Below are 55,591 nucleotides of genomic sequence, written 5' to 3'. Positions count from 1 at the left end.
GGCTTTGGCGTGGGCCAGGGTCGGGGCGGTGGCTCGGCCCAGGCCGTCGGTCATGAATTGACCGGTGGCTTCGCTCGCATCGACGGCTTTCCTCCTGCCGGTAGTCGCGGTCGAGCCAGTGCGCTCATTGGGGTCACTGCTTTCGCCCGGAGCGACGATCTTTGCCGGGCCGTCGGCGGAACTTGGGCCGGTGGTCGCGGCCGTGGCGGCGTCCTCGCCCGGGGAGACGATCGCACCGGGGTTCGCGGCCGTGACGGAGCCGGCCCTGTCGCCCGGTGCGCGGGAGTCCAGCAGGGCGGCCAGGGACCGGAGGTCGGGTTGGCGCAGCACTTCCGGGGCCCGCAGCCGGACGCCGGATGCCTCCTCCAGTGCGGTCAGCAGCCGGGCGGCGGTCAGCGAATCGCCGCCGGAGGCGAGGAAGTTGTCGTCCGGGCCCAGATCGGGGCGGCCCAGCAGGCGGCGGCACTGGCCGAGGACCAGCTCTTCGGTGTCCGGGGTCCGCCGGCTCTCCGGCGCCATGTTGCCCGCAAGTTCGGCGTCTGCGGAGTCATGGGCGCCGAGGGCCTGCGGCGGGGCAGCGGCGCCCTGTTGGGCGCCCGCCGCCGTTCCGGCGTGCCCGGCCAGCAGGGCCGCCCGGTCCACCTTGCCGTTGGCGTCCAGAGGGAAGTCCGCAACAAAGCGGACGGCGGCCGGTACGGCCTGCTCCGGGAGCCAGTCGCGGGCGGCGGTGAGGAGTGCGTCCGCGGACGGGGCCGGGGCGGCGGGGCGGATGAAGGCGATCAGCCGGGCGCCGCCAGTGGAGGAGTCCACGGCCACCGCGGCGCGCCGCACCCGGGGGTCATGCTCGAAGGCCGCCTCCACCTCCGCCGGTTCGATCCGCACTCCGCGGATCTTCACCTGGTCGTCCAGGCGGCCCAGAAACTCCAGCACCCCGTCCGCCCGCATCCGCACCCGGTCCCCGGTGCGGTAGACGCAGTCGATGCCGGTCAGCTCCGGGGGAGGAGCCACAAAGCGCCGGGCGGTCAGCTCCGGGTCCAGGTAGCCCAACGCCAACCCGGCGCCGCCCACGCGGAGTTCGCCCTCGGTGCCGCGCGGCACCACCCGGCCGTCCGCGTCGGTGACACACACCGTCACCCCGGAGACCGGGAGGCCGATGGGCGGCAGACCCGCCGGGTCCGTGTCCGCCAGCGGCTGGGCGGTGACCAGGACGGTGGCCTCGGCGGGCCCATAGGCGTTGTCCACGGCCGCGGTGACCTCGGGGGAGGGGCGGCGGCGCAGCCGGTCGCCGCCGATCTGGAGGTGCCGCAGCGGCAGACCGCGCGGCCAGGGGCGCTCCAGCACCAGTTCGGCCAGCGGGGTGGGCGCAATGGCCGTGGTCACCCCGGCGTGGTGCCACCAGCCGGTGAGGACGTCCGGGTCCCAGCGGACCTCGTCCGGGGCGACGGCGAGGGTGCCACCGCAGGTCAGCGTGGCCCACAGTTCCATCAGGTGCGGGTCGAAGGAGACTCCCACCAGCAGGCTGTGCCGGTCGCCGGGGCCGAGCCCGGTGCGCTCGGCGTACCAGCGCAGCCGGGCGGCCAGCGCGGTGCCGGAGACCGCCACCGCCTTGGGCTCCCCGGTCGAGCCGGAGGTGAGCACCGCGTAGAAGGTGCCCTCCGGTGCCTTGGCCCGGTCGGCGGCGTCCGGGGCGGCCGCCGGGAAGGCGGCGACCGGGGCGGTGCCCGCGTTGGCCCCGGCGGCGGGCAGTGGCAGCGGCCCGCCCCGAGGGCGGTAGGCCGCGGGCAGCACCTCGGGCGCGCCGATCAGACAGCTCACCTTCAGCCGGCCGGTGACCGTGGCCAGCCGCCGTTCACCGGGGCGCGGGCCCAGCGGCAGATAGACGGCGCCCAGCCGGGCCAGTGCCACCGCCGTGGCCACCAGGGCCACCGAGCGGTCCAGGCACACACCGACCAGCTCCCCGGGGCGCACCGCATCCCGCAGCGCCTCGGCGGTGGCATCGGCCAGCGCATCCAACTCGCCGTAGGACCAGGACAGTTCGCCGTCCTCGACGGCGGGGGCGGATGGGTCGCGGGCGACCTGGTGGGTATAACGGGCCAGGACATCGTCCCAGCCGACGGGGTCCAGGGCAGGACCGTGAACGATCGATGCAGTGGTCATGATTCCTCGAACTCCATGAATCGGGGTGCGTCGCATGAGGAAAGAGCGAACCGCTCAGCCCAGGCCCATGGCCCGGGCGACGATCACCTTCTGGATCTCCGAGGTCCCCTCGATGATCGTCATCATCCGGACATAGCGGTAGAGGAACTCCAGGGGATGGCCGCGCACCCAGCCGGTCGCCCCATGCACCCGCAGCGCCCGGTCCACCACCCGCACCGCGGTCTCCGAGGCGGTCAGCTTGGCCAGCGCCGCGTTCTCCGGCGCCTCCGTCCCCCGGTCCACCAGCCGGGCGCAGGCCAGGGTGAGCAGCTTGGCGGCCTCCACCTCCGCCCGGCTGCTCACCAGATGCTCCTGGATGTGCTGGTACGCGCCGATCCGCTGCCCGAAGGCCCGCCGCTCCCGGGCGTACTCCACGCCCAGCCGCAGCGCGTACTCGGCGATGCCATTGCACATGGCGGCCACCACCAGCCGGCCCCGGGAGAGGCTGTCGATGCCATGGCCCAGTGCCGCGCCGATCCCTGCCTCGCCGCCGATGACCGCCTCCGCGGGCAGCCGCACCTCATCCAGCACCAGCTCGTACAACTCCTCGCCGGACATGCCCTGGTAGCGCTGGCCGATGCGCAGCCGGGGGTGGTCCATCTCCAGCACAAAGGCGGTGGGCCCGCCCTCGGCCTGGGCCACCACCAGCGCGAAGTCGGCGTGCCCGGCATTGCTGACAAAGGTCTTGCGGCCGGAGAGCAGCCAGCTGCCGTCCGCCTCGCGCCGGGCGGTGGTGGTCAACTGGAAGGCGTCCGAGCCCGCGTTGGGCTCGGTGAGCGCCAGACAGCGGGTGGCCTCGCCCCGGACCAGCGGCAGCAGATACCGCTTGATCTGCTCCTCGGTGCCCTGGCGCAGCAGGGGGCTCGGCCCGTCCGAGCCGGCCAGGGCATAGGGGGCCAGCGGGCAGCCGCTGCGGCCGGCCGCGTGATGCAGCAGCACCACGGCGGTGAACGGCATATCGGCGCCGCCCAGTTCCTCCGGGTGGTCGGCCGCGTAGAAGCCCAGCCGGGCGGAGCGCTTGCGGACATATGCGCGTAGCTCGGCGGGCGGCAGGTCCCCCGACTCCGGGAGTTCGGCGGACAGCGGCACCAGCTCCCGGCGGATGAAGGACTCGAAGGCGTCCACGATCTCCCGGTGCTCGGTCTCCAGGACCGAGGAGGGGCCGGTGTTCATCGGGCCTCCTCCGGGACCGCCCGGACCGCCGCCATGACCGCACTCGCCTGCTCGGCCAGCACCGGGTGCTGGAAGAGCACCCGCAGCGGCGGGCGGCTGCCCAGCCGGGGCTCCAGCCAGGCGGCCAGCTGGGCGGCCAGCAGGGAGTGCCCGCCGACCTGGAAGAAGTGCGAGGAGGGCGAGAAGCGGTCATGGCCCAGCACCTCGCGCCAGCCCTCGCTGAGCAACTCCACGGCGGGGTCGGGGACTTCACCGTCCCGTACCGCGCCCTCCTCCTCGGGCCGGTGCTCGGCGGCGAGCCGGGCCAGCGCGGTGCGGTCGGGCTTACCGCCGGGCAGCAGCGGCATCCGGTCCAGCCGGATCCAGTGCGAGGGCACCAGGGCGGCGGGCAGCCGGGCGGAGAGCGCCTTGTGCAGCAGCGGCTGGTCCACCTCCGCGCCGCCGTCCAGGAAGCCCACCAGACAGGGACCGGCGGGCAGCCGGCTCAGCACCACCGCGCAGGAACGGCCGCCCAGTTCGGCCGAGGCCGCCGCCTCGATCTCCTCCAGCTCGATCCGGTAGCCGCGCAGTTTGACCTGGTTGTCCTGGCGGCCCAGGAAGTGGACGAGCCCATGCTCGTCCCGGTAGCCCAGGTCGCCGGTGAGATAGACACGCTCATCGCCCAGCGCCGGTACGGTGACAAACCGCTCGGCGGTGGCCGTCGTCGCCCGCTCATCACCGAGGTAGCCCTCGGCCAGCCCCCCGCCGGAGATGGCCAGTTGGCCCACCGCCCCGCCGGGCAGCGGACGCAGCCGGTCGTCCAGCACATGGACGCCCACCCCTGGCAGCGGAAGGCCCAGCGGCACCTCGGCCGCCCCGTCGGGCTCGCGGGACACCTCATGGACGGTGGAGGTGATGGCCGCCTCGGTCACGCCATAGGCGTTGAGCACGGTGGCGTCCGTGGCCGCCAGCAGCTCGCGCAGCGCCGCGGCGGGCAGCCGCTCACCGCCGAGGACCAGCAGCCTGGGCTGCCACATCCCCTCGCGCAGCGCCTCGGTCAACTCCCCGCGTACCGCCAGCAGATAACTGGTCGGCAGATTGGCCACGGTCACCGGGCGGGAGGCCAGCACCGCGACCAGCTCCGGCCCGGTGGGCACCTCCCGCTGCGGCAGCACCAGGGCGCAGCCGGCCAGCAGCGAGGGCAGCACCTCCTCCAGTGCCACATCGAAGGAGGGCTGGGCGAACAGCAGCACCCGGTCGGCCGGGGACAGTGCGAACCGCGCCGCCATGGCGGTGGCATGCCGGGCCAGCGCCTCCCGCCCCACCAGCACCGCCTTGGGCAGGCCGGTGGAGCCCGAGGTGTGGATCACATAGGCGGCGTCCGCCAGGCACTCGGCGTCCTCGGCGGCCGGGAAGGCCGGACCGTCCAGCAGCGCCAACGGCAGCCCCTCGGCGGGCAGCGAGAGAGCGCTCTCCCGGTCGGTGAGCACCAGCGCCGGGCGCAGCCGCTCCAGCAGCGTCCGCAGCCGGTCCGCCGGGTCGTTGGGCGACAGCGGGCAGTACACCGCGCCCAGCCGCAGACAGGCCAGCAGCGCCGTCACACTGTGCGTACCGCGCGGCAGCACCACGGCCACCGGCTGCCCGCGCCGCACCCCGGCCCCGCTCAGCCGGCCCGCCAACTCCTGGACCATGCCGTAGAGTTCGCCATAGGTGAGCTGCCGGGCGCCGCTGAGCAGGGCGAGCCGGCCGGCGTCATGACGGGACAGCGGGTCCAGCACCGTACCGTCCACGGCGGCCAGCGGCGCGGGGGCGGCGGCCGGCTGGGGGGCCAGCGCGGCCATCGGGGCCTCGGGCGCGTCCAGATACGCCCGGACCAGGGCCAGGAAGCGCTCGGCCAGCAGGGCCGCGGTGGCCTCGTCGAACAGATCCCGGTCGTAGTCCCACACCAGGGTCATCCCGGCGGGACCCTGCCGGGGGCCGACCATCCGGCGGTCGTCCGGCATCAGCACCAGGTCCAGATCGAAGCGGGTGGTGCCGGTGTTGAAGCCCTCGAACAGCGACACCTCCAGCCCCGGCACCACGATCTCCGGCAGTGCCGCGTCATGGGCGCTGAACATCACGCTGAACAGCGGGTTGTCCGCGCCGGAGGTGTGCAGCCCCAGCTCCCGGGTGAGCACCTGGACCGGCACCTCCTGGTGCGGCAGCGCACGGATCAGGCCATCGGTGACCTCGTCCGCCACCTCCCGCGCCGGGGCCTCGGCGTCCAGCCGCAGACGCAGCGGAATGGTGTTGACGAACATCCCGACGGTCTCCTCGAAGCCCTGCGGCCGGTTGCCCACCGCGGTGCCGATGACCAGATCGGTCCGGCCGCTGTGGCGGCGCAGCAACTCGGCGAAGAGCGCCAGCAGGGTGGAGAACGGGGTATGGCCCTGGGCCCGGCTGTGTGCGCGCAGCCGCTCGGCCAGCTCCGCGTCGATGGCCTGGCGCAGCTGGCCGCCGGCGTGCCGGCGCCGGGCGCCGGGGCGGGTCAGTCCGGGCAGCGGCAGATCGAAGGCGGCCCCCGCCAGCTGATCACGCCAGAACTCCAGGCTCGCCGCCTGCCGTTGGGCCCGGCCCGGGCCCTGGGCGGCCGCGATGTGCTCCTGGTACGAGGGCGCCGCGGGCAGTTGGAGCGGCTCGCCCAGCACCCGCGAGCGGTACTCGCCGAAGACGTCCCGCAGCAGAATGGCGAAGGAGTGCCCGTCGTGCACCAGATGGTGCTCCACATGGATCAGCCGGTGGTGCCGCTCGCCCAGTCGCACCAGGGTCCAGCGCAGCAGCGGGGCCTGATGGACATCCAGCGGGGTCTCCGCCTCGGTGCGCAGCAGCCGCCGAAAGGTGTCCTCGGCATCCTCCTGCCCGCTCAGGTCCACGGTGCGCAGGCGTGGCGGACACCCTTCCCGCACCCGCTGGCCGGGCAACGCCCCCTGGGCGTCCACCAGTTCCAGGCGCAGCCCCGGGTGCCGCTCCAGGGCGGCACCCAGCGCGGCCCGCAGGGCGTCCTGGTCGAGCTCGCCACGCAGGTCCATGGTGGCGGTGAAGTTGTAGGCGCGGCTGCCGGGCTGCATCTGCTCGTGCAGCCAGACGATCTCCTGGGATGTGGAGAGTCCGAACATGGTCAACCTTTCCGGTCGCTTGGTCTCGCAGCCGGTGCACCGGACGCCGGTCGGGCGGGCGGTGCGCCATGACAGGTGGTCAACTCACCGACGCGGCAAGGGCATCGATAAGGGTGGTGAAGGCTTCCTCGGCCGGTCCGGCGGGCAGCACGGTGCGCCGCCAGGCCATCCGGACCAGCAGATCGGTGCCATAGGAGACGGACACCGCCAGGGGCGCCGGCAGCGGGCGGGCGTCGAAGAAGATCTCTTCGCCCACCGCCTCGCCCAGCCGCAGCGGCGGGCGGCGGTGCAGGTCCTCGAAGGTGAGCAGGCCGTCCAGCCCGCCGGACCAGGGCGCACCGGCGCACCGGGCGGCATGGACGACCTGGTCGAAGGGGGTGTCGGCATGGTCCAGGTCGTCCCACCAGGCGGCGGTGCGCTCCTCGGGGCCCTCGTCGCCGGCGGGGTGGACCACGGTGTTGAGAAAGCAGCCCAGCACCGGTGGCGCACCGGCCGGGCGGCCGCCCCAGGGGTAGCCCAGCGCCGGCACCCGCCGGCCGCCGTGCAGTCGGCGGACGGCCCGGGTGCAGGCGTCCAGCAGGGCGGGGAAGGCCACCGTCCGGGCGCCGCCCGGCGGCAGCGGCAGCCGGTGCCGGAAGGAGCCGGTGTCCTGACCGGAGCCGGACGGCGGGGGCGGCGGGGGAGGGGCGAGGACGGACAGCCGCTTGCCCCAGTAGGCCAGGAACCCGGGGGCGGAGGCCCGCTGTTCGGCGGTGAGCTGGAGGTGCACCGCCTCCCGGTAGGCGGCCAGCTCCTGCTCCGCCCGCCATGACGGGACCTCGGCCGGGCCCAGGCCGTTGGCATAGGCGGCGGCCAGGCCGTCGGTGACCAGGCCCAGCGAGTGCTCGTCGCAGGAACCATGGTCCAGCACCAGGGCGAGGACCTCCCGTTCGCCGTCGGCCGCCAGCCACAGCCGCAGCGGCGGGCCCTCGGCGGACCAGGCGTCCAGCTCGCGCAGCAGCGCCTGCCCGGCCCGCTCGCCGGGACCCGCGGTGACCCGCCGCAACCAGCCCCCGGCGGTGCCGATCCGCTGCACCGGCACACCCCGCGGCACCTCCGGCACGGTACGCAGCGCCGGGTGCAGGGCGGCCAGATGACCGGCGGCGGCGCGCAGCCGCGCCAGGTCCAGCGCACCCCGCGGGAAGGCGAAGAACAGCGGCACCAGGGCGGGGCGCTGGCCCGGATCCAGGCGCCGGGCCAGCAGAAAACGCCGCTGGGCGCCGGTGACCGGGAGCAACTGGCCCGGATCCGCGGCCTGTTCGGCGATACGGCGGTAGCCGGCCAGATAGGACGCGGTGATGCTGTGACTGGACGGGGACTGCACTGGGACCTCCCGCGCACCGGTCGGGTGCGGCTGTATGGGGAAGGACGGGGGCGTGTCGCACCCGGGCGGGGATCAGCCCGCCTCGGGGCGCAGGACGGCGGCCGGCTCGGGCAGATCGCGCAGCCGCCGCAGCGGGGACAGCAGCAGGGGCACCGGAACCAGCAGGAACCCGGCGGCGCACACCCAGACCGCGGAACGCGCCCCGGCGGCCGAGGCGATGGCCCCGCCGGCCAGGGCGCCGAAGGGCATGGTGCCCCAGACCATAAAGCGCAAGGTGGCGTTCATCCGGCCCAACAGGGCGTCCGGGCAGAGCATTTGGCGGAAGCTCACCTGGGCGACGTTGTAGACCACGGCGCCGAAGAAGACCACCGCCGAGGCCAGGGCGTACCACAGGGCGGCGGCGCCATGCCCGGCCAGCGGCCACAGCAGCGCGAACGGCCCGGTGACCACGGTCGAGAGCCAGATGACCCGGGCCCGGCCCAGCGCCCGGGCCAGCGCGCCGGCGCTCAGCGCCCCGGCCAGCCCGCCCACCGCCGAGGCGGACATCATCAGCCCCAGCACACCCGGCGGCAGGCCCAACACCCGTACCAGGAAGACGGTTTGCACCGCCAGCAGCATGGCGTTGAAGAAGTTGGCCACCGCCGTGGCACAGGCGATCATCCGCAGCACCGGGTTGCCGAAGACAAACGCCAGCCCCTCGGCGACCTGGGCCCGCAGCGAGGCCCCGGCGGCGGGCGCCACCGGCGCGGCCTCCGGGGTGCGGATACGGCGCAGGAACAGGGCGGACAGCAGATAGCCCAGGGCATCCGCCACCAGCGCGAACGGCGCCCCCACCGCCTGCACCAGGCCGCCGCCCAGCCCCGGCCCGGCCACCTGGGCGGAGGAGCGCACCGTCTCCAGGGCGCCATTGCCGCTGACCAGTTGCTCCCGGGGCAGCAGGGCGGGCAGATAACTCTGGTGCGCCACATCGAAGAAGACGGTGGCCACTCCGGTGACCAGGGCCACCAGATAGAGCTGGGCCATGGTCAGGGTGCCGGACCAGGCGGCCAGCGGCAGGCCGGCCATGGCCACGGCCCGTACCGTGTCCGCCCGGATGAGCACCGGCAGCCGGCGCATCCGGTCCACCCAGGCCCCGGCGGGCAGGCCGACCAGCAGAAAGGCGGCCGTCTCGGCGGCCGTGAGCACCCCGGTCTGCAGGGCCGAGGCATGCAGTTCGACCACCGCGACCAGGGGCAGCGCCACCACGGTCACCTGGGCGCCGAGCTGACCGGCGGTGGCACCGGCCAGCAGCAGGCGGAAGTCACCGTTCCGTAATGGACCGCTGCCGCCAGGCGTCATTGACAACATTTGCCAGACATTTGGTCAGGGCGCCCCGTTCAGTCAAAAACGGGCGGATATTTTCGGTCAGTTATGTTCGCATTGCGAACAACTACGAGCGGCCGGGCGGTAAATGAGCGGCATCCGGTGATCAAACAGCGCTGACCGCGACCAGTGGTGTTGATGTTGCTGCTGGGGTTCGGACGGCGGGGCGGGCCGGGTGGAGGGATGTCCGGATTTCGGTGCCGGAGGGCGGGATTCCGGTGGTTGGCCCGGCTCTTGGCGGGTGAGCTCCGGATGTAGCGCACGCTCGCGCTCCGTATACGAACGGGCCATGCGCTGTGAGGCCGCCCATAGGAGCTGGATCACTTACGAAACCGTCTAGTGCTCAGCGAACCCATGGCGGCCCGGCACGGGGCTGTTGGCCCGCCCTGAGCACGAAAGTCCGTCGTACGTCACACCTTTGCCGGCCGGATTTTCCGCCGCTAACAATGTCCGGGTCGCACGGCGCCGTCGCACAGACGCGGCGCCGCTTTCGCGGCCCGAATGTCCCCCAGCGGAAGAGGTTCAGCTCGCCTATGCGCTCCAACCACTCTGGCTATAGCCGCCTGACCACGTTCCACAAGCTCTCCGCGGTCGGCCTCGCCGCCACCGGTGCCGCCGCCCTGGTGTTCACCGTCACCGGCAACGCCGCCGCCCAGACGCAGTCGGTCGGCATCAAGCCGGTCGCCTGGAACGCCAAGGCGCCGGCCACCGTGGACCAGAGCACGCTGACCCGGCACGCCACCGATGCCGCCGCCAAGGCCAAGACCGAGGCGGACACCAAGAAGAAGGCCGCCGCCGAGGCCGGCCGGGACCGCGCCAAGGGCGCCGCCGCCGGCCGCTCCGAGGCCCGCAAGCCGGTCCGCGTCGCGCCGAAGTCCTACGCGGACAACCTGGACGGCTGGATCAGCCAGGCGCTGGACATCATGCACGCCAAGGGCATCCCCGGCTCCTACGACGGCATCAAGCGCAACATCATGCGTGAGTCGAGCGGCAACCCGCAGGCGATCAACGACTGGGATGTCAATGCCCAGGCCGGTATCCCGTCCAAGGGTCTGCTGCAGATCATCGACCCCACCTTCAAGGCGTTCCATGTGGACGGCACCTCGTGGAACATCTGGGACCCGGTGGCCAACATCGTGGCGTCCTGCAACTACGCGGCCAAGACCTATGGCTCCATGGACAACGTCAACTCCGCTTACTAAGAGCGCCCGTTGAGGGGCGCGGGGAACTGCGCGACCAGCCACCCTCAACCCGCACGCGCAGGGCGGCGGCACCCGGCACACAGCCGGATGCCGCCGCCCTGCGCGTAAGGGCGCATCACCGGCTCCGCAACGGCCCGCACCCGGAAACGCGGCAAACTACCCCTTCGCATCCGCATAGCACCCCACCACCCCCACGGTGAACGGAAACCGCACCGGGGTCGGCCCGAAAGCCAGCGCCCCGGCCCGGTCCCCGGCCGTGCGGATGGCCTCCACCACCGCGGGCGCCTCCTCCTCCGGGCAGTGCACCATCAGCTCGTCGTGCTGGAAGAACACCAGCTCCGCCCGCAGCCCGGCGAGCTCCTGCCGCACCATGGCCAGCACCATCAGCGCCCAGTCCGCCGCACTGCCCTGGACCACGAAGTTGCGGGTGAACCGGCCCCGCGCCCGGGTACCGGGCGTACTGCCGTACACCGGCTCCTCCTGCGGCAGCCCCGCTTCCTCACCGCCGGCCGGCGCGGTGGACGCGGGCGGGCTGGTACGGCCCAGCCAGGTGCGCACCAGCCGCCCCTCCTCGCCCGCCCGCGCCGCCTCGTCCACCAGCTCCACCGCCCGCGGGAAGCGGCGCCGCAGACCGGCCAGGTGCTTCAGCCCGTCACCGGAGGTCTGGCCGTAGATCGCGCCCAGCATGGCCAGCTTGGCCCGCTCCCGGTCCCCGGCGAAGGCCCGCTCGGCCAGGTCCGCATAAAGATCCCGGCCACTGCCCGCCACCTCCATCAGCCCGGGATCCCGTGAGATCGCGGCCAGCACCCGGGGCTCGATCTGGTCGGCGTCGGCGACCACCAGCCGCCACCCCGGATCGGCCACCACCGCCCGGCGGATCACCCGGGGAATCTGCAGCGCCCCGCCGCCATTGGTGGTCCACCGGCCGGTGACCGCGCCGCCGGGCAGGAAGACCGGCCGGAAGCGGCCCTCACGCACCCAGGACTGCAGCCAGGACCAGCCATGCGCGGTATGCAGGCGGTAGAGCCGCTTGTACTCCAGCAGCGCGGGCACCGCAGGGTGGTCCACGCCCCGCAGCTCCCAGGCCCGGGTCGAGGACAGCCGGATGCCCTGCCGGGCGAAGGCCCGCACCACATCGGCGGGCAGATCCGGCCGTACCCGCACCCCCTCGCCGAAGGCCCGCGACACCTCCTCGGCCAGCTCGGCCAGCCGCCGGGTCTCCTGGCCGCCCGGATAGCGCTCGCCCAGCAGCTCGGTGAGCAGCGCCCGGTGCACATCGGCCCGCCAGGGCACCCCCGCCCGGCTCATCTCGGCCGCCACCAGGGTGCCCGCCGACTCCGCCGCGACCAGCAGCCGCAGGCGCTCCGGATGCTCCGCCCGCCCGATCCGGGCCTGCTGGCCCGCGTACACCTCCAGCAGCGCCCCCAGCGGATCGGTGCCCGGCGGCAGCGGCGCCGGGCCGGGGTCGAACAGGGACGGCTGGGAGCCGGGCGCGGCCGGCGGGGGATCGGCCGGCACCGGCAGCCCGTGCAGCCGCGCCCACGCGGCCGCCAGCGAGCGCGGCTGCCCCGCCTGGCCCTCCTCATGTCCGATGAGCAGCGCCTCCGCCGCCTCCACGTCATAGCAGCGCGCCACCTGCACCCCGGCGGCCAGCAGGCGCCCGTACACCCGCGCCGTGGACCGCCACACCCAGCGCGTCACCCGCGGCCGCTCGCGCACCGCCTCGGCCAGACTCGCCGCACGCTCCACCGGCCCCGCGGGCCGCCCCCCGGCGTCCAGCGGGCACAGCAGGACGCCCTCCTCGCCCTCGTCCGTCACCGCCCATCTCATGGTCCGGAGTCTGCCAGCGGGGTCCGACATCGGGCCCGGACGGCCTGTCCGGACATGGAAGGGCCCGGACGGAACCTCGGCGGGTGTCACCGGGCCCGGCCAAGTAGCCCACGATCTTGGTGGCCAAATGGCCCGGACGCCCCGCGCACCCCGCCCATAACCTCGGGGTGTGACACACCGAGTCGATTTCTACTTCGATCCCATCTGCCCCTTCGCCTGGATCACCTCCCGCTGGATCCTGGAGGTGGAACGCCACCGCGAGCTCGACCTCCGCTTCCGTGTGATGAGCCTGTCCGTACTCAACGAGGGCCGCGAGGACCTCCCCGAGCGCTACCGCCGGCTGCTCGACGTGGGCTGGGGCCCGGTGCGCGTATGCATCGCCGCCGCCCGCGAGCACGGCGAGGAGGTACTGCGCGACCTCTACACCTCGCTGGGCACCCGCCTGCACAACGCGGACCGCGAGGTGAGCGACGCGCTCCTCGCCGAGGCCCTGGCCGAGACCGGGCTGCCCGCGTCGCTGGCGGACGCGGCCCACAGCACCGAATACGACGAGGAACTGCGCAAGAGCCACCACGAGGGCATGGACGCGGTCGGTGAAGAGGTCGGCACCCCCACCATCCATATCGATGGCGTGGCCTTCTTCGGCCCCGTACTGACCGCCATTCCCCGGGGCGAGGAAGCCCTGCGGGTCTTCGACGGAGTGCGGCTGCTGGCCGGGCACCCCAACTTCTTCGAGCTCAAGCGCTCCCGCACGGGCGGCCTGGACTTCAGCTGACCGTTCCGCCGCCGCCCGGGCCCGGCCAAGAGGTCACCGGCTCTCCGGACACCACTCGACCAGCAGCATGGTGGCGTCGTCGTTCAGGCGGTTCCGCTGGTGGTCGAGGAAGGCGTGGACAAGCAACCGCAGCGTCTCGGCCGGTGCCTCATCGGCCGCGGTGGAGCGGATGATGAAGTCGGTGAACCGGTCGAGGCCGTACTCCTCCCCGGCCGCGCTCCGGGCCTCGGTGATCCCGTCGGTGTACAGCAGTACCCGGTCGCCCGGCACCAGCACTGTCTCGTGCATCTCGCGAGTGCTGGTGCCGAGCAGGAACGGCAGGCCCATCGGTGGCTCGGGGGCGCGTTCCAGAGCCCGGTCCAGCACCTGCCCGCCGCGGATCAACAGGGGCGGAGGATGGCCGCAGTTGCACCACTGCAGGATGCCGGTATCGACATCGAGCCGGCACAGCAGACCGGTGCAGAAATGGTCGGGCACCCAATGGGCGAGGGCTTCGTCCACAGCCTCCACCATCGACAGCAGGCCGGCACCGGAACGGCGGGCGTTGCGGCAGCCGGCCATCACCACGGAGGTGGTCAGCCCCGCGGCCAGGTCGTGCCCCATGGCATCGAAGATGCTCGCATGCAGGATGTTCTTGGTCAGGGAGTGATCGAAGGCGTCACCGCTGACCTGGTAGGCCGGTTCCAGGACCGCGGTGGAGATCACCCCGGTCCTGCCGATGGTCCGCGGCGGCAGGAATGCCCGCAGCATCTCGGCGGAAAGTGCCATCTTCGCGGTCCGGGTGTGCCCGACGAACCAGTCGCTGTAGGCCCGTTTTGAGGTGACCACCATCGCCAGCACCGCCGCCAGGATCCGGCACCGCCGAAGCCGTGCTCCGTCCACCGCATCGGCGTGCACTCCCAGCACTCCCAGCCGCTCGGCGCCGTCCACCAGCGGCACCCAGACGATCAGGCCGTCCTCGCACTCGTGCACCCGCAGCGAGATGGTGCGATATGCCCAGCCGGCATCACCCGAGTCAACCGGCAGCGGTTCGTCCCCGTGGTCCAGCGGTATCAGCAGCCGCTGCTGGAGATCGGCGAGATAGATGATGGCCGTACGCATACCGAGCGCTTCCGCGCAGCGGTTGAACACCGCGGGAAGCTGGTAGGGCGCGGTCAGATGAACCTCGCGGAGCAGATCCTGCAGAAGCTGCTCATCACCGTCCTCGCGGCCCTGCGGTTCTGGGGGGTCAGACATGCCGCCCACCTCCGGCGTCGCTGCACGCTTGCGACTCGCCAGCACGGGACACTGCCCGCACCCGGACGGCGCCCGGAGACCCGGGAAACCCGCGGGTGCACTACGTCGAATGGATCACAGAACCCGGAAGATCGCAACGGCATGCGAGAGGTCCGCCGCCGCGCCGGCCCGCCGCCCGGGAAATGTTCGGTCAGCAAGTCAGGGTGTGGAGTGCGTCGTTGGCCGCGCTGACCACCTGAGCCCACAGCGGGGACGCCAGGAACGCGGCATCGGGCTCTTGACGACCGACTGCCCGGAGGACCTCATCGAGACGCTCGGCAAGCCGCGCCATCGCCTCCGCCTCGTGCCCGGACCTCAAGGTGAACCCAACGGCCTTGTGAGGGCGGTCAAGGACCGTCGCATCATCCAGAATGTTCAGGCTGAGCGAGAAGTCGTCGAAGTAGCCGGGGTGCGGGAACCGCCGCTCGACCCAGACCCGCTGCTGGTGCTCGCGGTCGGCCAGCGACCGGACGGCCGAGATGACCTCGTCGCGCATGTCTCCGAGCCGTACGGGGTGTTGTTCTTCAGGGACCACCCACTGATCGTTTCACGATTTCCGCTCGCCCCTCAGGCCCTCGCGGGAAATCAGCCCTCCCCCTCCGGGACAGCCAGTTCGCGGCGGCCGCCCGGGTGGCGGTGGCGCCAGACCCAGAAGACGGTGGTGGACACCGCCGCCCACACCGCCAGCACCGCGAAGGGGAAGACATGCTGGTGGCCGCGGAAGTAGACCGCGGTGTGCTGGGCGTTGACCGAGGCGCCCGGCGGCAGCCAGCGGCCGATGGTGCCCAGGGGAGAGGGCAGCAGGGGCCAGGAGACCGCGCCGCCGGAGGAGGGGTTGCCCAGGATCACCATCAGGCCCCAGGTCGGCAGCATGGCCCAGCGGCCGAAGACGGTGTTGAACATGGTGAAGACCATGCCGCTGGTGAACATGGTCAGCGCCAGGATCCCCCAGGACTCCAGGAACGGCAGGCGCAGCGCCCCCAGCCCCCAGTCCACGATCGCGCCGATGGCGAAGCCGCCCAGCAGGGAGTAGGCCACGGTGAAGGCGACGCGCTCGGCCGGGTTGAGGGCACGGGCGTTCACGCTGAGCTGGACGGCGCCGATAAAGCCCAGGATCACCGCCGCCAGGGTGATGTAGAACAGCGCCAGACCGCGCGGGTCGCCCCGTTGCAGCGGGTTGACGTCCCGCACCGTGACCGGCACCCCGATGGCCCGGCCCACCCGGGGCGCGGTCTCGGCCAGCAGCTGGGCCACCGTGGCGCCGGAGGCCCCGGACACATCCAGCTGGGCGCCCTGGGGGCGCGGCAGCAGGATGGCGTAGACCTTCTGTTCCTCCACCGCGTCCCGGGCCTGCGGATAGCTTCCATAGGAGTGCAGCTTCAGCGAGGTGCCCAGGGCGTGCTCCATGCCCCGGACGAACTCCGTCCGCTTGGCCTGGGAGATGGGCACACCGGTGACGGCGACGGGAATGCGGTGCGGGGTCGGGTTGGCCATGGCGTAGGTGTACGAACCGGCGAACAGCCCGGCCGCCGCCGCCACAAGCAGCACCAGCACGGTGGCCGGCAGAAACGGCGAGGCGGCGAACCGGGACCAGGCCCCGGGCCGGTGACCCCCGCCGTCCGTGCTCATCAAGCCGGCTTCTCCCGGGCGGAGTTGTTCTCCTCCTCGTCCCGTTCACCCTCCGCCTGGGAGGGCGTGGTGTGCGGCGTCATCGGGTGCTTGCGCTGTTCCTCGTCGTCCTCGCGCTCCCCTTCGGCCTGGGAGGGGGTGGTATCGGCCATGGTGACTCCCGGGATGAGAGCTGCAGATGCGGGTGCAGATGTCCCGCGGGCCGAGTGCCCCTTTCGGCGAGGTTTATTCGGCACGGGGGCGCCGATCCCCCCCGTAGGGTGGTTTGGACCGCACTCCGCTGACCAGCGCGGCCCCCGGCGGCAACACTGGCTGACGACGGCCGGATGATGCGGCAAACGGGGGACGTCATGGCCAATGGAACCGGAACCGTCCTATTCGCCCTCGACGGGGACCCTGGCGGCGGCCAGGAATCCGCGGCGGAGCAGTTCCAGCGGATCCAGCGCGAGGTGGAGGCCCAGGGCCTGGAAGTACGCCGGGCCCGCAGCGCGGGCGAGCCCCAGGCGGTGCTGCGCACCGAGGCCGGGCTCGCGGCCGCCGTGGTGGCCTGGTACCTGACCCCCGCGCCCGGCGGCGGCCCCGGCGAACCCGGTGGCGCGGCCGTACTGCGCCAGATCGGCCGCCGCTTCAAGGACCTGCCCGCCCTGCTGGTGATGACCGACGCCGCCGACCAGGACCTGGACCGCCTGCCCCTGTGGGTCGCCGAAACCGTGACCGGCTATATCTGGCCGCTGGAGGACACCCCCGCCTTTATCGCCGGACGGACCGTCAGCGAGGCCCGGGCCTACCGGGAGGCCGTCCTCCCACCGTTCTTCAAGGCGCTCAGCCGGTTCCACGACACCCATGAATACTCCTGGCACACCCCGGCCCACTCCGGCGGCGTCGCCTTCCTCAAGTCACCGGTGGGACGCGCCTTCTTCGACCACTTCGGCGAACGGCTGCTGCGCAGCGACCTGTCGATCTCCGTGGAGGAACTCGGCTCACTTCTACGCCGGGCGACCGGCCCGCCTGGTTCTTCGGGGTCTGGCAGCCGGAGACCGTCACCGACCCGGCCACCGGGGAACAACACCCCTTCGCCGACGCGCCGATGGAACTGCTGCGCACCCAGCCGTCCTGCCGGCAGCTGGACCCGGACGCCGACTGCCACGGCTTCCCCGGACTCGACCCCGGCTACTGTCTGCTCGACCCGGTCAAGGTCACCCTCACCTGCCCGGGCGTCAGCGCCACCGGCGGCCGGCAGGAGCAACCAGCCGTACCCGCAAGGGTGTTGACCGTCTATCTGGCCGGCCGCAACATCATGGTGGAGAAGACCGACGGCCACTCCGCACTGATCCTTTTCTCCATGGGCATCGCCAAGGGCAAGTGGGGCACCCTGCTGGACGCCCTGATGGACTTCAAGGCTCTCTACGACCAGGACGCGCCACTGGAACGCGTACTGCCCGGCCTGCCGGCCCGCCACCCCCAGCGCTATACGGGACTCACCCTGCGGGCCCTGTGCCAGGAGATGCACCAGCAGCTGCGGCGGACGAATCTGGTCACCCTGCTGGACACCGCCTTCCGGGAACTGCCAGAGGCGGTGACCACGCCTCGCTGGTGCTACCAGCGGCTGATCCGCGAGGGCACGGAACGCGTCAGGATCGCGGACGCGGCCGGACGTGTGGCCGCCGCCATGGGGACCGTCACCCCGCCGGGGATCCCGGTGCTGATGCCGGGGGAGACCACCGGTGCGGCGGACGGCCCACTGCTGCGGTACCTGGGCGCTCTGGAGGCGTTCGACCGGGCCTTTCCCGGCTTCGGTAGCGAGACCCATGGGGTGACGGTGGACCCGGCCACCGGCGATTACCGGATCGAGTGTGTGCGGGTGGACTCCTGACCCGCGCGCCTTTCCTCCTGCGCCACCGGCACCCTGCGCCCCTGGTGCGCGGTGCCGCAGAAGGCGGGCTCCAGGACATTCATCAACGCCTGGGTGACGGCACCGTTGTTGGAGGCGTTGGCGAAGACCACCACCGTCCGCCGGCCGTCCCGCAGGGCGAAGGACTGGGTCTGGTAGCCCTGGACGATCCCGCCATGACCGAGCACCTTGCCGCAGGACAGGGCGATCTCCCTGATGCCCAGGCCATAGCCGATGTTGGCGGTGGGGGTGGGCAGTACGGCCGTCATCTGACGCAGCGAGGCGTCCGAGACCAGCCCGCCGGAGCCGCCGGCCAGCAGATGGGTGAGGAAACGGTCCAGGTCGGCGGCGGAGGAGATCACCGCCCCGGCGCTCCAGATCCAGGAGGCCGTCTGCTCGGTGGAGTCCAGCAAGGGCTTGGTGCGGTCGTCATTGGTGAGATAGCCGGTGATATGCGCCCCGGCGATCTTCTTCTCCGGCACCACGAACGAGGTCTCACGCAGCCCGAGCGGCTGGAGGATCTGCTCCCGCAGCACCTCGGCGTAGGGACGTCCGGTGAGGTGCTCCACCGCCAGGCCCATCAGCACGAAGTCGGTGTTGGAATAGGCGTACTTGGTGCCGGCCGGATACTGCGTACCGTGCTTCACCGAAAGGGCCACCAGGTCCCTGGGGTCATAGACGCTGTCGCGGATGCGCTTTTCGAAGGCGGCGGTGGTCTCCTCGCCGGGCTGCTCCAGCAGGTCGTCGGTGTGGTCGTAGACGCCCGCCCGGTGCTCCATCACCTGGCGCGCGGTGATGTCCCAGTCCGCGGGCAGCGTCCCGGCGGGGAGATAGCCGCGCAGCGGCTTGTCCAGGTCGATAAGGCCCCGCTCGGCCAGGCGCATCACCAGCACCGAGGCGAACATCTTGCTGTTGCTGCCCACCCGGAACCGCCAGCCGGCGTTCATGCCGGTGCCCTTGAGGTCGGCCTGCCCCACCGCCAGCGACCGGCGCACCTCCGTGGACCCGCCATGGTCGTCGATCACTGCGAAGGCGCCCGGCGCTCCGGCCGAGAGCACCTGCCGCAGGGCGGTCCTTACCGCCGCGGTGTCCGGTGCAGGCGGTCCACCGCCGGCCGACGCCCGCGCCGGACCGGTGGCCACCAGGGTCAGTACGGCGGCCAGCGCCGCCGTGATACGCGCCCGCCCGGATCTCACCATGAGTTAAGTTCCCCTGCCTGCCGATGACTTGCCCTGAATATCAGGAGTAGCAGGCAAGAGAGTATCCATGCGGTATGCCGGGCGCGGAGCCGAGGAGTGGGTGACAATGGCCGCCGAGGCGCTTCATCGACGAAGAGGCGGAGCCGTCATGCCGCTCGTCGGCGAATACCAGCCCAGCCCCGAGAAGTGGGTGCGCGACCAGGTGGACCCCAGGGTGGAACTCCGGGACGGGCCGGTGCGCCGGGACATGACGTCCTGGAGCCGGTGCCCGGCGGTCACTGACCGTGAATTCTGAGGCCGTCCAGGCCGTCGTCAAGTGCCCCTTGCCGCCCGGGCGTTGGCGGCGGCCGGGCTCGGGGGCCGAGCGTCTTCCGCTCAGCCCCCGTTGCACGTAGGCGAGTTGACAAGGGCGAGTTGACGAGCCGGTGAACTCCTCCGGTGGCGTTGGTCAATAGTAGTGCCGCCGTCCGCCGACCGCGTGCCCGAGGGCGCCCAGCAGCCAGAGGATCGCGCCGATGACCAGCAGGATGATGCCGATGGTCCACAGGATGGAGATGCCGGTTACGAATCCGATGATGAGGAGGATCACTCCGAGGATGATCATGGGATATCCTCCGGTTTTCGTGGAATTGTTCCCCTTTCACTATGTTCCCTGATCGCTCCCCGATGCAACAGCTCGGCCGGGGCCGCTTGCTCGCCCCTGTAGGTGGTCTTGCGCGGCCCGGCGGTGCGCCGGTGCCCCGTCCGGGTAGGAAGAGCTGTCCAGAAGAGCTGTCCCAAGGGAAATCGTCGCTGGTGGCAGACCGGCCGGAGAGGGCGAGATGCTGTCGAGCAAGGGGCCGGGAGGCGCTGACGGTCTCCCCGGCGGGGCCCCGGATCCACACCGTGGCCCGGCGCGGCCGGTCCGTCCCACCACCTCCTGGTTCGCCGCCGGCTTCACCCTGGGGCTGGGGGCCACGCTGGCCTATGTGGCCGTGCAGACGGTGCTGCGGATCGGCAGTGTGCTGACCCTGCTGCTGCTGGCGCTGTTTGTGGCGATCAGCCTGGAGCCGGCGGTGGCCTGGCTGGCCCGGACGCGGCTGGGACGGGCCCGGCTGGGCCGGGGCCGGGCGGTCGCCCTGGTGGTGATCGCGCTGCTGGGACTGCTGGCCGGGTTCCTCGCCCTGGTCATCCCGCCGGTGACCGGCGAGGTCGGGGCGCTGATCGAGGCGGTGCCCAAGTGGCTCAAACAGCTGCATGACCACCACTCCTTCCTGGGCCGGCTGGAGGACCGCTACCACCTGATCTCCAAGGGCCGCCGGCAGCTGAGCTCCAGCGCGGGCACCGCCGTGGTCGGCGGGCTGCTGGGGGCCGGCCATGTGGTGATCAACGCCGTGTTCAGCACCGTCCTGGTGGTGGTGCTGACCGTGTACTTCATGGTGGGCATGGAGCAGCTGAAGGCCTTCGCCTACCGGTTCATCCCGGGAAGCAAGCGGGCACGGGCGGTGGAGCTCACCGAGGCGATCCTGGTCCGGGTCGGCCGCTACATGCTGGGCAACGCGGCCACCTCGGTCATCGCGGGCCTGGCCACCTTCGCCTGGTGCGCGGCCCTGGATGTGCCCTATCCGGCCGCCCTGGGGGTCTTTGTGGCCCTGATGGACATGGTGCCGGTGGTCGGCTCGACCATCGGGGGAGTGGTGGTCAGCCTGGTGGCGCTGTCCGTCTCCTTTGTCATCGCCCTGGGCACGGCCGGGTTCTATATCTTCTTCCGGCTGGCCGAGGACTACCTGATCATGCCCAAGGCGATGCGCTTCGCGGTCGATGTGCACCCCATTGTGACGGTGGTGGCCGTGGTGATCGGCGGGGCACTGCTGGGCATCATCGGGGCACTGATCGCCATCCCGGTGGCGGTGGGCATCGGCATTGTGCTGGACCAGTCGGTCTTTCCCCGTACCGACGCGGCTTGAGCCATTCGGGTCACGCGGGCGGGTCCGGGGGTGTCCGGCCGGGGTGGCGGCTGGAAGAAATGCCAGGGACCCACCGATGCGGGGGACCCCATGCCAGGGACCCACGACGACCAGGGACCCACCACGACCAGGCGCGCCGTCGCGCGGACCATGAGGGAAGACCATGCAGACCGATCCCGTCTCGCGCTTTCTCCACGCCCTTTCCCCGGCCCACCGGGACACCGTCCAGCGGCTGCCCCGCGAGCAGCAGGAGCGGCTGGCGGAGCAGTGGGAGGGCTACCTCAGCGATGACACCGACCTGCTCTCGCTGAGCGAGCTGGATCCGGCCGGGGCGGAGGCCGCGGCGGCGGAGCACGTGGTCAAGGATCTCGGCTGAGCCAGGGGTTTCCCGAGGCCGCGGACGGTAACGCGCCCTGGGGACGGCCCTTCCCGGTAAGGAGTCCCGATGGTCTTGGTCGCCCTCCTGATGCCTCCGCTGCTGCTGGGGGCACTGCTCGCGCTGGCCTGTTACGAGGACCGGATGTTCGGCGGGCCGGACACCGGCGATTTGCTACTCCTCGATGGCGCCGCCGATGGACCGGAGGTAGTCACGGAAGGTCAGCGAGGGGGTATGGCGGCGCCGGTCGAGGAAGTCCTCGAAGCGGAGCTGATCACGCAGCGTGACCCCGGAGCGGATCAGGTCCGCCTGCCGCCGCTCGGTGTCGCGGATGGTCTCGGCCAGGGCGAACAGCTCCCCGGCCCGGTCGGCCGGGAGGAAGAGGACGCCGTCCTCGTCGGCCAGCACCAGATCGGCGCGGGTCACCGTCCACTCGCCGACCCCGGCCGACTCCAGGGCACCGGCCGGGCGGGGGCCGAGCCGCTGGGGGCCGGTGGGCAGGGCGCCCAGGCTGAAGACCGGCAGACCGATGGCCTGTACCTCGGCGGTGTCGCGGTGCAGCCCCCAGATCACCACTCCGGCCAGCCCGGCGGCCCGGGCCTCCAGGACGGCGAGGTCGCCCACACAGGCCTCGTCCAGCCGTCCTCCGTTGTCCACGACCAGGACATCGCCGGGGGAGGCGTCCCGGTACGCCTCCAGAAAGACGTCAACGCTGCCGGCATGACGGGCCGGACACACCCGGCCGGCCAGCCGGCCGCCCGGCAGCACGGGGCGCATCGGCGCACAGCGCACGGGAACGCGGGCGCGAAGGCACGCGTCGGCAAGGTGAGCGGTCGTCAACTCCGCGAATCTGCGGTGCAGTTCCTCGGGCTCCATGGGAAGTCTCCTCAGGTCGGCTGTCCCGGGTCCGGGCGTCGGCGGGCGTCCGCGGCGCGGCCCGGAAGCCGTTGACGGCTTCCGGGCGCGTGCACCCCGGCGTTCGCCCCCGTTTCGGGTCACCCATGGATCGTAGGGGTGGGGCGGGGGCGCGGGTGAGTGCGGGCCGTGGGTGGCTGGTCGCGCAGTTCCCCGCGCCCCTGTGGGGCGCCCTTGCGGGGCGCCCCTTTACATGGCGTTCCGGCGCCGGCGGCGCAGCAGGGCTCCGGCCGTGCCGGCGGTCATCAGGGCGGCGGCGCCGTAGGCGGCGGGGCGCCAGGACGCCGGGCCGGCCGGGGAGGCCGGAGCGGCGGCCGTGGGCGCCGCCTGGTCGTCCCCGGCCAGGGCGTAGCCGCCGGTGTAGCCCTTGCGGTCATAGCGGGAGCCGGGCAGCTTGTCCCCGTAGCGCTTGTTGACCAGCTGCTGGTAGGCGGCGAGGGTCACCTGGTGCCTGCCGTGCAGGCCGGCGGCGGCCTCCTTGTTGAGGGGCTCAACCGAGCCGCCCGCGGTGAGCCGGTACCAGGCGTGGATCTGCGGCTCGGTGAAGGTAAAGGCATGGGCCTTGGCCGTGCCCTGTTCGGCGAAGGACAGATCGCCGCCGCCGTCCTGGATGCCCGCCAGCTGCCAGTTGTGTGTGCCGCCTTGCGGGGCGAGCAGCACCGCGGCCTGGTGGCCGTCGGAGGCGGCGACCCGGGAGGCCAGATAGGACACCCGCAGTGCCTGGGCGGCGGTGGGACGGGCCTTGGCGGCGACGAACTCCGGGGAGAGCTCGAAGTACGGTACCGGCTGCCGCAGTTGGAAGCCGGGAGCCTTGGCGGGTGCCTTGACGGCGGGCGCCAGGGAGGTGCCGCCGTCGGCCCCGGCGGGGGCGGTGTGCTGTTCGGCGGCGGTCAGGAACCGGGAGACGGTGTCCTGGACCCGGCTTGAACTCAGCACCTTCTGGGCGGCGTTGTAGTCCGCGGCGCCCGGCGCCGAGGGGGCGTCGGCGGCCTGGGCCGGGGCGGCGGCGCACAGGGCGGCGAGGACGGCCGCGGCCAGAACGGCGGTGTGGCGGAAGTGCTTCTGCTGCATGGTGGTGGTCTCCTAGCTGTGGATGCCGAGGCGCGAGTGGGTCCACCGGAAGGAGTTGTTTCCGGAGTAGGTGGAGTAGTTCCACCAGGTGTAGGTCTGGGTGCTGGGCCAGGGGTCGCCCACCGCGATCATTCCGCTGGAGCTGTCATAGCCGTAGATCACGTTCATATGGCCGCCACCGCTGTTCCAGCCGATGCGCACCGCGAACGGCCGTCCGCCGGCGATCTCCTGGCTGGTCTCGTTGAAGGTGGCGTTGCGGTAGAGGTCGTAACCGCTGTTGCGGAAGCCCATGTTGGACAGGCCGTTGGCCATGTCGTCCAGGGTGGCCGGCTGGTCGTTGCAGTCCACATTGCCGTTCTGGGCGGCCAGGCGGCAGAAGTCGTACTGGTTGTAGTTGGTGTAGCCCCAGTAGTTGGCGATGGTCAGGCCGGAGGCGTCCCAGCACCACTCGTCCTGGACCTGCTTCTGCATGCCGATGCCCAGGGTGGACCAGCTGGTGGGCCGGGTTGAGGCACAGGTGGGCAGGGAGCCGGTGTCCTCCTGGATGAAGGTGTCGGCGATGTAGTAGGCGCCGGACCAGATCCAGCGGTTGTTGTTCTCCACCGTGTCACCGGTGGTGCGGCAGATCATCGGTATCCGGTCGCCGGGCAGTGAGGTGCCGGTGACACTGGAGGACAGCGAGGGCAGTGAACGCTGGTTGATGGTCCGGTAGTTGCCCTGGCCGCCGATGACGGTTCCGGTGGACGCGGCGTGGGCGGCGGTGCCCGAGCCGAGCAGCAGTCCGCCGGCCAGCACCGTGGTCATTGCGGAGACCAGTGCCTTTCCGCGGCGGAGCATGCGGAGTCTGAGCATGGGATTCCTTGGGGGGTGAGGGCTCCGGCCGATGTGCGGGAGCCATGGTGTTGCGGTGGGGTTCAGCTTCTGCGGGCGCGCCGGCGCAGCAGCCAGAAGCCCGCGAGCCCGGCCGCCACCACCGCGGCCGCGGTGAGTGCGACCACGGTGGTGGTGGAGCCGGATCCGGAGCCGGTGTCCTGGCCGGCGGAGGGCTGCTCGGTCCGTGCCGGGGCGGGGGTGGGGGAGGACAGGGAGGCGGTGGTCACCTCGGCCTGTCCCTGGACCCGGCCCAGCGCGGGGAAGGCGGTCTCCGCGGTGATGGTCCAACGGCCCGCCGGCAGCGCCTCCTTGGTGGTGAGGCTGCCGGGCTTGGCGCCGGGGACCGGCACCAGCCGCCAGGGGCCCACGGTGGTGCCGTCGGCCGAGGTGGCGCTGAGGGTGCCGGCGATCTTCTCGTCCACCGGGTCGCCGTCGTTGTCCCAGACCGCGACGGTGCTGGGGTGGCCGGCGGTGACCTGGAGGGGGGCGAGGCGAATGGTGTCGCCATGGGCATGGGCCGTGGTCGCCGGTCCCAGGGCGAGCAGGGCGGTGGCGAGCAGGGCCGTCGCGGTGAAGCGGCGGTTGGACATGGGCGGTTGGCTCCGGGGTAGGGCGGGGGCCGCGTTGAGCGGCCCCCGCTTGCGGTGAGGGGATCAGCCGGCCTTCTGCACGGTCCAGGTGTGGTGGCCGGGGCCGTTGGGCTTCTGCAGCTCCAGCAGCCAGGCGCCGTAGTACGGGCGGTCGCTGACGCCCAGCACCAGGGAGCTGTCCCGGGCCGTCACCTGCACGCCATTGGCCGTCTTGGCCAGCTTCCACTGCGAGGCGATGCTGCCGTTGCAGGGCTGCTGGGCCACCCACTGGCCCTCGGCGGCGTCCCCGCCCAGCTGGAGGCACTCGTTGGTCGCCACGGAGCGGATGTGCACATAGCCGTTGCCGGTGTCGTCGAACACCCACTGCTGGCCGGCGTAGCCGTTGGGCTGGGAGCCGACGGCGACGGTGCCGTCCGCGGTCTTGCCGCCGTAGATCTCGGCCGCCATTCCGGCCTCGCCGTTGGTGAGCAGGTAGTGGGTGCCGGGCTTGACGGCCGCGCCGGCGGCCGGGGTGTGGAAGGACACCGCCTGGCCGGGGTCGGTGTCATGGCCGGAGGTGTCGCGGACCGCCACGGCCAGGGTGTAGTCGGTGTCCGGCTGCAGGTTGTAGACGCGGACGGAGTTGCTCTTCACCCAGCCCAGGTGGTTGCCGTTGAGCACCAGGCGGTACCAGTCGGCGGAGGGCACGGCCGGCCAGCTCAGCACCGCCGAGTCCGAGGTCAGCTCGCCCAGCACCGGGACCGGGGCGTCGCCGGTGCCCTTGGTGGGCGTGGGCGTCGGGTTGGGTGTGGGGGTGGGCGTCGGGTTGGGGTCCGGGTCGGGCTTGGTGCCGTTGCCGGTCATCAGGAACTGGTTGTTGGCCACGTTCCAGTGGGTGTCCAGGTAACTGCCGCGCTCCGGACTGGTGTTGTAGTAGTCGTCGTGGTTGCAGTCCAGGCGGTCGTCGTGCGACCGGTCCGGGCAGGCGATGTGCATCTGCGGGTAGTAGGGCGCGTCCGAGTAGCACATGATGTCCCACTCGTCGGTGCAGTGCGCCGCCTTGCTGCTGTGCGGGGCGCTGTTGTTGACGGCGCCCAGGTTGTGCCCCAGTTCATGGGCGGCGGTGGAGCCGCTCCAGCAGCCGTTGTCGGTCCGGCCGTAGGACGGGCCGAAGTTGCTCTGGTTGTCCTGTCCGGGCCGCTCGTCGCCGTTGAAGGTGCCGATGCCGCAGTAGACATTGGCATCGGCGAAGATCATGTACTTGCGGTCCCGGCGGTCGAAGCCCTTGGCCGCCAGGGCCGAGTTGGTGGCGCTGAACTCGGCCAGCGCCGAGTCGGGCAGCTCCACATTGAGCACCGAGGGGGTGCAGTCCGCTCCGGTGACAAAGCGGACGTGCCGGACGCCGCCGGTCTCCTGGGCGCTGGCGTAGTAGATGGTGTCCACATCGGCGGCCCACTTGCGGAAGGACGCCAGATACTCGGCGTACCGGTCGTTGCCGGGGCCGTGGACATAGAGCACCTGCACCCGGTTGCCGGTGGAGCCGTCGCCGTCACAGGGCACGGTCTCCTCGCGGGGGGAGGCCGCCTTTCCGGTGCCGCCCTTGGGGGTCGCGGGCGCGGGGGCGCTCTTGCCGTGCTTCTTGGCCTGCTTGGCGTCGAGCGCGGCCACCGTACCGGCCCCCTGCTGTCCGGTGGACGGCTGGGCGGTGTCCGGCCGGCTGGGGTCGGCGGCCGGGGCCTTGGCCTTGACGGCCGGCGGGGTGTTCTTCTTGATGTCCACGCCCCGGGGCGGCTTGTCCGGCCCATGGGTGCAGCGGCCGTCGGTGGTCTCCAGCACACCCGCGCAGTGGTCGCCCTTGGGTGCCGTCCGCAGACCCGCATAGACCATGCCGTGCGGCCGGTCGTCGCTGGGTATCCGGGTCACCGGCTTGGGGGCCTCGTCGTGCTCGGGCTGTGCCGCCGGCGCGGTGGCCGCCGCCTGTGCGGTGACCCTCGGCTGGGCGTGGTCATCGCTGCCGAAGACCCCGGTCAGGGCGGCCCCGCCGATGACCGCCCCCGCGGTGACCGCGACGGCGGCGGCGAGTATCGCGCGTCTTTTCCGGGGCCGTTGGGCCGCTCTTCTGCGTCTGGACAAACCAACACCTCGTTTGTTGTGGGGGATTGGGTGTCGGAAGTGTGCCAGAGCTGAGAGGGCGTCAAATCGGATATTCCTCGCCCGATGAAAGCCAAAGCTTGAACAAAGTTCCCCGGGTTTTTGTGAGTGGTGTCAATTCACTTGTACGGCAAGGGAGTTGAAACGGCCGTCGAGAGAAGGTCTAAGCCAATTCCACGGCCCCGCACAGCTTTGCTTGACAAGATCGTTATTTTGGACTCGGCAGTTCAAATCGCGCAAAGTGGATGGCCAATCACTGTGCGATGACTTACCAGAAGTAACGTCTTGGGGCCTTCCCTGGAACGCCTTATGGCGGCCCGTCAGTACGGACCGCCATAAGAAATGGGCCGGTTCAGCGCCGGTGCCCCGTTGAGTTGGCCGAGGTCTGGTACGGCGCCGCGGCATGCTGGGCGGCATACCTCAGGGCCGGTTCCAGCTTGGGCCAGAAGTAGCCGTCCTGGCAGGAGTAGGCGGGGGTGAAGCCGTCACAGCCGCGTCCGTCGCTGTCGCCCACCTCGATGGTGAAGCTGGCCAGGCCCAGCTTGTCGTAGGTCCAGTCGTCGGTGCCGCCGGAGGCGTCGTAGAGGATCTCGCCCGCCTGCCCGGACTGGTAGCCGGTGATGGACCCCAGCTGCCCGGCCATGGCGCGCAGCTGGGCGTCGTTCCCGGTGTGCACGGTGTGGTCGGAGGCCCAGGGGAAGAGGACCATGCTGGCGTCGCTGTGCAGGGTGATCATGTCGCCGCGGGCGTCGAGCGGTGCCGGGTCGCCATCGCCGGTGCCGGTGCGTACGGCCGGGTACAGCTGCCGGAACAACCCCTCCAGGGCGGAGTTCTCCACCTCGGAGTCCGCGGCCGGGCCCAGATAGATCTCGCTGCAGGGCTGGTCGGAGGTGCCCAGGCCGCCCCAGTGGGTGCCCGCGTTGCGGTTGAGGTCCACCCCGATCTGCCCGGACAGGCCGCAGGAGCCGCCGTTGGAGTCATCGGCGTTCTTCCGCTGCCAGATGGGGTTGTCGCCGCCCTGGGCGACGATGTCCACCCCGTCCGGGTTGGCGATGGGCACCACCCACATCTCGGTGGTGTCCATCAGCTTGGTGATCTCCGGGTCGCTGCCGTACTTCTGGGTCAGTTCGTCGATCCAGCGCCAGGAGATCTCGCCGGTGGTGATCTCCCGGGCGTGGATCTGGCTCATCAGGAAGAACCGCGGCTTGGCCGAGCCGGGGTTGAGCGCGCAGTCCCCGTTCTGGCGCTTGGTCAGACAGATGGCCTTGAGGTCATGGCCCCCGGACCCATGCTGTTTGAGCCAGGACTGACCGTAGGTGACCACGCTGGCCAGGTCCGGGTGCTGGGCGGCGACCTGGTCCAGATGGGCGTTGTGGGCCTCCGGGGTGTGGTAGCCGCCGTAGTAGGTGTCGCTCTGGGCCGCGGCGGCGGCCTTCGCCGGGTGGGGGAGCGGCTTGACGGTGGTGGAGACCACGGTCGGGCGGAAGCCCAGGCGGCGCAGCCCGGCCGCGGTGTCCGGGCCGCCCAGGACGAACAGGTTGTTGCCCTGCCGGCGTTCCAGCAGGTCGTATCCGGCCTTGGCCAGCTTCTGGGCGTCTTCCTGGGGGTGCCGGGTGGGCACCCGGTAGACGATGACGGTGCGCTGCTCGCTGTGTCTGACCGCGCTGTGTCCGACCGCGCTGTGCGGGGCGTTGGCTCCGGCCAGGGCGGACGGCGCCACGGGGAGCACTGCGGCGGCGGCCATGGCGGTCGCTCCGGCGGCCAGTGCCACCAGTTTGCGGGACATGGGAAGACCTTCCGTGGGGGGGATGGCTTGCGGGCATGATGCCGTGGTCATGTCAAAAAGGGAAGGCTGGTTCCGCCGCCTCCGCCACTCCCGGCCGGCAGAGGCAATCGTGCAACGTTGAACGGAATCGGCCGAGTTGGGAACATCGGGACCAAAGTCCCTGGGATTCCCTGGCAATTGCCGATTGGCTTGCCGCCAAGTGATTCCCCCCATCGCAAGGAGGAATGGAATTCCATGAGTTATGTCTCCAGACGGCGGGTGCTGACCCTCGCCCCTTCCCTGGGAGTGGCCGCCGCCGTCCCGGTGTCCCTGATGACCGCCGGCCCCGCGGCCGCGGCCCCCGCCCGGCAGAACTCCGCCAAGGCCCGGCCGGCCGCCCGCCCGTTGCAGGAGATAACCGACGAGTGGGGACGGTGGATGGCCCGGGAGAGATTCCCCGGATCCAGGGGCTGCCGCTTCACCGCCTCCACCGACTACGGCAGACAGGGCGCCCTGGCCGCCTACCACCAATACCAGGTGAGCACCACCTACAGCGGAATCACCTATGACCCCAACGCCCCCTCTCCCGTTCCCGGGCAGGTGAACTCGGTCGCCACCAACTACCGCAACGGCACCGAGGTGGAGCAGCTGGTCACCTATAAACAGAGCCGCACCACCGAGCAGGACCTGCGGATCTCGGTGACCGAGTCGCTGAAGATCGGTGTGACGGTGGAGGTCTCCGCGGAGATCCCCGCGGTGGCCAAGGTCAGCGAGACCACCTCCATCGAGGCCACCCTGTCCTCGACCCAGGAGTTCTCGCACAAGGAGACCCAGAACTGGAGCGTGGATCTCCCGCTGAAGATCCCCGCCAAGTCGCTGGTCGAGGCGACGCTGGTGGTGGGCACCCAGAAGTACGACATCGACTGGACCGCCACCGTCGCCCTCCGCGGCCATGTGGCCATCTGGTTCGAGGAGAAGGTGGACCTCAACCACGACGGGGACTACCACTGGCTGTGGTTCATCCCCATCGAGGAGGTCTTCCGGGACTGCCGGGCGCACGGCATCGTGGACACCGCCGGCTACGAGGTCACCGCCAGCGGCGTCAACGCCTTTGCCGCGGGCACTTTCACCGGCGGCCAGGGCGTCTCGCTGAGCGTCAACGCCGTCCAGAAGCCGCTGGACGGACGGCAGCAGCGCGGTGTCGCCGTTCACTCGGTCCCGGTCCCCCTGAGCGACGCGGGCAGGAAGGTCATCGTCCCCGGCCGCTGAACGGCCAGTGTGCCGCGCGGAGTCCGGTGCCGGAGCAGGCTCTCATGGCCCAGGCCGAGGTCCGTGTGGTACGGGGCGCAGCCGCCCACCGGGCGTCCGCCGTGCTCGGCCATAAAGGCCAGCAGGTCACAGATGGACTGGCCCAGCACCTGGTCATGATCGGCGCCGGGATAGGTGCGGTCCGTCACCGAGGGCGAGCCCAGCGCCCGTAGATGGCCGACCACCTCGGCGGTCCACTGCGGCGGTACGTCCTGGTCGGCGCCGCCCTGGACGACCAGGACCGGGCTCTTGACGGCCGTCCGGTCCGGATCGCCGTAGGCGCCCATCTTGGCGCCCAGTTCCCGGAGCTGGTCGGGGCTGAGCGGCAGGGTCTGCTCGGTGGAGACCCCCTTGAGCACGCCATAGCTGCTCTTGAGGCACTCACCCAGCACCCGGGCGGCGGTCCGGCCGGCCACCGGCCCCAGCATCCGGCGCAGATCCACCGAGGGGTCGGTGGCACTCAGCCCCGCCAAGGAGTAGAGCGCGAAGGACAGTTCGCTGGACTCATGGGAGGCGATCACCCCCGGCAGCATGGTCTCCAGATGGCTGGCCGGGGCGAGGGCCACCGCACCGCCGAAGCGCAGATCCGGCGCCCGCCGTGCCGAGTTGGCGGCGAACAGGGCCGCCTGCCCGCCCTGGGAGTGCCCGATGGCGAACCAGGTCGGGGCCAGTCCGGGCAGCAGCCGGCGGGCGGCGGTGACGATGTCCACCACGGCGTTGCCCTCGTCCGGCCCCACCAGATAGGTGTGCATCCCCGGGGTGCCCAGCCCCGCGTAGTCGGTGGCCGCCACCGCGTAACCGGCCCCCAACAGGGCGCGCAGCTCCTGGGCGTAGGCGTTGTAGCCCAGATTGGCGGTGTGCGAGGGCGCGCACTTGTCGGCCACCCCCGTGGTGCCATGCGCCCAGGAGACCACCGGCCAACCTCCGTGCGGCGGCGTGCCATTGGGCAGCAGCAGGGTGCCGCTGACGGCGGTGTCGGTGCCCCGGGAAGCGGTCGAGTGGTAAAGGACGGTCCAGCGGCGGGCGTTGCCCAGCTGAGGGGCCGGCCCCTGCGCGGAGACGGCTATCGGAGTGCCGGGGGCGGCGGGGGCCAGCGGCTGGGGGACCGTATAGGTGTGGTCGGTGACCTGGACGGCCGGCAGGGCCGGGTCCGCCGGTCCGGCCGACCGGGCCGCCTGAGGGGCACAGGCCCCGGCGGCCGCCGCGACGGCCAGCGCGGTTCCCGCGGCGAGAACGCCGCCGGATATCCTCACCGCTCCCATTCCCTGGGCCGGGAACAGCGGAAATACACAGAGTTCGGCATAACCACAGCCTGTCACCGGCCCTCCCGGCGCGCAGACGCACGCCGCCGTCCGGGTGACAAGCAGGCGCCTGGGGCGGCCGGGCTCGTTGAGCGGTGACGGGCCCGTTCGGGCCCGGACGCGTCCGGAGCACCGGGCTCCGGAGGGTGGAAAGGAGAAGCTGTGCGTCGGTTGACCATCGCGCTGGCCGCGGCGGTGTTCGCGGTCGGCGGCCTGGGCGCTTCCGCGGCGTCCGCCGCCTCCCCCCGCACACCGCGGGTGGGCGGCGACCAGCCGCCCTTCCCGTACGCGGACTGCATCAAGGCCGCCAAGAACAACGGGGAGAGCGCGGCCCACGCCAAGTGGCACTGCGACGAACTGGTGAAGAAGGGCTGGGTCAAGCGCCCCAAGTCCTGAGCGCCCAAGTCCTTGGCGCCCCAAGCCCCAAGGTTTTTGGGCGCCTTGACGGGCCCCCGGGCCGCGGTTCCTCCCGCGGCACGGGGGCTTTGTGCGTACCCGCTCCGGCGCGTCCCGCCCTTGCCAAGCCCCGCCCCACCGCCCAACGAGAGGCCCGTGGGCCCATGCCCGCCGACCCCCACCCAAGGAGGGGAGCACCTGATGTGCCGCCTATTCGCCCTGAGCAGCAGCCCGCACCGCACCCTGGCCACCTTCTGGCTGCTGGAGGCCCCCGACAGCCTGCGCCGGCAGAGCCTGCGCGACCCGGACGGGACCGGGCTGGGCTGGTTCGGCCCCGACGGCGCGCCGCGCGTCCATAAGTCCGCCATCGCCGCCTACCAGGACCGCGCCTTCGCCGAGGAGGCCAGGCAGGTGGAGTCCACCACCTTTCTGGCCCATGTCCGCTATGCCTCCACCGGCGGCCTGGACAACCGCAACACTCATCCCTTCGAGCAGGACGGCAGGCTGTTCGCGCACAACGGGGTCATCGAGGGGCTGGACCGGCTCGACGCCCACCTGGGCCCCGACCGGTCCCTGGTACAGGGCGACACCGACTCCGAGCGGTTCTTCGCCCTGATCACCCGGGAAACCGCCGCGCACGGCGGCGATATGGCGGCCGGCATCGAACAGGCGGCCCGCTGGATCGCCCGTAACCTGCCCGTCTTTGCCCTCAACCTGATCATCGCCACCCGGGACGAGCTCTGGGCCCTGCGCTACCCGGACACCCATGAACTCCATGTGCTCCAGCGTCCGGCGGGCGGCCGGCACGGCGACCGGCACCTGGACCACAGCGGCACCGGGGGACGGATGCGGGTGCACTCCGGCCAACTGGCCCGGTTCCCCTCGGTGGTGATCGCCAGTGAGCGAATGGACGACCATCCCGGCTGGCGCCCGCTGCTCCCCGGCGAACTGCTGCACATCCGGGCGGACCTGGGCGTGGCGGGCCGTATCGCCCTGCCTGAGGAGCCCGTACACCGGCTCACCCTGGCCGATCTCCACCCCCAGGCGGCCGCCTCGCAGGCCGCCCGCTGAAGGGGCGTCAACTTGGCTGGTCGCGGCGGGGCGTTGGTGACGTCCCGCCGCAACCGCCCCGCGCTCAGCCGCAGTCCACCGTGATCGAACCCACCGGGGCGCCGGTCAGCTCCCGGTCGCCGAAGCCGTCGATCTCCTGCTCGGAACCGGCGAAGTGCGGCTTGTCATTGAGCCGGACCACACAGCCGAAGGAGTCCGGCAGCGGGTTGTGTGCCGAGCGCGGAGTGACGGGCGGCTGGAGGGCGTCCACGTCCGGGAAGGTGAAACCGGTCCGGGTCACCCTCACCGGCAGCCGGTAGAGCACCTCCCCGGTCTGATGGGCGCCGCTGAACAGGCAGAAGTCGCCCTTCCGGCAGTCGGCGGACGGTGCCGCGGAGGCGGCCGGAGCGACGGCGGCCGAGAGGCCGAGGGCCGTGACGGCGGCCAGACCGAGGCGGATGGCGCGAGGTAACACGGATGACTCCTTTGGTGGTGGGGTGCCCCTCGGGGGAGCACGGTCAAGATCAACCTCGCGCTCCCTACCCCGGCCATCCGCCCGGCTAACGTCGTCCGCCGGTCAGGAACGGACCCTTGGCGGCCTGGCGTTGTGCGGTGTGTGGGGCTGCGGGCCGCCCGGCGTCATGGTGAAGGAACCGCCCTGCAGCGCTCCTGGGGAGTAGCCGCCGCTGGTCAGCGGCTGCGGGCCGACCGCGTCCAGGGGCTGCCCGTCCACCGTGACATTGGAGAAGTCCAGCCGGTCGAAGGAGGGATAGCTCTGGGTCGGGGACTCGATGACCGCCTCGACGCTGGCGTTCCGGCCGTCGAGGGACTGCTCGGTGGTCTCCGTCCAGCCCTGGGTGTCATCGGTGAGGGTCAGGGTGTAGGCGCCATTGCCCTGGGAGACCACGGAGGCGGTGAAGTGATCGCCCTCCGAGACCGGGTCGTTCCAGTACACCGGCGCGGCCGGATACATCTCGTACCAGGCGGAGAGCACCGGGCTGCCGCTGGAGCAGTCGGTCTGCACACCGGTCTGCTCCACGGTCTGTGAGCCATAGCCGTCCAGCCCCACCCACGGGGCGAAGAGGTCATTGCTCGAATTGCAGGTGGCATGGGGTTCGACCCAGGAGCCGGTGACCTTGGAGAAGGAACCCTGGGCCACATAGCCGCCCCAGTTGCTGTCCTTGATGCCGGCCGAGTGCGGGCCGAAGGTGTGCGCGCTCGCGGTGCCGGCGCCTATCGGCGCCAGCGCCCCGGCCAGCAGGAGCGCGGTGGCGGTGGCGCGGGCGGTTCTGGAGCCGCCGATGGGTCTGACAAGGGATCTGCCGATGTGCCGCGGAAGGCGGCCGGATATGCCCATGGGGCACGCTCCTTGGTGTGGGGGGTGGTGGCCGATCGACCGGGGCTCATGGTCGGCCCGCCGCCAAGGGCCCTCAATGGGCCGCGCACGGCCGGAACCCGATATGGCGGGAACATGTCATGATGGCGAGGTGGCTCCCCGTGACCCCCGCCCCACCGGGCTCCTGGAAGCCCTCGGCGTCCCGGAGGCCGAGGAGGCCGCCTATCTGAGCGTGTTGGCCGCCCCGGAGAGCACCGTCGCCGCCGTGGCCGCCGAACTGGCCCTGCCCGCCGAGCGCGCCGGGGAACTGCTGCGTTCCCTCACCGGCCGGGGACTGCTCCACCGGCTGGCGGAGCCGCCCGCGCGCTGGGCGGCCATCGCCCCCGATCTGGCGGTCCAGGCACTGCTGCTGCGCCGGGAGGCCGAGCTGTGCCGACTGCGGGGCCGGATCGGCGAGTTGATGCGTACGCACCGCACCGCCCGGCGGCCGGCCGCCGCCGAACTGGTGGAGGTGGTCACCGGCCCGGCGGTCATCGCCGGGCACTGGCGGCGGATGCTGGCCGGTGCCCGGCACCGGGTGCTGCTCTTCGACAAGCCGCCCCATCTGGTGCGCGCCGACCCCGGGTTGGAGCTGGGACTGCTGGACCGCGGGGTCCGCGTCCGGGTGGTCTATGAGGCCGGATCGGTCAGCGCCCCCGGACGGCTGGCGGAGATCCGCGAGTTCACCGGTGCCGGGGAACAGGCCCGGGTGCTGCCCGAACTCCCCTGCAAACTGGCCGTGGTGGACGACAGCTGGGCCATGCTGCCGCTGTGCACCGGCTCCGAACTGCATGGCGCCATGCTGGTACGGGCCTCCTCGCTGCTGGACGCGCTGGCCGGCACCTTCGAGGCGTACTGGAACCGGGCCGTACGGATCCCCGGCCCCCGGGCCGCGGAGTGCACCCCCGGCAGCCGGCACACCGAACTGCTCACCCTGCTCTGCGCCGGCTTCACCGATGACAGCATCGCCCGCCAACTGGGGGTCTCGCCCCGCACCGTGCAGCGCCGGGTGCGGGAGCTGATGGACTCGCTGGGCGCCCGTACCCGCTTCCAGGCGGGCATCCAGGCCGCCCGCGCCGGACTGCTCTGAACCGTGTGTTGTCCCTAAATCAAGGCTTTTTTCGTGTTATGACGGCGGCCCAGACCTTGGGGGGTGCACAGGGAAGACCGGAGTGACCCATGGACATCCGCCGGGCGCTGAGACACACCGCCGTCGCCTTCGCCGTCATCACCCTCGCCGCGTACCACCCCTCGCCCGCCGCCGCACAGCCGCCGCCGGCCGGCCTGGACGAACCACGGCTGAAGGAAGTGGCCATGGAACTGGTGGCCAGCGCCGAGAACTCCACCCTGGACTGGCGCAGCCAGTACCAGTTCATCAAGGACATCGGGGACGGCCAGGGCTACACCGGAGGCATCATCGGCTTCTGCTCCGGCACCGGGGACATGCTGGAGGTGGTGGACCGTTACACCCGCCGCAAGCCCGTCAACCCCCTGGCCCCCTTCCTGCCCGCCCTGCGCAAGGTCAATGGCACCGCCTCCCATGAGGGGCTGGGCGAGCCCTTCGTCCGCGCCTGGAAACAGGCGGCAAAGGACCGGGAGTTCCAGGCCGCCCAGGAAGAGGAGCGCGACCGGGTCTACTTCGACCCGGCGGTGCGGATGGCCAAGGCGGACGGGCTGCGTCCGCTGGGCCAGTTCATCTACTTCGACGCCGTGGTGATGCACGGCAACGGCAATGACCGCAATGGGCTGCGCGCCATCCGCGCCACCGCCATGAAGAAGGCCAAGTGCTCCAACCGGTGCGGTGATGAACGCGCCTACCTCAGCGCCTTCCTGGACGCCCGCCGGACCGCCATCAAGAACGAGACGGTGCACGGGGAGACCAGCAGGGTGGACACCGAGCAGCGGGTCTTCCTGGAGCAGGGCAACTTCGACCTCCGGCCGCCGCTGCGATGGCAGACCTATGGCGACTGGTACGAGATCAAGGCCTGGCCCGTGGTCCGGTAGCACACATGATCAATACCTCCCGGCTTCGCTGGGCATTGGTACCCAAACGGAGTCAGTGGTTAGGCTGACGGCCGTCCAATCGTGCCCCACGAGCAGTACTGAGGAGAGCAGGAATGGCTGAGGTTAAGCTGGCCGCCACCGTGCGGACCGATTTCGGCAAGGGCGCCGCGCGCCGTACCCGCCGGGAGAACCGGGTCCCGGGCGTGATCTACAGTCATGGCGCCGAGCCCAAGCATGTGACGGTGGACGGCCATGCGCTGATGATGGCCCTGAAGACCCCCAACGTCCTGATCAACCTGGACATCGAGGGCAAGCGGGAGCTGGTCATCCCCAAGGCGGTGCAGCGTGACCCGCTGAAGGGCTTCCTGATCCACACCGACTTCCTGGCCGTGCGCAAGGGTGAGCGGGTCACCGTGGACCTGCCGGTCCACACCGAGGGCGCGCTGGCCCCCGGCGGCAACATCCTGGAGCACCTGCAGGACGCCCTGCAGGTGGAGGCCGAGGCCACCCATATCCCCGAGTCGGTGACCATCTCGGTGGAGGGCCTGGACGCCGGGCACACGGTGCGGGCCAAGGATGTGCCGCTGCCCTCGGGTGTCACCCTGGCGATGGACGCGGACACGGCGCTGCTGCAGGTCGTCCCGGCCCAGGCGGAGGCGCCCGCCCTGGAGAGCGAGGGCGAGCAGGCGGCGGTTTCCTAGCCCCCGCTTCCGGGCCCTGGCGCTTGGCCCCCTTGATACGGCCGCCGTTCGCGGGTGTTCCACGCTTCGCGCTGTGGAACACGGCCGCGTACGGCGGCCCTGTCAACTCCCCTTCGGCCGCTCGCCGTTGCTCATCGTTCGGCCCGCCCGCGGCGCCAGGGCAGCCGCCGGGCGGCCAGCCAGTCGGAGCGCAGCCGCTCGTACACCCTGCGCTCGGTGAGGGTCAGGGCCCGCCCCCGGCGCGCGGTGAGGAAGTCCCGGATACGGCGGTTGATCTCCTCAGGGCATGGCTGTTGGGCGGTGGGGATGGCGGGCATGAGCCAAGGCTACGAAGCGGGACGGCGCCCGGCGAGCGAATTCACGAAGTTGTCATCGAATGATCAATTCAGGGAGGGGTCCACGGCCGGATTCCGGGCAGGCGAGGGCCTCGTCATAGCGGCGCAGGATCAGCCGGGCCACGGCCGGATGAGCGCCCAGCGGCGCGCCGGTGATATCGGCACCGCAGCCGGCGGCGCGGCGGGCGAAGTCGCCGGGGGCCAGCAGACAGGGCGCGAGCGCCACCCGTTCCCGGCCTGCCCGGCGCAGCCGGCTGACCGCCTCGGCGGGTCGGGGCGCGGGGCCGCCGAGGAAGGCGGTGCTCACCGGGGTGCCCAGACGGGCGCCGAGCAGCCGGGCCAGCCGGCGGGTGGCCGGGGCGGCCGCCGGGTCGGTGGAGCCGGCCGCGGCCAGCACCACGCCCGTCGCCGGGTCCGGGGAGCGCAGGCCCGCCTGGTGCAGCCGGCCGGCCAGGGCCTCGGCCAGCAGCGGGTCCGGCCCCAGCGCGCGGGCGGTACGGACATGGGGGCGCCCGGCGCGGCGGAGCACCCCGGGAATGTCCACCCGCAGGTGATAGCCCGGCCCGAGCAGCACCGGCACCACGACCACCGGACCGGATGCCCGGGCCAGCGCCTCCGCCAGCGTGGGCGCGGCCGGGCCCAAACAGCCGTGGGTCACCGTGAGTTGGGGCCGCTGTCGGCGTACCAGGCCCAGCAGCCGGTGCAGTTGCGCCATGCCCGCCGGATCGCGAGTGCCATGCACAGCCGCCAGCAGCACCGGCGGCTCCCCGGCGCTCACCGGCCCGCCAGACAGTAGCCGCGCTTGGGCACCGTACGGATCAGCCCGGCCTGCGGGCCCAGCGCCTTGCGCAGCCGGGCAATGGACACCTCCACCGCATGCCCGTCGGCCCCGCCCTCCGGCCAGGCACTGCGCAGCAGTTCGGCCCGGCTGAGCACCCGGCCGGGCCGCTCGGCCAGCGCCCGCAGCACCCCGGCCTGCTGCGGGGACAGCGCCACCGGACCGCCCCGGCGCAGCAGGGCATGGCCCTGGAGCACCAACTCGCCCGGAACGGGCAGCAGTTCATGGCGGCCATGCCGGGAGAGCACCTGCTCCACGGCGCGGACCAGAGAGCCCAGCCGGCCCCGCTCGGGACAGTGCACCGCCACTCCGGCCTCCCGCCAGGGCTGGGCGCACAGCGGGCCGACACAGCAGACCGGCACCTCGGCACGGGCCGCCCGCAGCAGCCGCTCCCGGCAGCCGATGGCGGCGGCGGCCTCCAGGACGGCCACCGCGGCCGGGGCGCTGGTGAAGGTGAGGGCGTGCACCTCGCGGCGGACCGTCGCCCGGACCAGGCGCTCCAGCGCCTGCGGGTCCTCCGGCGGCGCCCACCGGTAGACCGGCACCTCCACCACCTGGGCGCCGCGCTCGCGTAGCGCGGCCACCAGCCCCTCCAGCGGCGCCCCGTGTTCCTGCACCGCCACCCGGCGGCCGCGCAGGTCCCGGGTGAGCAGCCAGGAGAGCAGTTCGGCGGTGGCCTCGGTGGCGGGGGAGAAGGACTCCGCCAGGCCGCTGGCCCGTACCGCGCCGGTGGCCTTGGGGCCCCGGCTGACCACGGTGGCCGAGCGGCAGACGGCCAGCAGTGCCTCCGCCGCCCCCCAGCCCTCGGCGGCGCTCATCCAGCCGCGCCAGCCCACCCCCGTGGTGGCGATCACATAGTCCAGGGGTGCGGCCAGACAGCTCTCGGTGGCCCGGCGCAGCGCGGTGTCATCGCCCAGCGGCAGCATCCGCAGGGCCGGGGCCTGGAGCACCTCGGCGCCCCGCCGTTCCAGCAGGGCCGTCATCTCCTCGCGGCGGCGGTCCGCGGTCACCGCGACGGTGAACCCGGTCAGCGACCGGGCCTGGTGGGGGGAATCGTGCATAACGGCAGGCTCTCCCGGCCGTGTTGCCGGGGCGTTGCGCCCATGTCAGCGCCAGGTCAGTGACGGCCAGAGCTTGTTACGGATCAGTAACCGGGACATCACCCCGCCATCCCCGGCCGGAGAGGGTTTCGTGCCGTGGCCGCAACGGAGCCGACCCGACGGCGAAACCGGGGGCACCCAGACTGAGGGCCATGAACGCGACCGACACTCACTGTCCGTACTGCGCACTGCAGTGCGGTATGCGGCTGCACCCGGTGGCCGATGCCGTCCCCGGCGCGCCCCCGGTGGAGGTCGGCGCCCGCCCCTCGTTCCCAGTCAACGAGGGGGCACTGTGCGGAAAGGGCCGCACGGCCGCCGCCGTACTGGCCCGCTCCGCCCGGCTGACCGCGCCGCTGATCCGCCCGAGGCGCGGCGGGGAGCTGGTGGAGACCTCCTGGGAACGGGCCCTGGACCGGGTGGCGGACGGCCTGCGGGAGACCGCCGCCCGCCACGGCCCGGCCGCCAATGGAGTGTTCGGCGGCGGGGGACTGACCAATGAAAAGGCCTATCTGCTGGGCAAGTTCGCCCGCGCCGTGCTGCGCACCCCCAATATCGACTACAACGGGCGGTTCTGTATGTCGGCGGCGGCCACCGCCCACCGGGCCGCCTTCGGCCTCGACCGGGGACTGCCCTTCCCGCTGGCGGACATCGCCACCACCGGCTGTGTGATCCTGGCCGGCGGCAATCCGGCCGAGACCATGCCGCCCGCGCTGCGCTACTTCACCCGTATGCGGGAGAACGGCGGCCGGCTGATCGTGGTGGACCCGCGCCGCACCCGCACCGCCGACCAGGCCGATCTGCATCTGCGCCCGGTGCCGGGCACCGATCTGGCGCTCGCCCTGGGCCTGTTGCATATCGTGATCGCCGAAGGGCTGGTGGACCGGGAGTTCATCGACACCCGCACCACCGGCTTCCAGCAGGCCCGGGCCGCGGCCATGGCGCACTGGCCGGAGCGGGTGGAGGAGATCACCGGAGTGCCGGTGCCCCAACTGCGGCAGGCCGCCCGGGCCTTCGCCGCCGCCCCCGCCGGAATGGTGCTCACCGCCCGCGGCAGCGAACAGCACAGCAAGGGCACCGACACCGTCCGCGCCTGGATCAACCTCTGCCTGGCCACCGGCAAGGCCGGACGGCCGGGCAGCGGCTATGGCTGTCTCACCGGCCAGGGCAATGGCCAGGGCGGCCGTGAACACGGCCAGAAGGCCGACCAGTTGCCCGGCTACCGCTCGCTCACCGACCCCCGGGCCCGCGCCCGGGTGGCGGAAGTATGGGGAGTGGACCCCCGCTCCCTGCCCGGACCGGGCCTGTCCGCCTATGAGATGCTCGACGGCGCCGGCACCGCCGACGGCATACGCGCCCTGCTGGTGATGGGCTCCAACCCGGTGGTCTCCGCACCCCGCGCCGCCCATATCACCGAGCGCCTGGGCGCGCTGGACTTCCTGGCCGTCAGCGATGTGGTGCTCTCCGAGACCGCCGCGCTGGCCGATGTGGTGCTGCCCTGCGCCCAGTGGGCCGAGGAGACCGGCACCCTGACCAATCTGGAGGGCAGGGTGATCCTCCGTGAGGCGGCCCTGGCCCCGCCCGAGGGCGTGCGCACCGATCTGTACATCCTCAGGGAACTGGCCGCCCGGCTGGGCGTCCGGCGGGGCTTCTCCGAAGAACCGGCCGAGGTCTTCGAGGAGCTGGGACGTGCCTCGGCGGGCGGCCCGGCCGACTATGCAGGGATCGACTACGACCGGATCCGCGCCGAGCAGGGCGTCTTCTGGCCCTGCCCCGACGCCGCCCACCCCGGCACCCCCCGGCTGTTCCTGGACCGCTTCGCCACCCCCGACGGCCGGGCCCGCTTCGCCGGGGTCAGCCACCGGCCGCCCGCCGAGCCCACCGACGCCGACTATCCGCTGCATCTGACCACCGGCCGGGTCACCGCCCAGTACCAGAGCGGCGCCCAGACCCGGCGGGTGGCCGAGCTCAACACCGCCGCCCCCGGACCCTTCGTCGAACTCCACCCCCGGCTGGCCCGCCAACTCGAGGTAGAAGAAGGGGAGGTGCTGGCGGTGGTCAGCCGGCGCGGCCGGGCCGTGGCCCCCGCCAGGATCACCCCGGGCATCCGCTCCGACACCGTCTTTATGCCCTTCCACTGGGCCGGGCCCGGCCGGGCCAACTCGCTGACCAACCCCGCCCTTGACCCCCAGTCCAAGATGCCGGAGTTCAAGGTCTGCGCGGTACGGCTGGAGAAGACCACCGAGGCGGTGCGGCCATGAGCACGCGACGGGTGGCCGTGGTGGGCGCCGGGATGGCCGCCGCCCGCTTCGCCCAGCAACTGCTGGCACGCACCCCGGCGGGCGCCATGCGGGTGACCCTCTACGGGGCGGAAGCACAGGCCCCCTACAACCGCACCCTGCTCACCGGGGTCCTCACCGGAGACCATGACGCCGAGGCCATCGGCCTCCCCTACGGGGACGCCCAGCTGCGCACCGGCACCGAGGTCATCGCGCTCGACCCCGGCGCGGGCACCCTGCGGCTGGCCGACGGCTCGACGGAGCGCTACGACACCCTGGTCCTGGCCACCGGCGCCGCACCGGTCCGGCCACCGCTGGACGGGACCCCGCCCGCCGCCGGAGTGCACACCCTGCGCACCCTCGCCGACTGCCGCCGCCTGGCCGAGGACGCCGCCCGGGCCACCCGCGCCGTGGTCATCGGCGGCGGCGTCCTGGGCGTCAGCCTCGCCCAGGCCCTGGCCGCCAAGGGCACCCACACCCAACTGGTGCACGGCGCCGACTGGTTGATGGAACGGCACCTCGACCCCGACTCGGCACGGGTGCTGCACCATCACCTCCGGGGCCTGGGCGTGCTCACCCGTCTCGGCGCCCGCCCCGCCGCCCTGCACGGCACCGGCCGCGTCACCGCCGTCCAACTGGCCGACGGACAGCGGCTGGAGACCGATCTGGTGGTGCTGGCCTGCGGAGTACGCCCCCGTACCGGCCTGGCCCGCGCGGCCGGGCTGGCGGTGCGGCATGGCATCGTGGTGGACGACCGGCTGGCCACCTCCGCCCCCAATGTCCATGCCATCGGCGACTGCGCCGAACACCGGGGCACGGTGCACGGACTGGCCATGCCCGCCTGGGAACAGGCCGACGCCCTCGCGGCCCGGCTGTCCGGCACCGGCCCGCCGGCCGGCTGCACCGGTGCCCCCGGAGTGCTCCGGCTGACTACGGCGGACCTCCACCTCGCCGCCTTCGGCGACCCCGCCGCCGACCCGGCGGCCGACCATGACGTCCTGCACTTCGCCGACCCCACCCGGGGCACCTGCAAACGACTCGTCCTCGGCGCCGACCGCCTGCGCGGCGGCGTACTCCTCGGCGATGTCACCGCCGCCGCCGACCTCATCCACCTCTGGCGCCGTCAAGAACCCCTGTCCGCCGACCCCTTGCACCTGCTCATGCCCCAAGGAGCCAGCGCATGACCACACCGAACACCGACCCGCGCCGGCGGCCCCGCCTGGTCCTGATCGGTCATGGCATGGCCGGTCAGCGCCTGCTGGAAGCCCTTCACCAGCGGCCCGAGGCGGCCCGCCGCTGGCAGGTGACCGTACTGGCCGCCGAACCCCGCCCCGCCTATGACCGGGTCCACCTCACCTCGCTGTTCAATGGCACCGAGGCCGGCGAACTCTCCCTCTGCCCGCCCGGCTTCCTCGAGGAACACGGCATCGAACTGCGCCTGGGCGAGGCCGCCTCGGCCATCGACCGCGACGCCAGGACCGTCACCACCGCCTCCGGGGCACAACTTCCCTATGCGGCCCTGGTACTGGCCACCGGCTCCTACCCCTTTGTCCCGCCGGTGCCCGGACATGACGCCGAGGGCTGCCATGTCTACCGCACCATCGAGGATGTCGCCGCCATCCGCTCCCGCGCCCAAGGGGCCACCACCGGCGCCGTGGTGGGCGGCGGACTGCTCGGCCTGGAGGCCGCCGGAGCGCTCCAGGCGATGGGACTGACCACCCATGTGGTGGAGTACGCCCCCCGTCTGATGGCCCTCCAGGTGGACGAGGCCGGGGGCGCCCTGCTGCGCCGCAAGATCGAGGAGCGGGGCGTCATCGTGCACACCGGCGCCGCCGCCGAGCGGATCGACACCGGCCCGGACGGCACGGTGCGCGCCATGACCCTCTCCGACGGCACCGGCTTCCCCACCGACCTGGTGGTCTTCTCGGCGGGCGTCCGGCCCCAGGACCAACTGGCCCGGGACTGCGGCCTGCCCGTCGGCGAACGCGGCGGCATCATCGTGGACACCGCCTGCCGCACCGAGGACCCCCATATCTGGGCGATCGGCGAATGCGCCCGCACCGCCGACGGCCGGGTGCACGGCCTGGTCGCCCCGGCCTATGCCATGGCCGAGGCGGTGGCCCGCCAACTGGCGGGCGAAGACGGAGAGTTCACTGGCTTTGACGCGGCCGCCCAGCTCAAGCTGCTGGGCGTGGAGGTGGCCAGCTTCGGCGACGCCCATGGCACCACCGAAGGCGCCCTGGAGGTCACCTACACCAACAGCAGGGCCGGCATCCACCAGAAACTGACCGTGGACGCCCAAGGGGCCCTGCTCGGCGGCGTCCTGGTCGGCGACACCAGCGCCTACGCCACCCTGCGCCCGCTCGCCGGCAACGGCAAACCACTGCCCGTACCCGCCGAAACCCTGCTGCTGCCCGCCCCGGACGCCCCTGCCGGGGCCGGTGCGCTGCCCGACGACGCGGTGGTCTGCTCCTGCCACAACGTCAGCAAGTCCGTCATCCGCACCGCCGTCACCGAGGGCGGCTGCGCCACCGTCGCGGCGGTGAAGAAGTGCACCAAGGCCGGTACCGGCTGCGGAAGCTGTGAAAAGCTCATCGACACCATCGTCCGCGAATCCGGTGCCCAGGAACCCCGGGGACTCTGCGAACACTTCGCCCTCAGCAGGGCCGAACTCTACGAGATCATCCGGGTGAAGAGCATCACCACCTTCAGCAGGCTCATCGCCGAACACGGCACCGGGGAGGGCTGCGCGGTGTGCAAGCCCGTGGTCGCCTCCATCCTGGCCGGGCTCGGCGACAGCCCTTACATCCTGGACGGCGAACAGGCCGCCCTCCAGGACACCAACGACCACTTCCTGGCCAACCTCCAGCGCAATGGCTCCTATTCGGTGGTCCCACGCATCCCGGGCGGCGAGATCACCCCCGACGGCCTGATCACCATCGGCGCCATCGCCCGCGACTTCGGCCTCTATACAAAGATCACCGGCGGCCAGCGGATCGACCTCTTCGGCGCCACCGTGGACCAGCTGCCCGCCATCTGGCGCCGCCTGGTGGACGCCGGATTCGAGTCCGGACACGCCTACGGCAAATCCCTGCGCACCGTGAAGTCCTGTGTGGGACAGACCTGGTGCCGCTATGGCGTCCAGGACTCCACCGCCCTGGCCATCGAACTGGAACTGCGCTACCGGGGACTGCGCGCCCCCCACAAGATCAAGGCGGCGGTCTCCGGCTGCGCCCGGGAATGCGCCGAGGCCCAGAGCAAGGACTTCGGAGTCATCGCCACCGCCAAGGGCTGGAACCTCTATGTCGGCGGCAATGGCGGCACCACCCCCCGCCACGCCGACCTGCTGCTGACCGACGCCGACCGGTCCACCCTGATCCGCACCATCGACCGCTTCCTGATGTTCTACATCCGCACCGCCGACCGGCTGGAACGCACCGCCCCCTGGCTGGAACGCCTGGAGGGCGGCCTGGACCACCTCCGCGCCGTGATCATCGACGACTCGCTGGGCATCGCCGGGGAACTCGACGCCCAACTCGCCCGCCATATCGCCGGATACCAGGACGAATGGGCCGCCACCCTGGACGATCCAGAACGCCTGCGGCGCTTTGTCTCCTTTGTCAACGCCCCCGGAACACCGGACCCCTCGGTGCGCTTCCTCCCCGAACGCGGCCAGATCCGCCCCGCCATCCCGGCAGGTGCCCGATGAACACCACCCCCGACGCCCTGGTCGAGATCGGCCACGGCACCTCATGGACCCCCGTCTGCCGCTACGGCGACCTCACCCCCGGCCGGGGCGTGGCCGCCCTGGTCGCCGGAGAACAGATCGCCCTCTTCCGCGACCGCAACGGAGCGCTCTACGCCCTGGCCAACCAGGACCCGGTCAGCGGCGCCTGTGTGATCTCCCGGGGCATCACCGGCAGCCGCGAGGGCACCCCCGTGGTCACCTCCCCCATGTACAAACAGACCTACGACCTGCGCACCGGCACCTGCCTGGACGAGGACCCGGATGACGGGACCGCCGCGGCCCTGCGCACCTGGCCGGTACGCGTCCGCCGGGCCGCCCCGCCGCACCGGGCCCGTACCCTGCCCGAATGGCGGCCCGAGGACCCGGAGTTCTGGGCCGCCACCGGCGCCCGCACCGCCCGGCGCAACCTGTGGCTGTCCGTCCTCACCGAGCACATCGGCTTCTCGGTGTGGAGCATGTGGTCGGTGCTGGTGCTCTTCCTCGGCCCCGAGTACGGCATCGACCCCGCCGGGAAGTTCACCCTCACCGCCGTACCCACCGCCCTGGGCGCCCTGCTGCGCCTGCCCTACACCCGGGCCGTCGCCCGCTTCGGCGGACGGAACTGGACGGTCATCAGCGGAGCCCTCCTGCTGCTGCCCACCCTCCTGATGGCCATTGTGCTGCGGCCCGGCGTCTCCTACACCACCCTGCTGCTCACCGCATCCGTGGCCGGAGTCGGCGGCGGCAACTTCGCCTCCTCCATGGCCAATATCAACCTCTTCTACCCCCAGCACCTCAAGGGCCGGGTACTGGGCATCAACGCCGGCGGCGGCAACCTGGGCGTACCCGCCGTCCAGCTGGCCGGTCTGCTGGTGCTGGCCACCGCGGGCGCCGGCCACCCCAGGCTGCTGCCGCTGTGTTACCTCCCGCTGATCGCGCTCGCCACCGCGCTGGCGGCCCGGTACATGGACAACCTGCCCACCCGCGGCGAACGCCCGCATCTGCGGGAAGTGACCGGCGAGGGGCACACCTGGCTGCTGTGCCTGCTCTACCTGGGCACCTTCGGCTCGTTCATCGGCTTCTCCTTCGCCTTCGGCCAGGTCCTCCAGGTGCAGTTCCACGACCACTTCGACACCCCCGTCAAGGTGGCCTGCCTGAGCTTCCTCGGCCCGCTGCTGGGCTCACTGGCCCGGCCGCTGGGCGGCGCCTGGGCGGACCGCGTCGGCGGAGCCCGGGTGACGGCCCGCGCCTTCGCCGCCATGGCGGCTGCCACCGGCCTGATCCTGGCTGCCGCCCAACTGCGCTGGCTGCCGCTCTACTTCACCGGATTCCTCGCCCTGTTCGTCCTCAGCGGCATCGGCAACGGCTCCACCTACCGCATGATCCCCGCCGTACAGCGCGCCCGGACCCTGGCCGCCGTCCGCGCGGGCGCCGACCCGCACACCACCGAGGCCGCGGAACGCCGCCGCACCAACTCTCTGATCGGCCTGGCGGGCGCGGTGGGCGCCCTCGGCGGCGTCCTGATCAACCTCGCCTTTCGCCAGTCCTTCCTGGACACCGGCGACGGCACTGGCGCCTATGCGGCCTTCCTCGCCCTCTATCTGGTCTGCGCGCTGCTCACGGTGCGGGTGTACGGCCGTCGCCCGGTGTAGGGCGCCGGCCGGTACGGACGGACAAGGCGTACTCGGGGCCGGCCTGCCCAGAAGGCGGCCCGATGGGGCAGATGCTCAGCCCGCCACCCGCCACAGCTGGACGACATACCGTTCCAGCCCCGTGAACAGCGGCGGATCCGAGGCCTCCTGCCGGGCGCGGGCCGCCGGGCCGCCGCCGTGCCGGTAGAGGCGGACGCCATACGGTCCCGGTTCGAGCAGTTCCATCGGCTCGCCCGCCGGGCCGTGCGGCACCGCCCAGGCCGTCACGGCACCGGAGGGTACGTCCAGCACGCACTCGCCCAGGGGCGTGCCCGCCGGCTCCGGCGGCGGTGGCCCGTCCCACAACTCCAGCCGCAGACCGGCGTCATGCATGGCGACGGTGCTGGCCACCGTCAGCCCGCTGTCATTGACCGCGAGCTGCCGCCCCGCAAGCGCCGGAAGCGCCCAAGTCCGGTCACTGAAGGGGGCGTTCTCGTCACACAGGGCAAACTGCCCGCGCTCGACCGCCACCAGCAGCTCGGACATGCGCACCATCGTCGTCACGCCGACCTCCCGGTACCACAGACACCACCTGTGCCTCGCTCAGCACCGTACCGCCCCCACCGTAGCCCGGCAGCGGGCCGCGGCAAGAGGGTGCCGGGGTAGGTCCAAAGACGGATGACGATCCCGCTCCGGGCCGATGAACAAGATCGGTGCGGGGATGAGAGCGTGAGCGCATGACCGATACCGACAACTGGCCGGAGCATCTCGCCGTGGGAGCCGTGCGGTTCGCCCGGCCGACCGCCAACTACGAGGAGATTCTCGCCTTCTACCGGGACGACCTGGGTCTGCCCGTGCTCGCCGCCTGGCGGGGCCACGCCGGCTATGACGGGGTGGTGTTCGGACTGCCGGGCACCCCGGTGCAAATGGAGATCACCCAGCATGGGCAGCCGCCCACCGTTCCCGAACCACACCCGGAGAACCAACTGGTGCTCTATCTCAGGGGCGCTCAGGCGCGCGATGTGGTGGTGCGGCGGCTGGAGCAGCGGGGCCACCGGCAGGTGAAGGCGGCCAATCCTTACTGGCCCGAGCATGGCGCCGCCCTGTTCGAGGACCCGGACGGCTGGCTGGTGGTGCTGGCGCCATGGGTGTTCGGCGAGGACCCGGTGCCGCAACCGCGTCCGCTCCCCGACCGCTAGGGAGCCCGCACCAGGCCGCGGACGGCACCTGGCCGGCGTACGCCCGCCGGCCGAGCACCCGCGCGACCGGGGGCGGGGGTAGCCCGCCCGCGCCATGGTGCCGGGCGCGGGGGGCCGGTCAGCCGGGGAGGGTGAGGTCGGGGCGGAGCCGGTTCCAGACCGCGTTGCGCATCTGGCGGCCGGTGGTCCAGCCGGTGTAGCTGATCTCGGCGACCAGCCGGGGTTCCACCCAGTGCGCGTCCGAGGCGCCCACCGGGGAGGCGAAGGGGGAGTCGGCCCGGGGCAGAGCGGCCAGATAGCTGCCCAGCAGGCGGCGTTCCTCGTCGGAGAACCCGGTGCCCACCGCTCCGACGTACCGCAGGCCGTTGGCCTCCGGGATGCCCGCCAGGATCGCGCCGGGCAGACCGGCGAGCGCGCCCCGGCCCTCCGTCCACCCACCGATGAGCACTTCCAGGGTGAGCAGGTGCTTGACCTTCCGCCAGCGGGGCGAGACCACGCCGGGGATATAGAGGGAGGACAGCTCCTTGCAGACCACGCCCTCGAAGCCATGGCGCAGGGTGGCATCCCAGGCCTGCCGGGCGTGCCCTTCCAGATGTGCCGGGGTGGACCAGTTCCGGCCGTTGAGGTCCAGCCCGGACAGCACGGCCCGGCGCTCCCGGTAGGGAACGGTCAGCAGCGACTCACCGTCCAGGAACATCACATCGAAGAGCATCAGATGGGCGGGGTACTTCATCGCCAGATGGGCGGTGCGGCGCGGGTTGAAGATACCCACCCGCTGCTGGAGCAGGCCGAAGTCCGGCCGTCCGCCTTCGTCCAGGACCACCACCTCACCGTCGAGGACGGCCGGTCTGCCGCGCAACTGCTCGCCCAGCGCCCCCAGTTCGGGATAGGTTCCGGTCACCTCGTGGCCGCCCCGGTTGAGGATCCGCAGAGTGCCGTCGCCCGGTGCGTTGAGGATGCACCGGGCGCCGTCCCATTTGACCTCGAAGCCCCAGTCGGCCTCGGTGTCCACCGGCAGCGGGCCGGGGGTGGCCAGCATGGGCCGGAGATCCGGTAGGGCGCCGGGCAGGCGCACGGGGGAGAAGGACATGGCGCCGGCGGTCAGCGGGAATCCCGGTGTCTCATGCCGGCCACACCCCGCTGCCGCCGCCCCGCCATTCGATGATCGATGGGTTGTCAACATCCACATCCTCCAGCCCAGCGCGGCGCAGGAACTCCACCAGATCGTCCAGACCGCGGGCCTTGCCCACCGACTGGTCATGGATCTTCACCAGCCGTTTTCCGTCCACCAGCGGGTGCACGACGACCGGCGGTTGCTGTTTGTCCATATGGCCAGGCTCCGGGCTGCGGCCCGCACGCGCACTCCGGGGCGTGCGAAAGGGGCATCTCCCTCGGCGAGTGGCGTAAGGCGGCAGGGCCATCGCACGGGCGTTCTTAATGGCCCGTGAGATCCGCTGTTCCTGCTGACGAGTGACGCCCGCGACCCGGCGGCCCGCCGCCGGGGACGGGGCTGAGGGCGGGTCTGAGGGCGGGTCTGAGGACGGGTCTCAGGACGGGTTTCGGGAAACGCGGTCGAGGAACTCATCGAAGCTGTGCGGTAGTTGCTCCCAGGCGGTGCGGCCGGCCGCGTACTCGGCGTCGGTGAGCAGACAGGAGCCCAGCAGCTCGGCCAGCCCCTGGCGGTCCAGGCCGGGGGAGGTGAAGACAAGGCGCTGGCAGCGGTCGCCATGGCGGGGGTGCCAGTCCAGGGAGGCGGCCAGCCGGCGTTCCGGCGGGACCAGGTCCCAGGCGGCGTCCGGCAGCGCGGCCAGCCAGGGCCCGGCGGGCTCCACACAGAGCGCGCCGCCCGCCGCCTCCCAGGACAGCAGGGTGTCGGGCCGGTCGGCGAGCCAGAACCGGCCCCGGCTGCGGGCGGCCGCACGAGCCAGGTCCTCCAGGGCCGAGCGCAGCCGCTGTGGATGGAAGGGCCGGTCCGCGCGCCAGGCCAGGGTGGTCACCCCGTGTTCATCGGCGTTCTGCGGCAGCAGCGCGCAGGAGGGGTGCTGCCGGGCGGCCGCCGCGGCCGGGTCGAACCCGGCCAGCAGGGCCGGGCCCAGGGATCCCTCGCCGACCCGCGACAGCCGTGCCGCCGGGGTGAGCTGGCGGAGCAGGGCGAGGGCGGCCCCGTCCGCCTCGGTCTCGCCCCCGGCCAGGGCCACGACTGTGGGGTATTCGATCTGCCGGGCGAAGGTATCGGCCACGGTGCGCCGGTCGGTGGGGGCCGCGGCCAGGCCGGCCTCGGTGAGGTCGTCGCCATTGGACAGACAGGCCGGCACCAGGGCGGGGTCCACGGCGGTGGCCACCCCGGTCAGGCGCAGCGCCTGCTGCTCGGCGGCGATCACCGAGGCCATGATCTGGGGTTCCACCGAGTCCCAGAGTTCCACCACGGCCAGCCGGTGGGTTCCGGCCGAGGCCAGCCGCAGCAGTTCGGGCACCAGGTCCGCGCGCAGGGCGCAGCAGGCGCAGTCGTTGACCAGCGGGGTGTCGCCGCTGTCCAGGGTGCCCAGCCGGTCGCGGACGGTGCGGTGCGCCAAGCCATGGGCGGCGCCGGACAGGTCGTGGTGCAGGACGATGGTGCCGGGCACGGTCCGCAGGACCTCCCGCACCGCCGCCCGCCGCGCGTCGGCGCACAGACCGCCGATCAGCGCCACGGGGAGTCGCCTCATCGCGGTCAGCGCTCCTCTCGGAACTCGACATGGCGTCCGGCCACCGGGTCGTACTTACGCAGCGTCAGCCGCTCCGGGTCATTGCGGCGGTTCTTGCGGGTCACATAGGTGTAGCCGGTTCCGGCGGTGGACCTGAGCTTGATGATGGGGCGCAGTTCGTTACGGGCCATGGAGCACACCGTACACGCAATTGGTTTTCATTTTCATCTCGTCGTCGGCCGGAACACCGTGGCGGGCCCGGACGTTGCCCCCGGGTATGAAGATCAGCGAAGCGTCCAAGGCCAGCGGCGTCAGTGCCAGATCCCTGCGCTACTACGAGGACGAGGGCCTGATAGTCCCCGGCCGTTCCGGCAATGGGTACCGCGACTACTGCACCTCGACCATCGACCGGGTCCTGGTCATCCGCTCACTGCTGGAATCCGGGCTCCCGGTGCGGCTGATCAGGGAGGTCCTGCCCCACCTCACCGACGCCCCGGACGGCGAACCGGGCACGGTATGCGCGGAGTTCCTGCACGAGGTGCGTGACTACCGCGACCGGCTGGCCGCCCGTATCGCCGAGCTCAGCGCCCAGCGCTCGGCCCTCGACGCCTTCCTGCTGGAGGCCCGGCCCCCAAAGTCACCGGCCACCGCTTGACCTTGACACCGGCGTGAAGCTCATACGGTGCCGGACATGGAGATCAACGAGCAGCACCACAGCCACCGCACCGAGAACACCATGCGAGCCCTGGTCCAGCACTCCCACCACGGGCCCCGCGACCTGACCCTGACGACCGGTCACCGCCGCCCCGTCCCGGGACCCGGCGAATACCTGATCCGGGTCGGCGCCGCGGGAGTCAACTTCGCCGATGTGATGCAGACCCTCGGCACCTATGGAGGAGGACCAACGGCGCCCTATATTGCGGGCTTTGAAGCGGCCGGTGAGATCGTGGCCGTCGGCCCGGAGGTCGCAAATCCGCTCGCGGTCGGCACCCATGTCGTGGGAGCGGGCCCGGGCGCCTTCGCGCAGTACATGACGATGCCGGCGGCTGGAGTGCTGCCCGTCCCCGCCGGCTGGCAGGACGCGGAAGCCCTCGGCCTGGTCCTCAACTGGGCAACCGCACTGGCGGCATTGAGGCCACTGGGCGGGATACGGGCCGGTGAAGCGGTGCTCATCCATGCCGCGGCCGGCGGCGTGGGGCAGGCCGCCGTCCGCCTCGCGCGTCACTATGGCGCGCGGGTGATCGCCACGGCCTCCCCGGCCAAGCACGGAACCGTCAAAGCGCTGGGCGCCGATGTGGTCCTGGACAGCGCCCGGCCCGGTCTTTCCGAGGAGATCAAGCGCCTGACCGGCGGCGTTGACCTGGTCCTGGAATCCGTGGGCCAAGCCACCTTCCAGGTCAGCCTGGCGGTCACCAAACCCTTCACCGGACGCATCGTCGTCTTCGGCGCCGCTTCCGGCGACGCCGCCCTGACCACCCACGACCTGGTCTTCACCCACCAGGTCCAGGTCAAGGGCCTGCACATCGGCGCACTGGCGACCGCGGCCCCGGACCTCTACCAGTCCTTGCTCGCCGAGCTCAACACCCTGATCACCAGCGGCGTTTACCCGCCCGGCACTCCCCAGGTCCACCCCCTGGCCGAAGGCCCGGCCGTGCTCGGGGAACTCCAGTCGGGCCGCACCCATGGCAAGCACGCCCTCGACCCATGGCGCTGAGCCGCCCCCCTGTGAGCTCCGGCATGGCGGGCCGGGTTTCCGCACCTTTCACACGGCCAAGAGTGCGGAAACCGGGCCCACTTCGGAGGGCGGGCCCTCAGTTGGGGGTGGTCCAGGTCCCCCTGGACGGGTTCCAGTGAATGGTGACCTTCTGGAACCTCTGGGCCCTGCCGCCGCCCGCCTCGTCCACCTCGTCCGTCAGGGGATAGCCCACCGCATGCTCATGCCCGGCATTGTGGAACGCCTGGTAGATCTCGCCGTGCACCATATGCGCACCCGTCGGCTTCGACCATAGGATCAGCCCCCGTTCGAAGAACTGGTACCGGCCCCGCGTCCCGTCGGGTGCCAGGGCCGCGTCGGCCTCGTCCATGGTCGGAAAGCCCCAGGCCCGTTCCGCGTCCGTGGCCCAGAACTCGCCGAGGATGTCGCCATGGACCGCGAAGGCCGCATCCGGGTGCCAGATGATGATCCCGCTTTGGAACTGCTGGAAGCGGCCGCCCATCATGGAGTCGCGCTCGCCCCTGACCGGCGGGCCCAGCACACCGCCCGGGCCGCCCATGCCGTTGTACTTCGCCCCGATCGAGCCATAGGGCATCAGGTCGTCCAGCCGGTTGTAGCGGCGGGGGGAGAAGCCACGGAGCCCATTGCCCCAGGCCCGTTCCTCGGCCACATGACCGTCGTCGTACTCCTCGCGCACCACCGGCTGGGTATGGGCGTCGTCCGCCCACCGGACGAACAGCGCCACATGGTGCCAGCCGCCGGAGTCCCGCAACAGGGCGTCCCCGGGCTGCAGATCGTCCGCCGGAATGTCGGCGGTGACGTTCCACAGGTGCAGGGTGTCCAGGGACTGGCTCAGATGCCAGGCCATCGAGACAAAGCCCGAGCAGTCCGGGCGGTAGCAGCCGAACTGGTTGCGGTAGCAGCCGACATTGGCATACGGCACCTGTTCGGCGACCCATGACCAGGCGCGGTCCATCACCTCGCCGCGCCCGATCGGCCCGTCCTCGTCCGAGGCGGTCGCCGCCGGTGCGGCGGAGAGTGTGGTGGCGATGGCCGCCAGGGTCAGCGTGAGCGCCCCCATCGCACGCCGGAGCAATGGACGTCTCATGGCTGCCCCTCGTCTGGTGTGGGTGGTGAAGGTGATCCGGAACAGCTCCGGAACAGCCGTTGAAGCAGGGCGCTTTGCGGCCTGGCCTCAGGACCAGCTCTGGTACTGGCTGTCGTTGCAGGCCCAGGTGCGGAAACCCTGGGAGCTGTCGTCGATGCACCGCAGGGTGGACTGGTTCTGGAAGCGGACGGTGCCGTCGTCCCAGACCTTGACCCACCAGCTCTGCTCCGGAGCCGAGCTGCAACTGCCCACGGTGCGGAAGCCGTTGTCGGTGTCCTCGATACAGCGGCCGGTGTTGACGTTCCGCAGCTGGCGGGTGCCGTCGTTCCAGACGTGGACGGACCACTTCTGCGGGTTGCTGCCATTGCAGCTCCAGGTGCGGAACCCGTTGTCCGTATCGTCCATACAGCGGCCGGTGGCCTGGTTTCTGAAGGTCTGGACGGCGTCCTGGGCACCCGCCGGGCTCGCGGTGGCCTTGGGCGCGGGGGCGGCACCGTGGCCCAGGGCCAGGGCGCCGGGCGCCGGGCCGAGGGAAACGATGACAAGGACCCCGCCCAGCAGGAGCGTTCGCATGCCGCGCATAGTTCTGCTCCGTTCCGCTGTCTTCGGTTGGAGGAGTGCACCGACGGGTGGAAGGTAGCGGCGGCGGGGCCGGGCCGGTCATCCGGGACGATCCGGAGTGACGGGTCCCGGAGCGAAGAGCTGAGGCCGGGCTCACCGGCCCGCTCCGGCGGCAGCCCCGCACCGGTTTCGTGGCGGTATGGGTTACGGTGGGCGGGCCGTCTGACCGCCGTAACGCGACGCGGAGAACATGTCCCACCCAGCACCGCCCAGCCCCGCGCCGTCCCGCGCCCTGCCCGCGGCCCACGGCCCGCGCCCGCGCCCCGCCGTGCTGCGGGCGGCGGTTCTGGCGGTGGTGACGGCGGGCACGGCGGTGCTGCTGGCCGGGTGCGCCGATACCGGAACGCCACAGAGCGCCGGGCGCACCCCGGCCGTCTCCGGCCCGGTGCGGCTGTGGCCGGACCGCCCGCCCGCCCCGCCGCCCTCCCCGGCTCCGGGCGGGGACAACACGCCCATGCCGCTGCCCGCGCTGCCCCGGGTCCCGGCCGGGGACATCCACAAGGTGCCCGTGCTCTCCGTCGTCCGGGCCCAGCGCGACCTGGACGCCCGGCGCGGGGCACCGGCCTTCGACAAGGGCACCGAGAACCGGATCCGCGCCTGTAACGACACCCGCGAGCCCTGCCCGGTGCGGGCCGCGGAGTACCACGACCTGACCGGTGACGGGAAGGACGAGCTGATCGCGGGCGTCGAGGGCACCGGACACACCCTGGCCATCTGGGTCTACACGGTCAGGAACGGTGTGGTGCACCGGATCCTGGACGCCGCCGGGACGCCCAAGTCGGTGGAGGTGGCCGACGACAAACTGATCATGCGCGAGCCCACCGAGACGCCCGGGTACGAGATCCGCTCCGTCTACGCATGGGACGGGCAGGTCATGGTGCTGCAGTCCACCGAGTACGACTGGCACTCTCCGTCGCCCGCCGCCTCCCCGGGTCGTATGCCGTGAGCCCCCGCCGGCCGTCCCCGCCCTGGCGCCTGCCCGCCTGGACGGCGACCCTCTATTGGAAGACCGCGGTGTTCATCACCGTGATGTGCTGCCTGCTGGCCGTGGTGCTCGGTGTGCTGGTGCATGTCCTGGTGGACCGGCAGACGCAGTACCGGATGCGCGGCGCGGCCCTGGCGGAGCTGGACCGCACCGTGACCGCGTATGTGGCCGGGCAGCCCCTCGGCGCGGACGCGGCGGTGGACCCGCCGGATCTGCCCGCGCCGCTGCGGGAGTTGGCGGCCGGACGGCATGAGCGCGGGACCCAGCTCGGCGACCATCAAGGGCATCCCGTGATGTGGGCCGCCACGCCCGTGACCGGCGGCAGGGTGCTGGCGGTACAGCTGGACTACAGCCAACAGGCGGCCGGCCTGCGCGGGTTGGACGAGGCCATCATCGGCTCCGCCGGTGCCGCGATCGGCGTCACCCTGCTGATTGGACTGGCCTCGGTCTCCCGGATCACCCGCCGGCTGCACCGCACCGCCCGGGTGGCACGGCGGATCAGCACCGGCGACCTGGACGCCCGGGTCAACGACCCGCGTGCCA

Annotated in this window: 52 protein-coding genes and 2 pseudogenes (2 of these 54 only partly in view); 22 read left to right on the top strand and 32 right to left on the bottom strand. The window is 72.0% G+C overall.

All coding sequences use genetic code 11. The annotated features are described in order from the left end of the window. The 5 genes from CV755_RS36005 to CV755_RS10985 all read right to left on the bottom strand — a co-directional run. On the bottom strand, positions 1-2,157 hold the 5' portion of the coding sequence (locus CV755_RS36005) for an amino acid adenylation domain-containing protein (RefSeq protein WP_241561125.1). It extends 1,824 nt beyond the left edge of the window; 2,157 of the gene's 3,981 nt are visible here — the first part of the coding sequence; it begins with the start codon at positions 2,155-2,157; its stop codon lies off the left edge, out of view. Between the two features lie 54 nt (positions 2,158-2,211). Then, positions 2,212-3,369: an acyl-CoA dehydrogenase family protein gene (locus tag CV755_RS11000; RefSeq protein ID WP_109280005.1), complete on the bottom strand. Its 1,158-nt coding sequence runs from the start codon at positions 3,367-3,369 to the stop codon at positions 2,212-2,214. Beyond that, positions 3,366-6,503: a non-ribosomal peptide synthetase gene (locus tag CV755_RS10995; RefSeq protein ID WP_109280004.1), complete on the bottom strand. Its 3,138-nt coding sequence runs from the start codon at positions 6,501-6,503 to the stop codon at positions 3,366-3,368. Before CV755_RS10995 ends, CV755_RS11000 begins: the two co-directional genes overlap by 4 nt. Before the next feature lie 79 nt (positions 6,504-6,582). Further along, positions 6,583-7,866 carry a non-ribosomal peptide synthetase gene (locus CV755_RS10990; protein ID WP_109280003.1) on the bottom strand — a complete coding sequence of 428 codons (1,284 nt, stop codon included), beginning with the start codon at positions 7,864-7,866 and terminating at the stop codon, positions 6,583-6,585. A 72-nt stretch (positions 7,867-7,938) separates the two neighbouring features. Further along, positions 7,939-9,204 carry an MFS transporter gene (locus CV755_RS10985; RefSeq protein WP_241561124.1) on the bottom strand — a complete coding sequence of 422 codons (1,266 nt, stop codon included), beginning with the start codon at positions 9,202-9,204 and terminating at the stop codon, positions 7,939-7,941. Positions 9,205-9,761: 557 nt separating this feature from the next. Between CV755_RS10985 and CV755_RS10980 the strand changes: the two genes are divergently transcribed. Beyond that, the gene (locus CV755_RS10980; RefSeq protein WP_109280001.1) at positions 9,762-10,430 is read left to right on the top strand and encodes a transglycosylase SLT domain-containing protein; all 669 of its coding nucleotides are present in this window, start codon (positions 9,762-9,764) and stop codon (positions 10,428-10,430) included. A 156-nt stretch (positions 10,431-10,586) separates the two neighbouring features. Here the strand turns inward: CV755_RS10980 and CV755_RS10975 are convergent, their stop codons facing one another. After that, complete coding sequence (locus CV755_RS10975; RefSeq protein ID WP_109280000.1) at positions 10,587-12,260, bottom strand: bifunctional 3'-5' exonuclease/DNA polymerase; 1,674 nt, start codon at positions 12,258-12,260, stop codon at positions 10,587-10,589. Positions 12,261-12,429: 169 nt separating this feature from the next. On the opposite strand from CV755_RS10975, the gene CV755_RS10970 reads away from it, so the two are divergent. Further along, complete coding sequence (locus tag CV755_RS10970) at positions 12,430-13,035, top strand: mycothiol-dependent nitroreductase Rv2466c family protein (RefSeq protein ID WP_109279999.1); 606 nt, start codon at positions 12,430-12,432, stop codon at positions 13,033-13,035. A 33-nt stretch (positions 13,036-13,068) separates the two neighbouring features. On the opposite strand, the gene CV755_RS10965 is transcribed toward CV755_RS10970, so the two are convergent. The 4 genes from CV755_RS10965 to CV755_RS35085 all read right to left on the bottom strand — a co-directional run bounded on the left by CV755_RS10965 (position 13,069) and on the right by CV755_RS35085 (position 16,091). Next, positions 13,069-14,271, bottom strand: coding sequence for a PP2C family protein-serine/threonine phosphatase (locus CV755_RS10965; protein ID WP_109279998.1), 1,203 nt, complete (start codon positions 14,269-14,271; stop codon positions 13,069-13,071). A gap of 190 nt (positions 14,272-14,461) precedes the next feature. Next, entirely contained in the window at positions 14,462-14,806 is a 345-nt protein-coding gene (locus CV755_RS10960; RefSeq protein WP_109279997.1) for an SCO4402 family protein, read from the bottom strand. A gap of 89 nt (positions 14,807-14,895) precedes the next feature. Further along, a complete protein-coding gene (locus tag CV755_RS10955) occupies positions 14,896-15,939 on the bottom strand; it encodes a hypothetical protein (protein ID WP_109279996.1) in 1,044 nt (347 codons plus the stop codon). Further along, positions 15,939-16,091 (bottom strand): hypothetical protein, encoded by a 153-nt coding sequence (locus tag CV755_RS35085; protein ID WP_164503282.1) that lies wholly within the window; start codon positions 16,089-16,091, stop codon positions 15,939-15,941. Before CV755_RS35085 ends, CV755_RS10955 begins: the two co-directional genes overlap by 1 nt. A 174-nt stretch (positions 16,092-16,265) precedes the next feature. Here CV755_RS35085 and CV755_RS37150 point away from each other — a divergent pair. Together CV755_RS37150 and CV755_RS10950 are read left to right on the top strand one after the other, a co-directional pair. Continuing rightward, positions 16,266-16,874, top strand: a pseudogene (locus CV755_RS37150) (Orn/Lys/Arg decarboxylase N-terminal domain-containing protein); the annotation flags it as partial. Continuing rightward, positions 16,787-17,812: an Orn/Lys/Arg family decarboxylase gene (locus CV755_RS10950; RefSeq protein WP_422070534.1), complete on the top strand. Its 1,026-nt coding sequence runs from the start codon at positions 16,787-16,789 to the stop codon at positions 17,810-17,812. The pseudogene CV755_RS37150 and the gene CV755_RS10950, both read left to right, overlap by 88 nt. On the opposite strand, the gene CV755_RS10945 is transcribed toward CV755_RS10950, so the two are convergent. Next, positions 17,779-19,029, bottom strand: a complete 1,251-nt coding sequence (locus CV755_RS10945; RefSeq protein WP_109279995.1) for a serine hydrolase domain-containing protein — start codon at positions 19,027-19,029, stop codon at positions 17,779-17,781. The genes CV755_RS10950 and CV755_RS10945 overlap by 34 nt on opposite strands. A gap of 148 nt (positions 19,030-19,177) precedes the next feature. Between CV755_RS10945 and CV755_RS34620 the strand changes: the two genes are divergently transcribed. Beyond that, positions 19,178-19,324, top strand: coding sequence for a hypothetical protein (locus CV755_RS34620; RefSeq protein WP_161968663.1), 147 nt, complete (start codon positions 19,178-19,180; stop codon positions 19,322-19,324). A gap of 153 nt (positions 19,325-19,477) precedes the next feature. On the opposite strand, the gene CV755_RS35080 is transcribed toward CV755_RS34620, so the two are convergent. Then, complete coding sequence (locus CV755_RS35080) at positions 19,478-19,633, bottom strand: DUF6131 family protein (protein ID WP_164503281.1); 156 nt, start codon at positions 19,631-19,633, stop codon at positions 19,478-19,480. Between the two features lie 217 nt (positions 19,634-19,850). On the opposite strand from CV755_RS35080, the gene CV755_RS10940 reads away from it, so the two are divergent. Both CV755_RS10940 and CV755_RS10935 read left to right on the top strand, forming a co-directional pair. Continuing rightward, complete coding sequence (locus tag CV755_RS10940; protein ID WP_109279994.1) at positions 19,851-20,975, top strand: AI-2E family transporter; 1,125 nt, start codon at positions 19,851-19,853, stop codon at positions 20,973-20,975. A gap of 163 nt (positions 20,976-21,138) precedes the next feature. After that, on the top strand, positions 21,139-21,351 hold the full coding sequence (locus CV755_RS10935; protein ID WP_109279993.1) for a hypothetical protein: 213 nt from the start codon (positions 21,139-21,141) through the stop codon (positions 21,349-21,351). A gap of 174 nt (positions 21,352-21,525) precedes the next feature. Here the strand turns inward: CV755_RS10935 and CV755_RS10930 are convergent, their stop codons facing one another. From CV755_RS10930 to CV755_RS10905, 6 genes are all read right to left on the bottom strand, one after another. Continuing rightward, positions 21,526-22,227, bottom strand: a complete 702-nt coding sequence (locus tag CV755_RS10930) for an RraA family protein (protein WP_109279992.1) — start codon at positions 22,225-22,227, stop codon at positions 21,526-21,528. A gap of 228 nt (positions 22,228-22,455) precedes the next feature. After that, positions 22,456-23,337, bottom strand: a complete 882-nt coding sequence (locus CV755_RS10925) for a hypothetical protein (protein WP_109279991.1) — start codon at positions 23,335-23,337, stop codon at positions 22,456-22,458. A gap of 12 nt (positions 23,338-23,349) precedes the next feature. After that, entirely contained in the window at positions 23,350-24,189 is an 840-nt protein-coding gene (locus CV755_RS10920; protein WP_109279990.1) for a papain-like cysteine protease family protein, read from the bottom strand. Positions 24,190-24,251: 62 nt separating this feature from the next. After that, a complete protein-coding gene (locus CV755_RS10915; protein WP_109279989.1) occupies positions 24,252-24,800 on the bottom strand; it encodes a hypothetical protein in 549 nt (182 codons plus the stop codon). 63 nt (positions 24,801-24,863) lie between these two features. After that, on the bottom strand, positions 24,864-26,912 hold the full coding sequence (locus CV755_RS10910; protein WP_241561123.1) for an RICIN domain-containing protein: 2,049 nt from the start codon (positions 26,910-26,912) through the stop codon (positions 24,864-24,866). 370 nt (positions 26,913-27,282) lie between these two features. Beyond that, positions 27,283-28,716 (bottom strand): M14 family zinc carboxypeptidase, encoded by a 1,434-nt coding sequence (locus CV755_RS10905; protein ID WP_109279988.1) that lies wholly within the window; start codon positions 28,714-28,716, stop codon positions 27,283-27,285. Between the two features lie 234 nt (positions 28,717-28,950). On the opposite strand from CV755_RS10905, the gene CV755_RS10900 reads away from it, so the two are divergent. Continuing rightward, on the top strand, positions 28,951-29,964 hold the full coding sequence (locus CV755_RS10900) for a cytotoxin leucocidin (RefSeq protein WP_109279987.1): 1,014 nt from the start codon (positions 28,951-28,953) through the stop codon (positions 29,962-29,964). Here CV755_RS10900 and CV755_RS10895 read toward each other — a convergent pair. Next, complete coding sequence (locus tag CV755_RS10895; protein ID WP_241561122.1) at positions 29,904-31,256, bottom strand: alpha/beta hydrolase family protein; 1,353 nt, start codon at positions 31,254-31,256, stop codon at positions 29,904-29,906. The genes CV755_RS10900 and CV755_RS10895 overlap by 61 nt on opposite strands. A 210-nt stretch (positions 31,257-31,466) precedes the next feature. Between CV755_RS10895 and CV755_RS10890 the strand changes: the two genes are divergently transcribed. Beyond that, on the top strand, positions 31,467-31,700 hold the full coding sequence (locus CV755_RS10890; RefSeq protein WP_109279986.1) for a hypothetical protein: 234 nt from the start codon (positions 31,467-31,469) through the stop codon (positions 31,698-31,700). A gap of 201 nt (positions 31,701-31,901) precedes the next feature. Further along, entirely contained in the window at positions 31,902-32,771 is an 870-nt protein-coding gene (locus tag CV755_RS10885) for a class II glutamine amidotransferase (protein ID WP_109279985.1), read from the top strand. A 64-nt stretch (positions 32,772-32,835) separates the two neighbouring features. Here CV755_RS10885 and CV755_RS10880 read toward each other — a convergent pair whose 3' ends face one another. Both CV755_RS10880 and CV755_RS10875 read right to left on the bottom strand, forming a co-directional pair. Then, a complete protein-coding gene (locus CV755_RS10880) occupies positions 32,836-33,225 on the bottom strand; it encodes a hypothetical protein (RefSeq protein ID WP_109279984.1) in 390 nt (129 codons plus the stop codon). Between the two features lie 102 nt (positions 33,226-33,327). Next, complete coding sequence (locus tag CV755_RS10875) at positions 33,328-34,107, bottom strand: G1 family glutamic endopeptidase (RefSeq protein ID WP_109279983.1); 780 nt, start codon at positions 34,105-34,107, stop codon at positions 33,328-33,330. 130 nt (positions 34,108-34,237) lie between these two features. On the opposite strand from CV755_RS10875, the gene CV755_RS10870 reads away from it, so the two are divergent. From CV755_RS10870 to CV755_RS10860, 3 genes are all read left to right on the top strand, one after another. Next, positions 34,238-35,215: a helix-turn-helix domain-containing protein gene (locus tag CV755_RS10870; protein WP_241561121.1), complete on the top strand. Its 978-nt coding sequence runs from the start codon at positions 34,238-34,240 to the stop codon at positions 35,213-35,215. Positions 35,216-35,304: 89 nt separating this feature from the next. After that, positions 35,305-36,129 carry a chitosanase gene (locus tag CV755_RS10865; RefSeq protein WP_109279981.1) on the top strand — a complete coding sequence of 275 codons (825 nt, stop codon included), beginning with the start codon at positions 35,305-35,307 and terminating at the stop codon, positions 36,127-36,129. A gap of 113 nt (positions 36,130-36,242) precedes the next feature. Continuing rightward, entirely contained in the window at positions 36,243-36,830 is a 588-nt protein-coding gene (locus CV755_RS10860; RefSeq protein WP_109279980.1) for a 50S ribosomal protein L25/general stress protein Ctc, read from the top strand. A gap of 131 nt (positions 36,831-36,961) precedes the next feature. Here CV755_RS10860 and CV755_RS10855 read toward each other — a convergent pair whose 3' ends face one another. Genes CV755_RS10855 through CV755_RS10845 form a run of 3 tightly spaced genes read right to left on the bottom strand, consistent with a single transcriptional unit; the run spans position 36,962 to position 39,064 of the window. Next, positions 36,962-37,147, bottom strand: coding sequence for a hypothetical protein (locus tag CV755_RS10855; protein WP_109279979.1), 186 nt, complete (start codon positions 37,145-37,147; stop codon positions 36,962-36,964). Positions 37,148-37,199: 52 nt separating this feature from the next. Then, positions 37,200-37,943 (bottom strand): sirohydrochlorin chelatase, encoded by a 744-nt coding sequence (locus CV755_RS10850; RefSeq protein ID WP_206608412.1) that lies wholly within the window; start codon positions 37,941-37,943, stop codon positions 37,200-37,202. Then, entirely contained in the window at positions 37,940-39,064 is a 1,125-nt protein-coding gene (locus CV755_RS10845; protein WP_109279978.1) for a uroporphyrinogen-III synthase, read from the bottom strand. Before CV755_RS10845 ends, CV755_RS10850 begins: the two co-directional genes overlap by 4 nt. A gap of 191 nt (positions 39,065-39,255) precedes the next feature. On the opposite strand from CV755_RS10845, the gene CV755_RS10840 reads away from it, so the two are divergent. The 4 genes from CV755_RS10840 to nirD are packed head-to-tail and all read left to right on the top strand — an operon-like array spanning position 39,256 to position 46,758. Then, positions 39,256-41,361, top strand: a complete 2,106-nt coding sequence (locus CV755_RS10840; protein WP_109279977.1) for a molybdopterin oxidoreductase family protein — start codon at positions 39,256-39,258, stop codon at positions 41,359-41,361. Next, on the top strand, positions 41,358-42,563 hold the full coding sequence (locus CV755_RS10835) for an NAD(P)/FAD-dependent oxidoreductase (RefSeq protein WP_109279976.1): 1,206 nt from the start codon (positions 41,358-41,360) through the stop codon (positions 42,561-42,563). Before CV755_RS10840 ends, CV755_RS10835 begins: the two co-directional genes overlap by 4 nt. Then, positions 42,560-45,088, top strand: a complete 2,529-nt coding sequence (gene nirB, locus CV755_RS10830) for a nitrite reductase large subunit NirB (RefSeq protein ID WP_109279975.1) — start codon at positions 42,560-42,562, stop codon at positions 45,086-45,088. The genes CV755_RS10835 and nirB overlap by 4 nt, the downstream gene beginning before the upstream one ends. Then, positions 45,085-46,758 (top strand): nitrite reductase small subunit NirD, encoded by a 1,674-nt coding sequence (gene nirD, locus CV755_RS10825; RefSeq protein ID WP_109279974.1) that lies wholly within the window; start codon positions 45,085-45,087, stop codon positions 46,756-46,758. Before nirB ends, nirD begins: the two co-directional genes overlap by 4 nt. A 75-nt stretch (positions 46,759-46,833) precedes the next feature. Here the strand turns inward: nirD and CV755_RS10820 are convergent, their stop codons facing one another. Next, the gene (locus CV755_RS10820; protein ID WP_153068642.1) at positions 46,834-47,301 is read right to left on the bottom strand and encodes a hypothetical protein; all 468 of its coding nucleotides are present in this window, start codon (positions 47,299-47,301) and stop codon (positions 46,834-46,836) included. A 173-nt stretch (positions 47,302-47,474) separates the two neighbouring features. Between CV755_RS10820 and CV755_RS10815 the strand changes: the two genes are divergently transcribed. After that, the gene (locus CV755_RS10815) at positions 47,475-47,936 is read left to right on the top strand and encodes a VOC family protein (RefSeq protein WP_109279972.1); all 462 of its coding nucleotides are present in this window, start codon (positions 47,475-47,477) and stop codon (positions 47,934-47,936) included. Positions 47,937-48,054: 118 nt separating this feature from the next. Here CV755_RS10815 and ligD read toward each other — a convergent pair whose 3' ends face one another. The 5 genes and pseudogenes from ligD to rpmG all read right to left on the bottom strand — a co-directional run bounded on the left by ligD (position 48,055) and on the right by rpmG (position 50,811). Beyond that, a complete protein-coding gene (gene ligD / locus CV755_RS10810; RefSeq protein WP_109279971.1) occupies positions 48,055-49,026 on the bottom strand; it encodes a non-homologous end-joining DNA ligase in 972 nt (323 codons plus the stop codon). 31 nt (positions 49,027-49,057) lie between these two features. Further along, complete coding sequence (locus tag CV755_RS10805) at positions 49,058-49,264, bottom strand: hypothetical protein (RefSeq protein WP_153068641.1); 207 nt, start codon at positions 49,262-49,264, stop codon at positions 49,058-49,060. 96 nt (positions 49,265-49,360) lie between these two features. Next, positions 49,361-49,417: pseudogene (locus CV755_RS37145) on the bottom strand (30S ribosomal protein S18); the annotation flags it as partial. 66 nt (positions 49,418-49,483) lie between these two features. After that, positions 49,484-50,641 carry a CobW family GTP-binding protein gene (locus tag CV755_RS10800; RefSeq protein ID WP_109279969.1) on the bottom strand — a complete coding sequence of 386 codons (1,158 nt, stop codon included), beginning with the start codon at positions 50,639-50,641 and terminating at the stop codon, positions 49,484-49,486. Positions 50,642-50,646: 5 nt separating this feature from the next. Beyond that, positions 50,647-50,811 (bottom strand): 50S ribosomal protein L33, encoded by a 165-nt coding sequence (gene rpmG / locus CV755_RS10795; protein ID WP_109279968.1) that lies wholly within the window; start codon positions 50,809-50,811, stop codon positions 50,647-50,649. Positions 50,812-50,897: 86 nt separating this feature from the next. Between rpmG and CV755_RS10790 the strand changes: the two genes are divergently transcribed. Then, positions 50,898-51,275 carry a MerR family transcriptional regulator gene (locus CV755_RS10790; RefSeq protein ID WP_109279967.1) on the top strand — a complete coding sequence of 126 codons (378 nt, stop codon included), beginning with the start codon at positions 50,898-50,900 and terminating at the stop codon, positions 51,273-51,275. A gap of 36 nt (positions 51,276-51,311) precedes the next feature. Next, on the top strand, positions 51,312-52,334 hold the full coding sequence (locus CV755_RS10785; protein WP_109280063.1) for an NADPH:quinone oxidoreductase family protein: 1,023 nt from the start codon (positions 51,312-51,314) through the stop codon (positions 52,332-52,334). Positions 52,335-52,431: 97 nt separating this feature from the next. On the opposite strand, the gene CV755_RS10780 is transcribed toward CV755_RS10785, so the two are convergent. Next, entirely contained in the window at positions 52,432-53,442 is a 1,011-nt protein-coding gene (locus CV755_RS10780) for a hypothetical protein (protein ID WP_241561120.1), read from the bottom strand. Positions 53,443-53,529: 87 nt separating this feature from the next. Continuing rightward, a complete protein-coding gene (locus CV755_RS10775) occupies positions 53,530-54,015 on the bottom strand; it encodes an RICIN domain-containing protein (RefSeq protein ID WP_161968662.1) in 486 nt (161 codons plus the stop codon). A 238-nt stretch (positions 54,016-54,253) separates the two neighbouring features. Here CV755_RS10775 and CV755_RS10770 point away from each other — a divergent pair, with 238 nt between their 5' ends. Both CV755_RS10770 and CV755_RS10765 read left to right on the top strand, forming a co-directional pair. Further along, entirely contained in the window at positions 54,254-55,009 is a 756-nt protein-coding gene (locus CV755_RS10770; protein WP_241561119.1) for a hypothetical protein, read from the top strand. Beyond that, positions 55,006-55,591: the start of a sensor histidine kinase gene (locus CV755_RS10765; RefSeq protein ID WP_241561118.1), read on the top strand. Its footprint extends 734 nt past the window's final position; the window shows 586 of its 1,320 coding nt (coding positions 1-586); the start codon lies at positions 55,006-55,008; its stop codon lies off the right edge, out of view. Before CV755_RS10770 ends, CV755_RS10765 begins: the two co-directional genes overlap by 4 nt.

It is taken from the genome of Streptomyces orinoci (assembly GCF_003121295.1).
GTDB classification, from domain to species: domain Bacteria; phylum Actinomycetota; class Actinomycetes; order Streptomycetales; family Streptomycetaceae; genus Streptomyces; species Streptomyces orinoci.
Note: the sequence above shows the minus strand (reverse complement) of the source record. Positions and strands in the feature narration are given on the sequence as shown.

Excerpts from the sequence above, each read along its gene's own strand:
- CV755_RS10985 (WP_241561124.1), bottom strand. The coding sequence starts at position 9,204 with ATGACGCCTGGCGGCAGCGGTCCATTACGGAACGGTGACTTCCGCCTG.
- CV755_RS10860 (WP_109279980.1), top strand. The coding sequence starts at position 36,243 with ATGGCTGAGGTTAAGCTGGCCGCCACCGTGCGGACCGATTTCGGCAAG.
- CV755_RS10875 (WP_109279983.1), bottom strand. The coding sequence starts at position 34,107 with ATGGGCATATCCGGCCGCCTTCCGCGGCACATCGGCAGATCCCTTGTC.
- rpmG (WP_109279968.1), bottom strand. The coding sequence starts at position 50,811 with ATGGCCCGTAACGAACTGCGCCCCATCATCAAGCTCAGGTCCACCGCC.
- CV755_RS10780 (WP_241561120.1), bottom strand. The coding sequence starts at position 53,442 with ATGAGACGTCCATTGCTCCGGCGTGCGATGGGGGCGCTCACGCTGACC.
- CV755_RS10865 (WP_109279981.1), top strand. The coding sequence starts at position 35,305 with ATGGACATCCGCCGGGCGCTGAGACACACCGCCGTCGCCTTCGCCGTC.
- CV755_RS10855 (WP_109279979.1), bottom strand. The coding sequence starts at position 37,147 with ATGCCCGCCATCCCCACCGCCCAACAGCCATGCCCTGAGGAGATCAAC.
- CV755_RS10960 (WP_109279997.1), bottom strand. The coding sequence starts at position 14,806 with ATGCGCGACGAGGTCATCTCGGCCGTCCGGTCGCTGGCCGACCGCGAG.
- CV755_RS10790 (WP_109279967.1), top strand. The coding sequence starts at position 50,898 with ATGAAGATCAGCGAAGCGTCCAAGGCCAGCGGCGTCAGTGCCAGATCC.
- CV755_RS10770 (WP_241561119.1), top strand. The coding sequence starts at position 54,254 with ATGTCCCACCCAGCACCGCCCAGCCCCGCGCCGTCCCGCGCCCTGCCC.
- CV755_RS10930 (WP_109279992.1), bottom strand. The coding sequence starts at position 22,227 with ATGGAGCCCGAGGAACTGCACCGCAGATTCGCGGAGTTGACGACCGCT.
- CV755_RS10915 (WP_109279989.1), bottom strand. The coding sequence starts at position 24,800 with ATGTCCAACCGCCGCTTCACCGCGACGGCCCTGCTCGCCACCGCCCTG.
- CV755_RS10840 (WP_109279977.1), top strand. The coding sequence starts at position 39,256 with ATGAACGCGACCGACACTCACTGTCCGTACTGCGCACTGCAGTGCGGT.
- CV755_RS10975 (WP_109280000.1), bottom strand. The coding sequence starts at position 12,260 with ATGAGATGGGCGGTGACGGACGAGGGCGAGGAGGGCGTCCTGCTGTGC.
- CV755_RS10805 (WP_153068641.1), bottom strand. The coding sequence starts at position 49,264 with ATGGACAAACAGCAACCGCCGGTCGTCGTGCACCCGCTGGTGGACGGA.
- CV755_RS35080 (WP_164503281.1), bottom strand. The coding sequence starts at position 19,633 with ATGATCATCCTCGGAGTGATCCTCCTCATCATCGGATTCGTAACCGGC.
- CV755_RS10925 (WP_109279991.1), bottom strand. The coding sequence starts at position 23,337 with ATGCAGCAGAAGCACTTCCGCCACACCGCCGTTCTGGCCGCGGCCGTC.
- CV755_RS10815 (WP_109279972.1), top strand. The coding sequence starts at position 47,475 with ATGACCGATACCGACAACTGGCCGGAGCATCTCGCCGTGGGAGCCGTG.
- ligD (WP_109279971.1), bottom strand. The coding sequence starts at position 49,026 with ATGTCCTTCTCCCCCGTGCGCCTGCCCGGCGCCCTACCGGATCTCCGG.
- CV755_RS10775 (WP_161968662.1), bottom strand. The coding sequence starts at position 54,015 with ATGCGAACGCTCCTGCTGGGCGGGGTCCTTGTCATCGTTTCCCTCGGC.
- CV755_RS10955 (WP_109279996.1), bottom strand. The coding sequence starts at position 15,939 with ATGAGCACGGACGGCGGGGGTCACCGGCCCGGGGCCTGGTCCCGGTTC.
- CV755_RS34620 (WP_161968663.1), top strand. The coding sequence starts at position 19,178 with ATGCCGCTCGTCGGCGAATACCAGCCCAGCCCCGAGAAGTGGGTGCGC.
- CV755_RS10945 (WP_109279995.1), bottom strand. The coding sequence starts at position 19,029 with ATGGTGAGATCCGGGCGGGCGCGTATCACGGCGGCGCTGGCCGCCGTA.
- nirD (WP_109279974.1), top strand. The coding sequence starts at position 45,085 with ATGAACACCACCCCCGACGCCCTGGTCGAGATCGGCCACGGCACCTCA.
- CV755_RS10980 (WP_109280001.1), top strand. The coding sequence starts at position 9,762 with ATGCGCTCCAACCACTCTGGCTATAGCCGCCTGACCACGTTCCACAAG.
- CV755_RS10885 (WP_109279985.1), top strand. The coding sequence starts at position 31,902 with ATGTGCCGCCTATTCGCCCTGAGCAGCAGCCCGCACCGCACCCTGGCC.
- nirB (WP_109279975.1), top strand. The coding sequence starts at position 42,560 with ATGACCACACCGAACACCGACCCGCGCCGGCGGCCCCGCCTGGTCCTG.
- CV755_RS10900 (WP_109279987.1), top strand. The coding sequence starts at position 28,951 with ATGAGTTATGTCTCCAGACGGCGGGTGCTGACCCTCGCCCCTTCCCTG.
- CV755_RS10965 (WP_109279998.1), bottom strand. The coding sequence starts at position 14,271 with ATGTCTGACCCCCCAGAACCGCAGGGCCGCGAGGACGGTGATGAGCAG.
- CV755_RS10995 (WP_109280004.1), bottom strand. The coding sequence starts at position 6,503 with ATGTTCGGACTCTCCACATCCCAGGAGATCGTCTGGCTGCACGAGCAG.
- CV755_RS10920 (WP_109279990.1), bottom strand. The coding sequence starts at position 24,189 with ATGCTCAGACTCCGCATGCTCCGCCGCGGAAAGGCACTGGTCTCCGCA.
- CV755_RS10940 (WP_109279994.1), top strand. The coding sequence starts at position 19,851 with ATGCTGTCGAGCAAGGGGCCGGGAGGCGCTGACGGTCTCCCCGGCGGG.
- CV755_RS10785 (WP_109280063.1), top strand. The coding sequence starts at position 51,312 with ATGGAGATCAACGAGCAGCACCACAGCCACCGCACCGAGAACACCATG.
- CV755_RS10800 (WP_109279969.1), bottom strand. The coding sequence starts at position 50,641 with ATGAGGCGACTCCCCGTGGCGCTGATCGGCGGTCTGTGCGCCGACGCG.
- CV755_RS11000 (WP_109280005.1), bottom strand. The coding sequence starts at position 3,369 with ATGAACACCGGCCCCTCCTCGGTCCTGGAGACCGAGCACCGGGAGATC.
- CV755_RS35085 (WP_164503282.1), bottom strand. The coding sequence starts at position 16,091 with ATGGCCGATACCACCCCCTCCCAGGCCGAAGGGGAGCGCGAGGACGAC.
- CV755_RS10835 (WP_109279976.1), top strand. The coding sequence starts at position 41,358 with ATGAGCACGCGACGGGTGGCCGTGGTGGGCGCCGGGATGGCCGCCGCC.
- CV755_RS10845 (WP_109279978.1), bottom strand. The coding sequence starts at position 39,064 with ATGCACGATTCCCCCCACCAGGCCCGGTCGCTGACCGGGTTCACCGTC.
- CV755_RS10905 (WP_109279988.1), bottom strand. The coding sequence starts at position 28,716 with ATGTCCCGCAAACTGGTGGCACTGGCCGCCGGAGCGACCGCCATGGCC.
- CV755_RS10935 (WP_109279993.1), top strand. The coding sequence starts at position 21,139 with ATGCAGACCGATCCCGTCTCGCGCTTTCTCCACGCCCTTTCCCCGGCC.